Origin of the sequence: Cryptosporangium japonicum, assembly GCF_039524755.1 — a bacterium.
GTDB lineage: Bacteria > Actinomycetota > Actinomycetes > Mycobacteriales > Cryptosporangiaceae > Cryptosporangium > Cryptosporangium japonicum.
Map to the genome: position 1 here is coordinate 112,549 of NZ_BAAAGX010000025.1, position 55,985 is coordinate 168,533.

Consider the following 55,985-nt stretch of genomic DNA (forward strand, 5'->3'; position numbering starts at 1 on the left):
CGCCTCCCGGGTCAGCACCTGCGCCGGCGTGCCCGCGGCCACCGCGCGTCCCCGGTGCAGCAGCACCACCGAATCGCAGAACATCGCGGCGAGATTCAGGTCGTGCAGCGCCACCACCGACGTCACCGGCAACGCGCACACCAGCGCCAGCAGCTCGAGCTGGTGCCCGATGTCCAGGTGGTTCGTCGGTTCGTCGAGGAGCAGTTCACGTGGCTCCTGCGCCAGCGCGCGGGCGATCTGCGCCCGTTGCCGCTCGCCGCCGGAGAGCGTGCGCCAGTCCTGGTCGAGGTGCGGGGTCAGCCCGGTCCGCGCGGCCGCCGAGAGCACCGCCGCCGAGTCCGCGGCCGACGGGGCGGCGAGACCGCGCCGGTGCGGCACCCGCCCGAGCGCGATCACGTCGCGCACGGTCAGGCCGACGTCGGTCACCGCGTGCTGCTCCACCACGGCCAGCCGCCGCGCGAGGGCCCGGCGCCCCCGCGACGACAGCGGGGCGTCGTCGAGCGTCACGACGCCCGTGGTCGGCCGCCGGAGCCCGGCGAGGATCCGCAGCAGCGTCGACTTGCCGGAACCGTTGGGGCCGAGCAACCCCACCGTGCTCCCCGGCGGGGCCGCCAGGTCGACCGCGTCGACGATCAGCCGCCCGCCGGCCGCCCAGCTCACCCTCTCGGCGCGCAGGCTCACCGGACCCTCCGCCCCAGCACGACCGCGAACGCGGGCACCCCGACCAGCGCGGTCACCACGCCGACCGGGATCTCCTGCGGCTCCAGCAGCGTGCGCCCCAGCGTGTCGACCCAGACCAGGAAGATCGCGCCGACCAGCGCCGTGGCCGGCAGCAGCCGCCGGTGTTCCGGGCCGACCAGCGCCCTGGCGGCGTGCGGCAGCACCAGCCCGACGAACCCGATCGCACCGGCCGCGCTCACCAGCACTGCCGTCAGCAGCGCGGTGACGCCCAGCAGAACCGCTCTGACCACTCCGACGGGGACGCCGAGCGCGGCCGCGGCGTCGGCGCCGAAAGCGAACGCGTCGAGTGACAGGGCCAGGCTCGCGCAGACCACCAACCCCACCGCGAGCACGGCCGAACACAGCAGCACGTCACCCCAGCCGGCGCCGCTGAGCGAACCGAGCAGCCAGAACAGCACTCCGCGGGTCTGCCGTGCGTCGGCCGAGGAGATCACGACGAACGACGTGATCGCCGCGAACAGCTGGGTGCCGGCGACACCGGCGAGGATCAGCCGGTCGGTCGTCCCGCCGGCGACCCGGGCCAGCGCGAGCACCAGCGCGAACGCGACGAGCGCGCCGAGGAACGCCCCGAGCCCGAGCCCGACGCTCCCCGCCCCGACCCCGAGCACGAGGACGAGCACCGCGCCGGTCGACGCCCCGGACGAGATGCCGAGCACGTACGGGTCGGCGAGCGGGTTACGCAGCAGGGCCTGGAGCACGGCGCCGCAGAGCGCGAGCCCGGCGCCGCACACCGCGGCCAGCAGCGTCCGGGGCAGGCGCAGGTCCCAGACGATCGCGTCGCGGATCGTCGAGAGACCGGACGGCGGCCCGCCCAGGTGGTCGGTGACCACGGCGAACACGTCGGAAACCGAGAGGTGGGCCGGTCCGATCGTGATCGCCACCGCGACCGACACCACGAGGGCGCTCACCCCGATGAGCGCGCCGAGCCCGAGCCGCGCCATCTACTTCGCCCCGTACCCCAGTTTCGTCAGGCCGGCCGACAGCTTCTCCACGGCCGGCACGGTGCGCACCCCCGGGTCCATGTCGGAGCCGGACAGCACGACGTACCGCTTGTTCTTCACCGCGGTGAGCGTGCTCGCGACCGGGTCGGACTCCAGGAACGCGATCTTCGCCGCGGCGCTGTCACCGTCGTCGCCCCGGGTCAGGTCGGCCAGCACGAGTACGTCCGGATCGCGCGCGAGAATGCTCTCCCAGCCGGTCTCGGGCCAGAGCTGCCGGCTGTCGGCGAACGCGTTCGTCGCGCCGACGGCCGCGGTGATCAGGCCCGGGGTGCCGCAGCACCCGGCGATGTACGGCGCCTTCGTGCTGGAGTACCACCAGGCGAGGCTGACGTTCCGCGCGTCCACCGCGGTCGCCATGCGTTTCTTCAGCGACGCGACCAGCGCGGTGCCGCGCTCCGGCACGTCGAACAGCGTCGCCAGGTCGGTGATCTCCCGGTACAGGTCGTCGATCGTCAGCGCGCGGGTCTGGGTGGCGTCCTGGCCGGTGCACTCGCTCGACGACAGGTACGTCGGGATCTTCACCTGGTCGAACTTCGCCCGGTCGGCGACGCCCTCGGGCGTGTACGTGTAGGCGAACGTGGTGTAGACGAAGTCCGGTTCGTCGGCGAGCAACCGCTCGAACGACGGGAAGTCTTTCGAGATCCGCGGCACCTTCGCATTGGCCGGGGCCAGCGACGGCAGCACCGGATCGCTCCAAGAGGCGGTGCCGGCCATCCGGTCGCCCAGCCCGAGCGAGAGCAGCAGCTCACTGGCCGGCTGACTGATCGACACCGCCTTCTCGATGCGGGTGTCGACGCTCACCGTCCGGTCGCAGTTCGTCACGCTGATCGGATAACCGGAGTCCGCGGCGCCGGGTTCGGTGGCCGCGCCGCAGCCGGTGAGAAGGAGCAGGCTCGCGACGAGCCCAGGACGTAACCGCACGAGGTACCCCGAGAGGATCGCGGGCCCGATCGCGAGGCCCGTAGCCGATCCGCCGCCCAGGTGGACGCCGGTCGCCAGCAGGTCTTCGGACTCGGGTTCGTCCGGCCGCGGCGCCTTCCCAGGCAGCGAGCCCAGTGGCCTGTACCGCGGCCGTCCCCCTCACCGCTGCGCGTCAGTCCCGGGTTCGCACCGGGTTCCCTGACCCACCTCGTGGGTTGACTGGCGTCCCGACCGTAACACGCTCCCGTAGCGCCACTCGGCGACGCCGAACAGCGTGGCCAACCCGGTGATCAGCACGATCGCCCGCACCACGCGGCCGGGTTGTCCGGCCCGCCGGCCGGCGCGCGGCGCGCGTCCGGTGCGGTCTTCGACGCGGTGTCTGGATCGTGTGAGTCAAACCTCACACAACTAGCCGCTCGGCTAGCGAATGCCGTCGTCGGAGGGCACCATCGGAACTGGTGTCGTCTCCGTTCCGACCGAGGATCCACATTGGCAACCCTGCTGTACCGACTCGGCCGCGGTTCGTTCCGCCGCCGCAATCTGGTGGTCGCACTCTGGCTCGTGGTGCTCGTCGCACTGGGCGGTGCGGCGGTGGCGTTCAAGGGCGCGACCACGAACGACTTCGCGTTACCGGGCACCGAATCGCAGCGCGCGCTGGACGCGCTGGCCCGTGAGTTCCCGGCCGCGAGCGGTGCCACCGGAACGATCGTCGTGGCCGCCCCGGAAGGCAAGACGCTCACCGACCCGTCGTTCGCGGCCGCGGTCACCGGCCTGGTGAAGGAAGCCGCGTCGCTGCCCGGCGTCGTCGCCGCGGTCGACCCCTACAGCGCCAGGGCGCTGACGCCGGACGCCCGGTACGCGCTGATCCAGGTGCAGTTCGACAAGCGCGCCGACGAGATCACCGAGGACGAGCGCACCGCGTACGAGCGGTCGGGCCGGGCCGCGCTCGACTCCGGCCTGGAGGTCGAGCACGGCGGCGAGGTGATGAGCTCCCCGCCGGAGGTCGGCGGCACCGAGGCCATCGGCGTCGTCGTCGCGCTCGTCGTCCTGCTGGTGACGTTCGGCTCGCTGGTCGCCGCGGGCATGACGATGCTCAACGCGCTGATCGGTGTCGGCGCCGGTATGGCCGGTCTGTTCGCGCTGACCAGCGTGATCGAGCTGAACAGCACGGCGCCGATCCTCGCGCTGATGCTGGGCCTGGCCGTCGGCATCGACTACTCGCTGTTCATCACCTCGCGGCACCGCCAGCACCTGGCCGACGGGATGGACCCGGAGGAGGCGGCCGGCCGGTCCGTCGGCACGGCCGGGTCGGCGGTCGTGTTCGCCGGTATCACGGTGATCATCGCGCTGGCCGGCCTCTCGGTCGTCAACATCCCGTTCCTCACCGCGATGGGCCTGGCCGCCGCCGGCACGGTCGCGGTCGCGGTGCTGGTGGCGGTCACGCTGCTGCCCGCGCTGCTCGGTTTCGCCAAGCTCCGGGTGCTGCCCCGCAAGGCTCGCGCCGAGCTCACCGAGGCGCCCGGAGACGAGCCCAAACACGCGTCGGACGAGGTGGCCGAGACGGACAGTGCCGGCCCCGGCAAGCACGAGAAGAGCACGAAAGAGGCGTTCGGGTTCCGCTGGGCGCGGCTCGTCATCAAGCTGCGCATCCCGGTCATCATCGTCGGCATCCTCGGGCTCGGCCTGCTGGCCATCCCGGCGAAGGACATGCGTCTCGGCCTGCCCGATCCGAGCCAGGCCGCCGAGGGCACGCCGGCCCGCGCGGCCGCCGACCTGATCAGCGAGGGCTTCGGCCCCGGGTTCAACGGGCGGCTCGCGCTCGTCGTCGCGGCCGACACCCCGGCCGAGACCGGCGCCGCCGTGCAGAAGGTGAACCAGGCGCTGGCCGGTACGCCGAACCTGGTCGCGGTCGCCCCGCCGAACCTCAGCCCGGACAAGAGGACCGCGCTGCTCGGCATCATCCCGAAGGACGGGCCGACCGCGGCCTCCACCGAGACGCTCGTGCACGACGTCCGCGACCGCACGGCCGACATCGACGGCGCCGACGTCTCGCTCACCGGCCAGACCGCGATCGGCATCGACGTCTCCGAGAAGCTCTCCGACGCGCTGCCGATCTACCTCGCGCTCGTCGTCGGGCTCTCGGTGCTGCTGCTGATGCTGGTGTTCCGGTCGATCCTGGTGCCGCTCAAGGCCGCGGCGGGCTTCCTGCTCACGGTCGGCACCACGTTCGGCATCACGGTCTGGATCTTCCAGGAGGGCCACCTGGCCGACCTGGTCGGCGTCTCGACGCCGGGGCCGCTGGTGAGCTTCCTGCCGATCCTGCTGATCGGCATCCTGTTCGGCCTGGCCATGGACTACGAGGTGTTCCTCGTCTCGCGGATGCGTGAGGACTTCGTCCACGGCGACGGCGCGCAGGAGGCGGTGGTCAGCGGCATGGGCCACGGCGCGCGCGTGGTCACGGCCGCCGCGCTGATCATGACCAGCGTGTTCGCCGGGTTCGTGCTGATCGACGACCCGACGATCAAGTCGGTCGGGTTCGCGCTGGCGCTCGGCGTGGCGGTGGACGCGTTCATCGTCCGGATGACGATCGTGCCCGCGGTGATCTCGCTGTTCGGACGGGCGGCCTGGTGGCTCCCGCGCTGGCTCGACCGGGTGCTGCCGAACGTCGACATCGAGGGCGAGAAGCTCCGCGAGCACCTGGCCGAGACGCCGGAGCGGGAACTCGAATCCGTGTCCCGATGACAAGTCGGACGAGCGCGATGTTCGTGTTGCTTTAGAGAACGAATGAACTGATTGCCGGGGTAGCTACTGGTGAGTAAATTCACGCTTCGTGGCTGCCACGTTGCTACCCCGGCGATTGGACGCACGGCGTAACCGCGATCTGATCCTGCGGGTGGCCGCCGAGGCGGTCACCCGCGACGGCGAACTCGTCTCGCTCGACGACGTCGCGCGCCGCGCCGGCCTCGGTCGCGCGACCGTCTACCGCCACTTCCCGGACCGGTACGCGCTCGGGTTCGCGGTCGCGGCCGAGCGGCTGGCCGAGCTGGCGCGCCGGCTGGAGGCCGCGTCGTTCCGCGAGCTGCTCCACGCGGTGCTCGTCGAACAGCAGCTCTTCCGCGAGCTCCCGCGGCGCCGGTACACCGACGCGCTGCTCGCCGTGTTGCGTCCGGCGTTCCACCGCGCCCACGAGGAGGGCCGGCTGCGCAAGGACCTGGAGCTCGCCGACCTGCCGATCGTCTTCGAGATGGTGGACGGCGTCGCCGAGCGGCTCGTCCAGGCCCTTCTCGACGGACTCTTCGAGAGAGCCGCGTAGTCGGGGGCCTACTCTAGGGCGCGTGACTGCGAACCCGGTTTTCCGTCTGGTCGTGTCCGGTGGGGGCACCGGCGGGCACACGTACCCGGCGCTCACGGCCGTCCGTGCTCTCCAGTCCCGGCTCGGCGGCGCGCTCGAGGTGCTCTGGATCGGCTCGGCGAACAGCCTGGAGTCGCGGGTGGCCGAGGCCGAGGGCATCCCGTTCGCGCCGGTGGCCACCGGCAAGGTCCGGCGGGACCGCAACCCGCTGAAGATGCTGTCCGGCGCGAACCTGAAGGACATGGCGAAAGTGCCGGTCGGGGTGAACGAGGCCCGCTCGCTGGTGGCGAAGTTCCGGCCCGACGTGGTGCTCGCCACCGGCGGGTACGTGGCCGTGCCGGTGGGCCTGGCCGCGAAGGTGACCCGCCGCCCGCTGGTGGTGCACGAGCAGACCGTGCGGCTCGGGCTCGCCAACAAGGTCCTGGCCCGGTTCGCCGCCCGCGTCGCGCTCTCGTCGGAGTCGAGTGTGGAGCTGCTGCCGGAGAACGCGCGGTCGATCGCGGTCGTCACCGGCAACCCGGTGCGGCCCGCGGTGCTGAGCGGCGAGCCGCAGAAGGCGATCGAGGCCCTCGGCCTGCAGGGGTTCGACCCGGCGCTGCCGACGGTCTACATCACCGGCGGCGCCCAGGGCGCGCAGCAGATCAACCGGCTCGTGGCCGAGCTCCTGCCCTGGCTGCTCACCCAGGCCAACGTGCTGCACCAGTGCGGGCCGCGCAACGTGGACGAGCTGCGTGCGCTGGCCGCGGCGCTGCCGGTGGAGCTCGCCGCCCAGTACCACGTCACCGGCTACCTCGGCCCCGAGCTCCCCGACGTGCTCGCGCTCGCCGACGTCGTCGTGTCGCGCAGCGGGGCGGGCACGGTGGCCGAGCTGACCGCGCTGGGCAAGGCGTCGGTGCTGATTCCGTACGCGGCGGCGGCCGGCAACGAGCAGGCGCACAACGCGCAGCACCTCGCCGACCACGGCGCCGCGGTCGCGCTGATCGGCGACGTGACGCCGGAGCAGCTGCGTAACGCGGTGGCGCCGCTGCTCGCCGATCCGGCCCGCCGCCGTCAGGTCGCCGACAACGCCCGCGCCCAGGGCCGTCCGGACGCCGCCGACCGCCTGGTCGACGTCCTGCTCTCGGTCGCTACGGCAACTTCGTGACCGACGCCACCCGGCGGAGCAGTTCGGGCACGATCCACCCGGCCGACTCGACGGTGAAGTGCAGCCCGTCGGGGCGCGGGGTCTTCCCGTCGACGGTGTCGGGGCAGCGCTCGCCGTCGCAGAGCAGGTCGTTGAGCGAGAGCGCGGTGACCCGCCCGCCGAACTCCTCGGCCACGTTCTCGCGCAGCGCCGTGTAGGAGTCGACCACCGCGTCGGTCGCGGTGCGTGCGCAGGCCGAGTCGCTGTGGCCCAGCCGACGGCACAGCGACTCCGACATCGGCGTCGTGTCGATCCACACCACCCGGGCGCCGCCCGAGGTCAACCGCGTCATCGTGACGCGCAGCTGCTCGGCCACGAACGCCTTGTGGGCGTCGGTGTTCGCGTCCAGCGGGTCGCCGTCGGCGCCGCGCACCCGGTAGGTCTCCCAGCGCGAGTGCACCAGGATCACGTCGGGCCGGTGCTCGTCGAGCAGCCGTTGCTGCACGGTGGGCACCACCTCGGGGCAGATCGCCCCGGTGCTCCACGGCGACCCGTCGGCCTCCACCATCAGCAGGCCCTCGACCGAGCAGGAGCTGACGCTGGCGTCGGTGTACGACCAGTTCCGTTCCTTCGCGGCTTCGGCCAGCCCCGGGGCGAGGCTCCTGGTCACCGAGTCGCCGACCGTGGCCACCCGCAGCCGGGTCGTCGCGTCGGCCGCGACGTACGTGGTCGGCGTCGAGAGCGTCCGGACGTCGCTCGGCTCGATCGGCGCCGGTGCGGTGGCCGCCGCGGTGCCGGCGAGCGTGACCCCGACGACCGCGGCGATCGCGGTGGGGGCGGCGAACGCGATCCGCGGACCGGTGAGCCCCGTACCGCGCCGGATCGGTTGCTCCACCAGGTAGTACGACGCGGTGGCGAGCGCGAGGGTGCTGCCCAGTTTGACCCCGGCCTCGACGGCACCGGTGGTCGTCCCGGCGTCGTCGACCCAGCAGTAGACCGGCCAGTGCCAGAGGTAGATGCCGTACGAGAGCCGCCCGATCCAGACCACCGGTGCCCGGGTGAGCAACCCGGCCGGGTGGTCGGTCGTGCCCAGCACCAGCACGGCGGCGACCAGCGCGAACACGACCGCTCCGCCCCGGTAGAACCCCACCCACTCGTCGGGCATCAGCACGAACGCGCCGATCACCGCGAGCCCGGCGGCCGCGGTGACCCCGCGCCCGAACCGGACCGCGCGCAGCCGCAGGATGGCGGCGCCGGCGCCGATGAGGAGCTCGTGGACGCGGGTGTCGGTGCCGTAGTAGGCCCGCGACGGGTCGTCGGCGTGGTAGCGCACGGCCATGAGCACGGCCGACGTGGTCGCGAGCACGGCGATGACCAGGCCGAGCCCGCGGACGCCCAGCTTGCGCAGCACGAGCAGCGTCAGCAGCGGCCACACCAGGTAGAACTGCTCCTCGATCGCCAGCGACCAGGCGTGACGCAGCGGCGACGGCGCCGCGAACGCGTCGAAATAGGATTGTCCGGAGCCGATCAGGTGCCAGTTGGCGCCGTAGAAGATCGTCCACAGACCGTCCGCGCGCAGCGTGCCGAGCTGGGAGGGGTCCACGGTCCGCCAGCCGACCGCCATCACCGCGGTCACCACCAGCAGCGCGGCCGGCAGCAGGCGCCGCACCCGGCGGAGCCAGAACCGCCCGAGGTCCACCCGGCCCCGGGCACGCCACTCCTCGACCAGCAGCGTCGTGATCAGAAAGCCCGACAGCACGAAGAACAGGTCGACGCCGAGGAAACCGCCGGGCAGCCAGGGCGCCCCGAGGTGGTAGACGAGCACGGCACCGACGGCGATCGCACGCAGCCCGTCGAGAGCCGGTCGGTAGCCGAGCGTCCCGCTGGTAGGGACAGGGGCGACTACCGCGGCTGAAGAGGTCATCCTGGCCGACGGTAGCCAGCGGAACGAGGGACCAAACGTTACGTCAGAGCGGCATATGTCTCAGGTCGGCGGGTCGCGAAGAACGGGAACAGCGTGAGCCAGTCCCGCCGCTGGTCCAGGTCGAGCGTCGCGACCAGCGCCGCGTCGCCGGTGCGGCCGGCCTCCACCAGCACCCGTCCGTACGGGTCGGAGATGAACGACGACCCGTAGAACGTGACGTTCCCCTCGTCGCCCCAGCGGTTCGGCACAACCATGAACAGCCCGTTGGTGATGCCGTTGCCGACGATGACGTGACGCCAGAGCGGTGCGGTGTCGAAGTCGGGATGGTCCGGTTCGGTGCCGATCGCGGTGGGGTAGGCCAGCAGGTCCGCGCCGCCCAGCGCGTAGAGCCGCGCGACCTCCGGGAACCACTGGTCCCAACACGTCGGCAGGCCGATCCACGCGTTCCCGAACCCGACCGGGGCGTAGGCGTCCGGGTCGTTCGGACCCGGCCGGAAGTACCGGTCCTCGTAGTAGCCCGCGGTCCGCGGGATGTGTGTCTTGCGCCGCCGGCCGAGCAGGGTCCCGTCCGGAGCGATCAGGAACGCGGTGTTGTAGCCCAGCCCGTCGTCGCCTGGATGCTTCTCGAAGATCGAGGCGTGGACGGCCGCACCGGCCGCCTTGGCCGCGGCGGCGGCGAACCGGCGGGTCGGGCCGGTGTCCAGGTCCTCGGCCGCCGCCGTGGCGTCGCCGACCGGGATCGTGTCGGCCGGGTAGCGGCTGAGCGTGAGCTCGGGCAGGAACACCACCTGCGCGCCCGCCTCGACGGCGGTGAGCACGCCGTCGAGCAGCACGGCCCGGTGTTCGTCCTGGTCGGGATGCCAGCGGGTCTGCACCAGGCCGACCGTGAGCGGGGTGCGTTCCGGTGGCCGGGTGCGTGCGGGTGAGTCGGTGGACGGCGCGACCAGCAGGTCCATGGGCTAGGCCTTCGGCTGTTGTTGCGTGATGCAGTGGACGCCGCCGCCGAACCGGAAGATGTCGCGGGCGTCGACCAGGACGACGTCCCGGCCGGGATAGGCCCTGGCCAGGATCGCCGCGGCCTCCTCGTCGCGCGGATCGTCGAACGCGCAGCCGACCACGAACCCGTTGCCGAGGTAGTGGTTGACGTAGGAGTGGTCGACCGGGCGGCCCTCGAACTCCGCGACCGTCGGCGAGGGCAGCTCGACGACGTCCAGCGGCCGGCCCTGGGCGTCGGTCGACGTGCGCAGGATCTCGGCGACCTCCGCCATCGGTGCGTGGTCCGGGTGCCCCGGGTCGGGCTGGGTGTGCACGAGCACGCGGCCGGGCGCGGTGAACGTCGCCACGACGTCGACGTGGCCGCGGGTGCCGAACTCGTCGTAGTCGGCGGTGAGACCGCGGGGCAACCAGATCGCGGTGGTGGTGCCGAGCCGCTGGTGCAGCTCGTGCTCCACCTCGGCGCGGGTCCAGCCCGGGTTGCGGTCCGGGTCGAGCTGCACGGTCTCGGTGAGCAGCACGGTTCCCGCGCCGTCGACGTGCAGGCCGCCGCCCTCCTGGGTGAGCGGCGACCGGTCGACCTCCACCCCGGCGGCGCGGCCGACGAGCGTGCCCAGGTGCCGGTCGCGGCCCCAGGACGCCCAGGACTGGGCGCCCCAGCCGTTGAAGCGCCAGGCGGTGGCCCGTGTTCCGCCCTCGTGGTCGAGGACGAACGTGGGGCCCGAGTCGCGGAGCCAGGCGTCGTCGAGCGCGATCTCGACGAGGTGGACCCGCGGGTCGAGAAGGTCGCTCGCGGTGCCCCGGTCGGCCGGGTCGACCAGCATCTGGACCGGTTCGTAGCCGACGATGACGTTGGCGACGTCGGCCCAGGCTTTCCGGGCGGCGGCCAGTGACGGGCTGCCCTCTTCGTCGAACGTGGCGTTCGGCGTGGGGAAGGCCATCCAGGTGGCTTCGTGCGGTGCCCACTCGGGGGGCATCCGGACGGATCTGACGATGGAGTTCCGGCGTCGCGTGGGCCTGCGTCCACGTCCGGTCGTTCGTAGCGAGCCCGTGTTCAGCACAGGATCCAGCCACCCCCGCGGTAAAGAGCCGGTGAGCACCTCGGTGACGACCCACGCGCAGGTCGGGTGCGGCGCAACTGATGCTAGGGGCCGCTTGCGGCGTTCGCAGGCGGATCGTGATTTCAAAGTCACTCTCCGAAGTGGTCTTGCACCTTCGGCTGGTTTTCGGTGCCCGTTGGTCTCATCGATGTCATGACAGACGCAACTCCGGACGCCGACGCCCGGCTGCTCGAGGAGACCCTGTTCGAGGTCAAGAAAGTCATCGTCGGTCAGGACCGGCTGGTCGAGCGGCTGCTGACCGCACTGCTCGCCGGCGGGCACATCCTGCTCGAAGGCGTGCCCGGTGTCGCGAAGACCCTGGCCGCCGAGACGCTCGCCACCGCGGTGGGCGGTTCGTTCCGCCGAATCCAGTTCACGCCCGATCTGGTGCCCTCGGATCTGCTGGGCACCCGCATCTACCGGTCGAGCCGGGAGAGCTTCGACGTGGAGCTCGGGCCGGTGATGGCCAACCTCGTGCTCGCCGACGAGATCAACCGCGCACCGGCCAAGGTGCAGTCCGCGTTGCTCGAGGTGATGGCCGAGGGCCACGTCTCGATCGGCGGCCAGACGCACGCGACACCCCGCCCGTTCCTGGTGCTCGCCACCCAGAACCCGATCGAGAGCGAAGGGGTGTACCAGCTGCCGGAAGCGCAGCGTGACCGCTTCCTGATGCGTGTCGTGGTGGACTACCCCGACGATCGGGAGGAGCTGGCGATCCTCTACCGGATGGGCGGGGTGCGTCCGCAGGCGTCACCCGTGCTCGGGCCGTCGTCGCTGATCCGCTTGCAGGACCGGGCCCGGGACGTCTTCGTGCACCACGCGCTGGCCGAGTACGTCGTGCGCCTCGTCATGGCCACGCGCCGGCCGGACCGGTACGGCCTGACCGACGTGGCGGCGCAGCTCGCCTACGGCGCCTCACCGCGGGCGACGCTGGGCCTGGTCGCGGCCGGCCGTGCGCTGGCACTGCTGCGTGGACGCGGGTACGTGCTCCCCGGTGACATCGTGGACATCGCGTCCGACGTGTTGGCCCACCGGCTTGTCCTCTCGTTCGACGCGGTGGCCGACGGGGTCGCGGCGGAGACGATCGTCGCGCGGATCATGGACGCGGTGCCCCGGCCGTCGATCGCGCCGAGCCAGGACCAGGGCGGCCCCGGCCTCGGGGTGGCGGCGTGACCGTCGCGCTGGGGGAGCTGACGCCGGAGCGGCGCCTGCGACGCCTCGAGCTGGTGATCACCCGCCGGCTCGACGGGCTGCTGCAGGGCTCGCACCTCGGGTTGCTGCCCGGTGTCGGCAGCGAACCGGCCGGGAGCCGGGAGTACCACGCCGGCGAGGACGAGGTGCGCCGGATGGACTGGTCGGTCACCGCGCGGACCACCGTGCCGCACGTGCGTACCGTCGACGCCGACCGCGAGCTGGCGACGTGGGTGCTCGTCGACGGCAGCGCGAGCATGGACTTCGGCACGGCCGACGTGGAGAAACGGGAGCTCGCCGTCGCGGCCGTCGCCGCGGTGGGGTTCCTCACCGCGGGCGCGGGCAACCGGCTCGGCGCCCGCGTCGTCGGTGCCGACGGCGTCCGCCGCTTCCCGGCCCGTGGCGGCCGCACCCATCTGCTCGGCATCCTGCGTGCCCTGCTGGCCCGCCCGCGGGTCGAACAACCCGTCCCGGCCCGTCGCCGTCGCGGCCCGGCCGCGGAGGTGACCGGTCCGGGGCTGGGGGAGGCGATCACCGACCTGAGCCGGGGTGTGCACCGGCGCGGGCTGGTCGTGGTGGTCTCGGACTTCCTCGACGGGCTCGACGAGGACGGGCTCGGAGCCGCGCCGCCCACCTGGGAGCGGCCGCTGCGCCGCCTCGCCGCGCGGCACCAGGTGCTCGCCGTGCACGTCACCGACCCGCGTGAACACGAACTCCCGGACGTCGGCGTGCTCACGGTCGTCGACCCGGAGAGCGGACGGCGCCGCGAGACGCCGACCGCCGACCGTGGCCTGCGCGAACGCTACGCGGCCGCGGTCGGGACGCAGCAGGCGACGATCGCCGGCGCGATCAACCGCGCCGGCGCCGCCCAGCTGGCCCTGCGCACCGACCGCGACTGGGTCGCCGACATCGTCCGCCACGTCTACGCCCAACGCCGCCTGGGCCGGGCCGCCCGCCGAATACCGAGGTGACACCCACATGACCTGGCTTTCTCCGGAACGGTTGTGGCTGCTGGCCGGCGTCGCGGCGCTGGTGATCGGGTACCTGGTCGCCCAGCGCCGGAGCAGCCGGTACGCCGTCCGCTTCACGAACCTGAAACTGCTCGACCGCGTCGCCCCGCGGCGGCCGGCCTGGCGACGGCACGTACCGGCCGGCCTCTTCCTCGTGATGATCACGCTGCTCGTCGTCGGGTTCGCCCGGCCGCAGGCCGAGGTGCAGGTACCGCGTGAGCAGGCGACGGTCGTCGTGGCCGTCGACGTGTCCCGCTCGATGCTCGCCTCCGACGTGGAACCTGACCGGCTCAGCGCCGCCCGCGCCGCCGCGCACGAGTTCGTCGGGAACCTGCCCGAGCAGTTCCGCGTCGGCCTCGTCGCGTTCGCGGGCAGCGCCGCGGTGGTCGTGCCGCCCGACGCCGACCGCGCCGCCGTCGACGCCGGGATCGATCGCCTCCGGGAGGGCGTCGCCGGCCAGGGTGGCACCGCGATCGGCGACGCGATCTCCGCGTCCCTCGACCAGATCCGGTCCTCGCCCGGCGAGGAGCGGCCGCCCGCCCGCGTCGTCGTGCTCTCCGACGGGGCCAACACCGCCGGGCAGGACCCCGACCAGGCCGCTCGCGCCGCCGCGACCGCGGGCGTCCCGGTCGACACGATCTCCTTCGGCACCGCGAACGGCACGATCGAGGCGCTCAACGCCGCGGCGCAGCCGGTGCCGGTGGACGGCGAGACGCTGCGTGCCGTCGCGGACGCGGCCAGCGGCCGGTACTTCGAGGCCGCCGACGCGGAGGAACTGCGTGCCGCGTACGCCGACATCGGGAGCCTGGTGGGCTACGAGACCGAGGTGCAGGACATCTCGGCCCGGTTCATCGGGGTCGGTCTGGTGTTCGCGGTGCTGGCCGCGCTCACGTCCCTGTTCTGGTTCGCCCGCCTCCCCTAGGAGGGATGCACAATGTCCGGATTGGGATCACCTCGCGGGCCGGAGTTCTTCTCCCCGCGGTTACGCGGTACCCCGCCACTGGCCGGCCCGCCCCTGGCGTTTCCGGTGCCGGTGGAGAGTTTTCCGGTGGAGGCGAGGCGGCGGAGATGGCCGGGTGCGGTCGCGGCCGGCCTGCTCGTCGTCGCTCTCTCCGCCGGCGCCGGCGGCACCGCCGGTTACCTCGCCGGCTCCGACGAACCCCGCCGGCCGACCGTCACCGCCGGCACGGCCGAGCTGGTCACGGCGGCCGCGCGGGCACTGCCCGGCGTCGTCTCCGTCCAGGTGCGCGACGGCTCGCGCGGAGCGTCCGGATCGGGGTTCGTGTTCGACGAGCGCCGACACATCGTGACGAACAATCACGTTGTCGCCGGCGGTGGCTCCGTCAGCATCGTCGGCAACGACGGGCGCCGCTACGACGCCGAGATCGTCGGCACCGACGCGACGAGCGACATCGCGGTGCTGCGCATCACGTCGACCGCCGCGTACGAACCGCTGGACCTCGCGGACCTGAGCCGCACCCGGGTGGGCGAGCCGGTGCTCGCGCTGGGCTCACCGCTCGGGTTGTCCGGCACCGTCACCGCGGGCATCGTCAGCGCGCTCGACCGCGAGGTGCGTCTCGGCGGCTCCAGCCGGCAGACCGCCGTCCAGACCGACGCCTCGATCAACCCCGGCAACTCGGGCGGACCGCTGGTCAACTCCCGGGGTGAGGTCGTCGGCGTCAACACTGCGATCGCCACGCTCGAGGGCAGCGGATCGATCGGAATCGGGTTCGCGATCCCGATCGACCGCGCCCGACAGGTGGCCACCACGTTGATCAGCCGTGGATAGTCGAAAGATGCGGTTGTTGGTGGTGGAAGACGAGGAAGACCTGGCCGAGGGATTGCGGGTGGGGCTGTCGCGGACCGGCTACGCGGTCGACGTCGCGGTGGACGCCACCGAGGCGTACGACCGGCTCACGGTGAACGAGTACGACCTGATGCTGCTGGACGTCAACCTGCCCGACGGCGACGGCTTCGAGCTGTGCCGGTCGGTCCGCGCCGGTGAGGCGGGCAACGGAGATCTCCGCGTCCTGATGCTCACCGCGCGCGGCGGCCTCGACGACCGCGTCCGCGGCCTGGACGAGGGCGCCGACGACTACCTCGTGAAGCCGTTCCACCTGGCCGAGCTGCAGGCGCGGATCAGGGCGCTGCTGCGGCGCGACACCAACGGCACGACGGCCCGCCTCACCGTGGGTGAGCTCGTGCTGGACACCGCCAAGCACACCGTCGCGCTGCGCGGGGAGTCGCTGAACCTGACCAACAAGGAGTTCGGCGTCCTGGAGTACCTGATGACCCGGCCCGGGCACGTCGTCTCCAGCGAGGAACTGCTGGAACACGTCTGGGACGCCAACGCGGACCCGTTCACGCAGACCGTCCGGGTCACGGTGGGCACGCTGCGCCGCAAGCTCGGCGAAGGCTCGATCGAAACCGTCGTGGGCCGCGGCTACCGTCTCCGGGAGGAAGGGTGGTGAAAAGACCGGAATTCACCCGTTCGATCCGGTTCCGGCTCACGGTGATCTACTCGACGCTGCTCTTCGCGCTGGCCGGTGGGGCGCTCGTCGTCACGTACGTCGCCGTCTCGCAGACCACGTCGCCGCGGCCCATCTCGCAGCAGACCGCGAAGGTCTACAACGAAAACTGGAAGTTCGTCGGGACGACGACGGTCGCCGAGGTCAGCGAGATCGAGGCGGCGGTCAACTACAACACGTTGCAGCACCTGCGTAACTACTCGCTGATCGCGCTCGGCGGGCTGTTCGTCGCCAGCCTCGGCATCGGCTGGGTGCTGTCCGGGAGGGTGCTGCGCCCGGTCGGCGCGATCGCCCGCACCGCGCGCGACATCCAGGCCACCGACCTGTCGCGCCGCATCCACCTGCGCGGTCCCCACGACGAACTGCGCGAGCTGGCCGACACGATCGACTCCATGCTCGACCGGCTCGACGACGCGTTCTCCGCCCAGCGTCAGCTGATCGACGACGCGTCACACGAGCTACGCAGCCCGCTCGCGATCATCCGCACCCATCTCGACGCGTCGCTGAACACCGAGGACGCGTCGCCGGAGGAGCGCCGCCGGTCGGTGGCCGTCGTCGACCGGGCCACCACCCGGATGTCGCGCCTGGTGGAGGACCTGCTCGCGACCGCCCGCCGGGACGCGAGCGCGATGACCGACACCGACGTCGACCTGTCCACCGTGGCCAGGGAGGCCGGCGAGGAGTCGTTCCTGCCCGAGCGTCCCCTCGGCCTGCGGTACGTGACCGTCCCCGGCCTGCACTGCATCGGTGACGCCGACGCCCTGCGCCGCGCCGCGGGCAACCTGCTCTCCAACGCGGTGCGGCTGGCCCCGGAGGGGTCGACGGTCACGATCGCGACCGGCCGGGTGCGGGGCTGGCTCTGGCTGGCCGTGGCCGACGAGGGGCCGGGAATCGCGGCCGACGATCTCCCGAAGGTGTTCGACCGTTTCTGGCGGGGGGCCAACGGCAAGGCGTCGGGCCGGGAGCGTCGCACGGGTCTGGGGTTGGCGATCGTGCGTCAGATCGTGGAGTCGCACGGTGGCCAGGTCACCGCGTACTCGACGCTCGGAGTGGGCAGCACGTTCGTGTACTGGCTCCCCGCCGCCGACCGCTCCGACGAGGAGCCGCCACCGGCGCACAACCCGTTGAGCGACGCGGTGGCGCGGCCGGCCCGGTAGCGCCGGCGTGAGAGCCGTGCAATTTGCGGAAAGCGGCTTGCGCGGTCAGCTACCGTGGGAGGTGGGTCGAGGCAAGCGCTACAGGGGTCGGTGAGCGCGATGACAGTCCGTGAACGATGCCGCACGAAGTCTTTTCGCCTACGTCTGCACAACGCGGCCTGCGTAGCGGGCCGCGACGCCTGCGCCAAGGACGAGACCGCCCGCCGGGTGTTGAACGCGGCCTACCGAGCCGCGTACCGAAGCCACGTGGCGTCCCTGCTGCTGGAGCCAACCAAGAAGTAGCCGTCCGCCGCCGAGGCGGACGCTTCTGCTGGGTAGGGCGAGCCCTAGTCGTTGGGGCGTAGGTGCCAGGTATCACCGGTGCGCGCGGCGGTGAGCCGAAGACGCCACCCCAGTTCGACCTGGTCGGCCAGGCCTTCCGGCAGGGGGATGGGGCCAAGCGTGCGGCCGTCCGGAGCTTCGAAGGCAATCGAGTCCGCATTGATGACCGCGATGCGCAACGGCTTGGCGCGAATCCACTCGTCGACCGGTTCGCTCGGGGCGGGTTCGTCCTCGAGCCAGAGCTGAAGCTCCTCGAGGAACTCGTCGACCCCGTCGTCGGCTTCGTCCGCCAGATCTTCATCGGCCGCGGAGCCGGTGGCCTCGGGGTCGATCGTGGCGGTTCCGGCCGCGGCTGGGGCCGGGTGCTCGGCGGACGTGGAGTCGGCGGCCGGTTCGCGGGTGGGAACGGGATCACCGGCCCGGAAGGGGAGCCCGGTACGTTCCCCACTGGGTCGCCCGAGCGCACTGGCCGGTCGCATGGCCGCGATCACCTCAGCCGGCAGCCCTCGCCGCACCGGCACTTCCTGATCGCCGCCTCGCGCCTCGCCCGACGCCTCACGCTCGACCGCCACGGGCGCAGCTCCACTCCCGCCGCCCCGTGACGCCGCCTCACCTCGTGACGCCGCCTCACCTCGTGACGCCGCCTCACCTCGTGACGCCGAGCCATCGCGCGCCAGACCTTCGCCCCGCGGCGCCGAGTGATCGCGCGCCGCACCTTCGCCCCGCGGCGCAGCGTCACCGCGCGCCGCATCTTCGCTTCGAGTGGCGTCTTCACCTCGGGGTGTGGATTCGCGGCGTGGCGCCATCTCATCCTCCGGGGCGGTTCGACCCCACGGCGCGTCTTCGGTGCGCGGCGCGGGTTCGCGACGAGTCGCGGCCGTGGCCGGGCGGCGCCCTGCGGCGGCTTCCGCGGGTTCGCGGTGGGGCGCTGTCGGCGTTGGCTGACGGTCCACCTCGGCCGCAGCCGGCTCGCGGCGAGAAGGCGCTCCGGGGACCTCACGGCGGGTAGGTGCGTCGGCAGCGTGGCGGCGAGCGCCCGCCCCGGGGCGGGCGGATGCGTCGGAGCCCTCACGGCGGGAAGGCGCAGTAGGAGCAGGCGCGCCCGGAGCCTCGCGGCGCTGGGCCGAGTTGGGCGGGTCGGGGCGGAACGAGGGCGTCGGAACCTGCCCTCGAGACGCGGCGCCCACCTCGCGGCGAACGCCAGCGCTCGCCTCGCGCCCCTGAGCGGGGTTCGCCGGGCGACCGGGAGCGGTGTTCGGGTCGCGGCCAGGAGTGGACGACGGTCCGGAAGCCAACGCGGCCGCCCGGCTGGCCAGGGCCGCGTCGACGACCACCCACTGCACGCGGTGCTGTTTCACCGCAGTGCCCAGCCGCACCCACAAATCGTTGTTCCGCGAATCGGCCACCGCGCCCTGGGTCCGCGCGGCAACGCCTCCTCGCACGTACTCGCTATCGGTGAGCACCAGCACGGACGTCGGTCGCGTCAGACACTCCACCGCGCTGACCACCGCAAGCAGGCTCATCCGCTCACGCGTGGCACCGGACTCCGCGCCGGAGAGCTCCCGCCGCGACGGACCATGCGTCAGCAGCACCCCCCACCCACCGCCCGCGCCGGACGCGTAGACGACGACCCGCTTGTCGTCGGCGGCAGGACCCTGCTCGACCACGCTGTGCCTCCCGAAGCTCCGTGTCCCTCGCCATCTTGCCGGGTGACCCGGCCCATCGCCCGTCCCACCTCATCCAGAACACCCGCTCCGGGCCGCTTCCGCTCCGAGCCGGGCCGCATCGCCCCGTTCCGTTCAGCGCTGATCGGGCGTTGCGCGGCCCACGATCCAGCGTCACTGCCCGGATCCGCGCCGCGCCGCGCCGGAAAAGGAGCCGATGCCGCGCCGCGCCCAGCAGCGCCGTCCTACCTGGACCAGCCCACCGAAGCGCCCCCGCGAGAACCGATCACCGCTCCGGAGACAGCAGCGCCTCTACTCGTTGGATCAGCTTGCTCGGGGCGAACGGCTTCGTGACGTAGTCGTCGGCGCCTGCGGCGAGGCCGGCGTCGACCTCCTCCTGGCCCGCTGACGCCGAGATCATGACTATCAGCGTGTCGCGCAGCTCCGCGTCGGCGCGGACCGTGGCGCAGAACGTCAACCCCGACGTGTCCGGAAGCTGCACATCCAGCAGCACCAACTCCGGACGCGTCGAACGGAGGGCCGCCAGGCCCTCGGAGCCCGACCTCGTCGCCGTGACTTCGTGACCCACCGACTCCAATTTGCGCGCCATCAACTCGCGCATGTCGGGTTCGTCTTCGACGATGAGGATGCGGGCCACCCTCGTATTCTACTCAATAGGGACTAAATATCCGCAGCTAGGCTGCGTCGCATGAGTGATCTCTCCGACTTGTCGGCGGCGACGGCGGAGTTCGCCGCCGCCCGGGACTGGCAGCCGTGGCACACGCCGAAGAACCTGGCCATGGCGTTGTCGGGTGAGGTGGGGGAGTTGACCACGATCTTCCAGTGGCTCACGCCGGAGGAGTCGGCCGCGGTGATGGCCGACGAGAAGCTGGCCGGCGAGGTGCGTGACGAGCTCGCCGACGTGCTGCTCTACCTGGTGCAGCTCGCCCGCGTGCTGGACGTGGACCTCGCCCAGGTGGCACGAGCCAAACTCGCCCGCAACGAACTCCGGTTCCCCGCTCTCGAGCGTGATCGCTGAGCCCGTCGAGCCGGGCTCGAGCCGCGAGCGGCGAGGAGCGCCGAACGCCCCTCGCCGCACGGGCGCGCTTCGCCCCACGAGCGCGCCTCCCGCACCCGGCCGGAGGCACGCCCCCGCCGCACCACCCCGTCAACGCGTCGGAGTCGGCGTCGGAGCGGCCGACGACGCAGCCGGTGAACCAGACGGTGAACCAGTGGGTGACGAAGACCCCGACGGCACCACCGATTCCGAAGGCACCGGCGAACCCGGCCCCGGCGAGCTCGGCCCCGGCGAAACCGGCACGCCGCCCGCCGTCGGCACCCGCGGGTTCAACCCCGGCAACTGCTCCGCCACCGGCGCCCGCCCGTCATCGGTGCAGTACGCCGGGTCGATCGACGGATCCACGGTCCGCGGGTACACGTTCTCCGCGACCCCACCGTCGGTGCGGGTGCGCTGCTCGGTCGGGCAACTGCCCGACAGCACCACCGGGTTGCCGTTCTGGTCGAACACCTGCGCGTCCCGGATCAGCTGCCCGTCGGGCCCGTAGACCCGCAGGTCGGTGGCGTCGCTCAGCGGGCCGCCGGAGTAGTAGCTGCCGGTGTCGTAGTAGTCCGCCGAGCGCGACGTCGTCACGATCGCCAGCCCCACGAGCGCCACGAAGATGCCACCGGCGATCACCGCACGACGTCCCCAGCGCCCGAACCCGTCGCTGCGCCGCCCGAGCCACACCGACCCGTAGGCGGCGAGCGCCGCGAGCACCAGGAACACGACCGCGTCGCTGCCGGAGGACGGCAGCACACCGGAGAACCCGCCGAGGAAGATCGCGGCGACGACGACCGCGAAGAGGTACCCGCGCAGCACCCACCAGCCGGGCCGCAGCTCGGGCAGGAACGCCACGAACTGCCGGTACGCCGGCACCGCGTCGAGCCGCCCCCGCACCCGCTCGGTGATTCCCCGCAACTGCGCCGTAGCGCGAGGCGCGGGCGCCAACCCGGCGGACGCGCGTAACTCGGCGGCGTAGGCCTCGGGGCGCCCGAGCCGCTCCTCCAGCGACGCCGCGGTGAGCGTCCCCGGTGACTCGGCGCTGATGTCGGCGAGGTGAGCGGACAGATCCTCGATCAGCTCGTTCCGCTCGTCCTCCGGCAGATCGGCCAGCGCGGCCCGGACCCGTTGCAGGTACCGGTCCGCCTCGGTCCCGACCGTAGGCGCGGTCATGTCCACTCCTCCCCGCGGGCGGAGGCCCCTCGCACGCGTCCGGTCATGCCACTGCCTCCCCGGTCAACAGGTCGTCCATGGTCCGGGCGAATCCGGCCCAGACCTTCGTCGACTCCGCGAGCTGGAGCCGCCCGGCGTCGGTGATGCCGTAGTACTTGCGGTGCGGGCCTTCCTCGCTCGGCACGACGTACGAGGTCAGGCACCCGGCCTGGTAGAGACGCCGCAACGTCCCGTAGACCGAAGCGTCCCCGACGTCGGCAAGCCCGGCGCCCCGCAGCCGGCGCAGCACGTCGTACCCGTAACCGTCCGCGTCCCTGATGACAGCGAGTACGGCCAGGTCGAGCACGCCCTTGAGCAACTGTGTGGTGTCCACGTCCACCTCCTGCGGACGGGACACTACTGCGCATTGCGCTATACCGGCAAGAGGGGGGTGGCGGATACGGAGCGCGGTGGAGACCCTACTCAGCGTTCCGGGGTCGGTATTTGTCAAACAATTGCGAACAACGCTATTCGACGTCGTCATCCGCGCGTTCAAATCATTTGTTCCGACGCCGATCGAGCACGTTATCGGCGTCCACTAACGACTAACGCCCGGACGACATGGTGTTGTCGTCCGGGCGTGCGGGAGCGGGGCGAGGTGTTCGCGCTACTCCGTCGTCAGCCGGAGAAGGCGGGCTGCTCGGTGTTCGTGGCGGGGCGGCTGGCCGGTGCGGAATCCGCGTCGCCCTCCGATTCGGAGAAGTGGCCCCGGTAGCGCTCGACGACCTCCTTGGGCAGGCGGCCGCGTGCGCTCACGTCGATACCGCTGGCCTCGGCCCACTCCCGGATCGCCGCGTTCTCGGCGCGGGTGTTCGTGGCCCCGGTGGTGCCGCCGGCCTGCTTGCGTCCTTTGCGGACGGTGCTGCCACCGGTGCGCCGACCGGCACGCACGTACTCCTCGAGAATCTCGCGGAGCTTGCTCTGATTGGTTGCGCCCAAATCGATTTCGTACTCGACGCCATCGATCCCGAAGTTCACCGTCGGACGGTCCACGGCGGCCGGGTCGATTTCTGAGTTATCGAGGTCATCGGTGAGAATGACCAGTTCTTTCCTCGCCATGCGGGCATAATACAGCACCTTGTCCGGAGTCCCGATAAAGGGGTGGGAAATGTCGATAGCCGGGTCGGGCACAATTTTTCGTCGCCCACCAGCTGTTGACTCCTGATTTGTCCGCATTATCGTGGGGAGGTTCATGCCGGGTCCGACCAGGGCGCGGCCGGAAGAGGGGGGAACACCATGGCCAAGAAGAAGAAGGACAAGAAGAAGAGCGGCAAGAAAAAGAAGAAGTAGCCGCTCGAACGAGAGGTGCGGGCGTCCTGCGGGGCGTCCGCACCGTCGTGTCCGGAGACCTGACGGAAGGAACCCATGAGCTGGGACACGCCGGAACGGCAGCTGTTACGGGCCACCACCCGACGCTTCACCGAGCGGGAGATCGTCCCGCACCTGCCCGCCTGGGAGGAGGCCGGTGAGCTGCCGCGTTCCCTGCACCGGGCCGCCGCGAAGGCCGGCCTGCTCGGCGTCGGGTTCCCGGAGAGCGTCGGCGGCAGCGGCGGTGACCCGATCGACGTCCAGATCATCGTCGAGGAGATGATCCTGTCCGGAGGGTCGTCGGGGCTGATCGCCGGGCTGTTCACCCACGGCATCGGCCTGCCGCACCTGGTCGCGGCGAACGACCAGGACCAGCTCGACCGCTTCGTGCGCCCCGTGCTCGCCGGCGAGAACATCGCCGCGCTCGCGGTCACCGAGCCCGAGGGCGGCTCGGACGTCGCCGCGTTACGCACGCGCGCGGTCCGCGACGGCGACCACTACGTCGTCACCGGATCGAAGTTGTTCATCACGTCCGGCATCCGCGCCGACGCCGTCACCACCGCGGTGCGCACCGGCGGTCCGGGGGCGGGTGGGATCTCGCTGCTGGTGATCGAGCGCGGAACGCCCGGCTTCACCGTCTCCGCGCCGCTGAAGAAGATGGGCTGGTGGTGTTCCGACACCGCCGAGCTGCGGTTCGACGAGGTGCGGGTGCCGGCGGCGAACCTCGTCGGCGCCGAGAACTCCGGGTTCGGCCAGTTGATGACGCAGTTCGCGGCCGAGCGGCTCGGGCTGGCCGTGCAGGCGTACGCGACCGCGGCCCGGTGCCTCGCGCTCACCCTCGACTGGGTCAAGATCCGCGAGACGTTCGACCGGCCGCTGGCCTCACGCCAGGTCGTGCGGCACAAGCTGGCCGAGATGGCCCGCCGGACCGACGTCGCGCGGACCTACACCCGCGCGGTGATCGATGACTGGATGGCCGATCCGACCCACGGTGACCTCGTGTCCCGCGTCGCGATGGCGAAGAACACCGCGGTCGCGGCGTGCGACGAGGTCGTCGACACGGCCGGCAACTGCACGGCGGCCTGGGCTACCTGCGTGAGTCCGAGGTGGAGCGGCACTACCGCGACAGCCGCATCCTCGGCATCGGCGGCGGCACCACCGAGATCATGACCGAGCTGATCGCCCGGCTGCTGCTGGCGTGAGCGCCGGGCACTCCGGTGGCTGTGCGGCCACCGGAGTACCCGTGGGTCAGACCTTCAGCGGGGCCGCGGTGGCGGCCACCACCTCGTCCACGGTGACGCCGGGCGCGGTCTCGACCAGCTCCAGGCCGTTCGGCGTCACCTCGATCACCGCGAGGTCGGTGATGATCTGCTGCACGCACGCCTTGCCGGTCAGCGGCAGCGAGCACTCCTCGAGGATCTTCGCGCTGCCGTCGCGCGCCACGTGCTCCATCACGACGATGACCCGCTTGGCGCCGTGCACCAGGTCCATCGCGCCGCCCATGCCCTTGATCATCTTGCCGGGGATGACCCAGTTCGCGATGTCGCCGGTCGCCGACACCTGCATGGCGCCGAGGATCGCGACGTCGATGTGCCCGCCGCGGATCATCGCGAACGACATCGCGGAGTCGAAGAACGACGCGCCGGGCAGCAGCGTCACGGTCTCCTTGCCGGCGTTGATCAGGTCCGGGTCCTCGTCGCCCTCGTACGGGTACGGGCCGACGCCCAGGATGCCGTTCTCCGACTGCAGCGTGACGTGCACACCGTCCGGGACGTAGTTCGGGATCAGCGTCGGCAGCCCGATGCCGAGGTTGACGTACTGACCGTCACGCAGCTCCTGGGCCGCCCGTGCGGCCAGCTGCTCACGAGTCAATGCCATGTCAGGCCTCCGGCCGGGGACGAGTGGTGCGCTTCTCGATCTGCTTGCCCTCGGTGCCCACCGGCCCGACGACCCGCTGCACGAACACCCCCGGAACGTGGATCTGCTCCGGAACCAGCGCACCCGGCTCGACCAGTTCCTCGACCTCGGCGATCGTGATCCGGCCCGCCATCGCGACCAGCGGGTTGAAGTTGCGCGCCGACTCGTGCATCACGAGGTTGCCGTGCCGGTCGCCGATCGCCGCGCGCACCAGCGCGAACTCGGTGACGATGCCCTCCTCGAGCACGTACTCCTTACCGCCGAACTCCCGGACCTCCTTCGGCGGCGAGGAGACCACCACCTCACCGGACGGCCCGTACCGCCACGGCAGCCCACCGTCGGCGATCATCGTCCCCACGCCGGCGGGCGTGAAGAACGCCGGGATGCCGGACCCACCGGCACGCAGCCGCTCGGCCAGCGTGCCCTGCGGCGTCAGCTCCACCTCGAGCTCACCGCCCAGGTACTGGCGCGCGAACTCCTTGTTCTCGCCGACGTAGGAGCCGATCACCCGGGAGATCCGGTGGTCCTTGAGCAGGACGCCGAGCCCCCAGACGTCGACACCGCAGTTGTTCGACACGACCCGGAGGTCGTCGACCCCGGTCGCGTGGAGGGCTTCGATCAGCACGTGCGGAATCCCGCACAACCCGAACCCACCCACGGCCAGCGACGCGCCGGTCGCGATATCCGCGACCGCTTCCGCCGCCGACGACACCACTTTGTTCGCGCTGATGTCACACCTCCGCTACGTCGACCGTCTTATATTGCGTGACGGTATCTTGCGAGGTCAGTGTGTGCCCAGCACGCCACCCGGACGTCAGCTTTGTGCCGTGAACGGCTCGATCGGGTGGGCCTTCACGCCGTCCACCACCCGGTTCCTGGTACCGCCCAGCAGTTCGACGCTGGTCTCGACGACGTCGCCGGGCGCCAGCGGGGCGTGGAAGTCACGGCCGTGGCGGCCCCAGAGTTCGGCCAGGCAGCCGCCCTGGCAGGTGCCCGACCCGAGCAGATCGCCGGGGCGGATCTCGGTGCCCCGCGAGGCGTAGGCGGCCAGGGCCGGGAACGTCCAGGCCATGTGGTCGAGCCGGTCGCTGCCGACCAGCTTCCCGTTCACCCGCACCTCCATGCGCAGGTCGAACGAGGAACCGGACGCGCGCGGCGCCAGCTCGTCGGCGGTGACGAAGTACTGGCCCAGCGCGGTCGCGGTGTCCTTGCCCTTGGCCGGGCCCAGCTTCAGCGTCATCTCGTGGAACTGGACGTCACGGGCGGAGAAGTCGTTGAGCACCAGGTAACCGGCGAGATGATCCGCGGCCTCGTCGACGGTCAGGTCACGTCCGGTGCGCCCGACGACCGCCGCCACCTCCAGCTCGAAGTCGAACGCGACGCTGTTCGGCGGCACCGGTACGTCCGCGGTCGGGCCGGTGATCGCGTACGGGTTGCTGAAGTAGAACGTCGGGATCTCGTAGAACTCGGGTGCGACCGTCGCGGCCGGGTCGAACAGCTTGACGATGCCCGCGGTGTGCTCGGGGAACGTCGAGAAGTCGCGGAACGTCGGGGGATCGAGCGGCGCGAGCAACTCGGCGTCGGCCTCCGCGGTGACCGTCGCCCGGTCGCGCAGCGCGGCCTCGGCCACGGCGGTCAGGCGTCCGTCGAGCAGCGGGATCAGGTCACGCTCGCCCGGCAGGTCGACCAGGTCGCCGCGGTCGTCGACGACGGCGAGCTGCGGGCCGGACGCGGTGTTCCGCCGGACGATCTTCATCGAGCGCCTCCTCGGTGCTGTCTCGTCTTCACGCTAGGGCGCCGCCCCGCGTGCGTGGAAATAGACGTTCCGACTAGTGGTGATCGGCTTCCTTGATGGTTCGCATCGACAAGATGCATTTCCCCGGCTGCGCCGGGCGACCGTACGGTTCTGGCGGTGGAGAGGAAGGCGCCGCGATGACGCACGCTGTTGATCTGCACGCGCACGCGCTGGTGGGACCGGCCGAAGGGCTGGTCGCGGACGAACCGGCGCTCGCGCGGTCCCGGGCCGCCGAGGCGCGGGCGGCCGGGCCGGAGAGCAGCACCGTCAACCGGGAGCAGATCGCCGCGATCGCGCCTGCGCTGGCCGACCCCGCCCGGCGTCTCGCGGCGATGGACCGGGCCGGGCTCGACGTCCAGCTGGTCAGCCCGATGCCGATCCACCACTACTGGGCCGATGCTCCGCTCGCCGAGAAGTACGCGCGCACGGTGAACGAAGGCATCCTGACCCACTGCGCGGCCGCGCCCGACCGGCTGCTCGGGCTCGGCACCGTGCCGCTGCAACACCCGTCGCTGGCGGTGGCCGAGCTGACCCGCGCGGTCTCCGAGGGGCTCCGCGGCGTCGAGATCTCGACCTACGTGGACGGGCGCGAGCTGTCCGACCCGTCGCTCGAGCCGTTCTGGGCCAGGGCGGAGGAGCTCGGCGCGATCGTGTTCGTGCACCCGTGGGGCTGCACGCTGGGGGAGCGGCTCGACCTGGCGTACCTGTCGAACACGATCGGCAACCCGCTGGAGACGACGCTCGCGCTCTCCCGGCTGATCTTCTCCGGGCTGCTCGACCGGCGCCCCGGCCTGCGCGTCCTGGCCGCGCACGGCGGGGGATACCTGCCGGTGTACTCCAGCCGCGCGGATCACGCCTGGTCGTCGCGTCGGGACGCCAGGACGTGCGCGCTCCGGCCCAGCGAGTACCTGCGCCGGTTCTGGTACGACTCGCTGGTCTACACCGGCGACGCGCTCGACCGGCTCGTCTCCGCCGTCGGCGCCGACCGGGTCGTGCTCGGCACCGACTACCCGTTCGACATGGGGGTGCGTGACCCGCTGGACCGGCTCGCGCTCGCCGATCTGTCCGAGGCCGACGCGGATGCCGTCCGCGGCGGCAACGCCACCGCTCTCCTGGGGTTGTCATGACCGACGTCGAATCCGAGATCGCGAAGTACGCCGAGGAGTGCCGCAACTGGGACCGGTGGGGCCCCGACGACGTGCTCGGCACCCTCAACCACATCGATGCCGACGCCCGGCAGCGCGCCGCCGCGCTGGTGCGCCGGGGGGTGAGCTTCTCGCTCTCGATGCGGTTCGAGGCCGACGGCCCCCAGAAGGGCTGGCGCCGGCGCACGAACCCGGTGCACACGATGCTCGACACCGGCGTGGACGCGGTCGCCGGTCACCAGGGCTTCCCGCACGGCATCGGTGGCGCCGACGACGTGATCGCGATGCCGCTGCAGTGCGCCACGCAGTGGGACGGGCTCGGCCACATCTTCGACCGGGGCAAGGCCTGGAACGGACGCCCGGCCGAGAAGGTGGTGAGCTCGCTGGGTGACCTGGTCACCGGCATCGAGCACATGGCCGCCGACGTCGCGGGCCGGGGCGTGCTCCTGGACGTCGGCCGGGTGTTCGGTACCGACGGTGTGCTGCCGGACGGGTTCGCGATCGGCGTCGACCACCTGGAACAGGTGGCTTCGTCCCAGGGGGTGACCGTCGGGCGCGGGGACATCGTGCTCGTGCGTACCGGGCAGCTCGGGGCGTGCCGTTCGCTGCCCGGGTGGGGCGAGTTCGCCGGGGGACCGGCGCCCGGCCTCTCGTTCTGGACCGCGCCGTGGCTGCACCGTACCGAGATCGCCGCGATCGCGACCGACACCTGGGGGTTCGAGGTGCGGCCGAACGAGTTCCCGGTCGCGTTCCAGCCGCTGCACCAGATCGCGATCCCGAACATCGGGCTGTTGATCGGCGAGATGTGGGACCTCGACGCGCTGGCCGCCGACTGCGCGGCCGACGGCGTCTACGAGTTCTTCCTGGTCGCGGCCCCGTTGCCGGTCACCGGCGCGGTGGGCTCCCCGGTGAACCCCCTGGCGCTCAAGTGAGCAGCCCGAGATCGATCTCCGGGTAGAGCGGGAAGTCGCGCAGGAGATCGCTCGTGCGGGTGCGTGCCTCGGCGGCGACCGCGCTGTCGAGGTCGAACTTCGCCTTGCTCGACCCGTCGGTGGTCACCGCGGCCAGCACGGTGGCGATCACGTCCGCGATCTCGGCGATCTGGTCCGCGCCCATGCCGAGCGTCGTCACGGCCGGCGTACCCAGACGCAGACCGCTCGTGTACCAGGGCCCGTTCGCGTCGAACGGCAGCGAGTTGCGGTTGAGCGTCAACCCGACCGACCGCAGCGCGCTCTCGGCCTGCCGCCCGGTGAGCCCGTAGCTCGCGGCCACGTCCACCAGCACGATGTGGTTGTCGGTGCCGCCGGTGAGCACCTCGACCTTGCGCTGCTGCAGCTCGGCGGCGAGCGTGCGCGCGTTCTCCACGATCTTCGCCGCGTAGGACGCGAACGAGGGCTCGAGCGCCTCGGTGAACGCCACCGCCTTCGCCGCGATCGCGTGCGGCAGCGGCCCGCCCAGCACCGTCGGGCACCCCTTGTCGACGGCGTCGGCGAACTCGGACGTGCACAGCACCATGCCCCCGCGGGGCCCGCGCAGCGTCTTGTGCGTGGTGGACGTGACGACGTGCGCGTGCGCGACCGGGTCGTGGTCGCCGGTGAACACCTTGCCGGCCACCAGCCCGGCGAAGTGCGCCATGTCGACCATCAGCACCGCGCCGACCTCGTCGGCGATCCCGCGCAGCGCCGCGAAGTCGATCAGTCGCGTGTACGCGCTGTATCCCGCGAGCAGGATCAGCGGGCGCACCTCGCGCACCTGCGCACGCACGGCATCCAGGTCGAGCAGCTTGGTCTCCGGATCAACCGTGTACGACCGTGCGTCGAACAGCCGCGCCGAGACGTTGAAGCGGTACCCGTGGGTGAGGTGACCACCGGAGTAGTAGTCCATGCCGAGCAACTTCTGATCGAGCACGCCCCGGCGGAGCTCGGCCCACTCGGCGTCGGTCAGCGCCGACGCGTTCTTGCGCCCGAACTTCTCGATGATCCCGGTCTCGACCCGGGTGGCCAGGATGCTCAGGAACGCGACCAGGTTGGCGTCGATACCGGAGTGCGGTTGTACGTAGGCGTGCTCGGCGCCGAACAGCTGGCGGGCCAGGCCGGCGGCGTGCGCCTCGACCGTGTCGACGTTGTCGCAGCCGGCGTAGAAGCGGTGGCCGGGCGCGCCCTCGGCGTACTTGTCGGTGAACAGGTTGCCCTGCGCCAGCTGCACCGCGAGCGAGCTGAAGTTCTCGCTCGCGATCAGCTTGACGTTCGACCGCTGGTCGGTGAGCTCCTGCGCGATGCCGGCGGCGACCGTGGGGTCGACGGTGGCGACCTGGTCGAGTGAGGCGAAGAACGCCAGGGCGCCGGGGTGCGGTGCCGCCCCGTCGAGGCTCGCCAGGTATCGGAGTGCGCTCAGCTCGGCCATGGGGGAGGCGTGCCCTTCCGGTTCGGGGTCGTCGGGCGCCGATGATACGGACCGCCCCCGACAACGACCGCCCCGATGGGCTCTCACCTGCAACTTTGGTGATACCGACGTGCTCCTTTACTGCACCTGTGGACATCTCCCCACGGGGTTGTCCGGTGACGTAGCGTGGTGGCACTAACCCTGGCGGGGGTGGTCTGCTGTGTCACTGCATAGCGCGGTCGTCGACGGATACCGTCCGGCGAGCCTCGACGGACTTCGCTCGGCCGACCCGGAGGTCGCCGAGATTCTCGCGGCGGAGTACGACCGGGTACGGCACGGCGTACAACTGACCGCGAGTGAGAACTTCACGTCCGCGGCGGTGCGTGCGGTGCTGGGCTCCACGCTCGGTGACAAACACGCCGAGGGGTACCCGGGGCGGCGGTACTACGGCGGGTGCGAGTTCATCGACCAGGCCGAGGAGCTCGGGCGGGCCCGGGCGTGCGCGCTGTTCGGCGCCGAGCACGCCAACCTGCAGCCGCACTCGGGCACGCTGGCCAACCTGGCCGCGTTCGCCGCGCTGCTGGTCCCCGGCGATACGGTGCTGGCGATGGAGCCGCGCTACGGCGGTCACTTCACGAGCGGCAGCAGCCGGAACTTCTCCGGGAAGTGGTTCCGCACGGTCGGGTACGGCGTCCGCCGGTCCGACGAGCGCCTCGACTACGACGAGATCCGCGATCTGGCCCGCCAGCACCTGCCGAAGCTGATCGTCTGCGGTCCCACCGCGTACACGCGCCTGATCGACTACGCGGCGTTCCGCGAGATCGCCGACGAGGTCGGGGCCTACCTGCTGGTCGACGCGGCGCAGATCAGCGGGCTGGTCGCCGGCCGGGCGGTGCCGTCGCCGGTGCCCTACGCGGACGTGGTCACCACCACCTCCCACAAGTCGCTGCGTGGCCCGCGGGGCGGCATCATCCTCTGCACGCGTGCGCTGGCCCGTCGCGTCGACAACGCGGTGTTCCCGTTCCTGCAGGGCGCGCCGCAGATGAACAACGTCGCCGCGAAGACGGTGGCGCTCGGCGAGGCCGCCGAGCTGTCGTTCGTCGATTACGCGCAGCGGGTGCTGGCCAACGCGTCGGCGCTCGCCGACGGGCTGGAGGCCGCCGGGCTGCGCCTGGTCACCGGCGGCACCGACAACCACATGGTGCTCGTCGACCTCGGCGACGATCAGGTGAGCGGCGCGCAGGCCGAGCAGCGGTGCCGTGACGTGGGCATCCTGCTCACCAAGCACGTGCTGCCGTTCGACCACCGGTTGCCCGAGGAGGCGTCCGGGTTGCGTCTGGGCACGCTGGCCTCCACCACCCAGGGCATGACCGAGGCCGACATGGAGTTCGCCGCCGAGCTCATCGTCCGCGCCATCCGCGGCGAGAAGGACGTGGGCGACGACGTCGCCGATCTCGCGGCCAGGTACCCCTGCTACTCGCCACACTGACCACATGGTGTTGGAGGAACTTCGGCGGATCTGCCTGGCGCTGCCCGAGACCACCGAGCGCGTCAGCCACGGAACACCGGCGTGGTTCGTGCGCGGCAAGAAGACGTTCGTGACGTTCGCGGACCACGTCCACGGCGACGAGCACGTCGCGTTCTGGTGCGCGGCCCCGCCCGGCGCCCAGGAGGAGATGCTCGCCACCGACCCGGAGCGGTTCTTCCGCCCGCCGTACGTGGGGCACCGCGGGTGGCTCGGCGTCCGGCTGGACGGCCCGGAGGTCGACTGGGCCGAGATCACCGAGATCGTCACCGACGCGTACCGCTGCGTCGCACCGAAGACGCTCGTCGCTCGCCTCGGTACCGTTACCGATCAGTGATCAGCATTAATCCGTTTTGGTCCCGGTAGCTCCGCACTCGGGCTAGGTTCGAGCCCCACCTGTGTCGGACCGACCCGGAGGCGCCGCTCATGCCGTTAGCCGATTTCAGCCCGAGACGCGCGGTCGTCGCGCTCGCTGCCGCTACCACGCTCGGCCTCGTGGCCGCCACCCCCGCCGCCGCGGCTCCACCGGACCCGGGCGCCGCGCTGTCGAAGAAGCTCACGTCGGCCGTCACCGCCGAGGGTGTGTTCGGGCACCTGCGTCAGCTCGAGAAGATCGCCGACGCCAACGGCGGCACCCGCGCGTCGGGCACGCCGGGCTACGACCGGAGCGCCGACTACGTCGCCCGGAAGCTGCAGCACGCCGGGTACCGGGTGAGTCGGCAGAGCTTCGAGTTCCCGTACTTCCAGGAGCTGAGCCCGTCGAAGTTCAGCCAGGTCGGCCCCGCGCCGAAGACGTTCGTCAACGGCACCGACTTCGCGACGCTCAGCTTCTCCGGCAAGGGCACGGCCCAGGGCACGGTGACCGCGGTCGACGTCAACCTGACACCGCCGCGCGCGTCGACGAGCGGGTGCGAGGCCACGGACTTCGCGAACTTCCCGAAGGGCAACATCGCGCTGGTGCAGCGCGGCACCTGCGACTTCGGCGTGAAGGCGACGAACGCGGCGGCGGCCGGCGCGGTCGGCGTCATCGTGTTCAACCAGGGCAACGGCACCGAGGCGGCGAACCCCGACCGGTTCGAATTGTTCGAGGGCAACGCCGGCGGGCCGGTGCCGATCCCCGCGATCACGGTGCCGTACGCGCTCGGCGCGTCGCTGGCCGGTACGGCGAACACCGTCGTGCGCATCGAGACCGACACGCTGTCCGAGACCCGCACCACGCAGAACGTGCTCGCGGAGACGCCCGGCGGGCGCGCGGACAACGTCGTCATGGCCGGCGCGCACCTGGACTCGGTGCCCGAGGGGCCCGGCATCAACGACAACGGCACCGGCAGCGCCGGCCTGCTCGAGGTGGCGTTGAAGTACGCGCCGCTGGCGAAGAAAGCCACGAACAAGGTGCGGTTCGCGTGGTGGGGCGCCGAGGAAGGTGGGCTGCTCGGGTCGTCGCACTACGTGTCCGCGTTGACGCCGGCGCAGGTCGCCGACATCGGTCTGTACCTGAACTTCGACATGATCGGTTCGCCGAACTACCTGCTCGCGGTGTACGACGGTGACAACTCCACCGGCACCGGAACACCACCGGCGGGCTCCGGCGCGCTGGAGACGATTTTCCGCAAGTATCTGGCGAGCCGGGGTCAGCAGGTCGTCGACACCGAGTTCGACGGGCGCTCGGACTACGGGCCGTTCATCGCCGAGGGCATCGGAATCCCGGCCGGTGGCCTGTTCACCGGAGCCGAGGGCATGAAGACCGCGGCGGACGTGGCGAAGTTCGGCGGTGTGGCTGACGTCGCCTACGACCCCTGCTACCACCAGAAGTGCGACAGCCTGTCCCCGACCTCGGACGGCGCGGACGCCGCCGTGTACCAGCGGTTGAAGAAGGCCTACGGCAAGAAGCTCGTCGGCAACATCAACGTGTTCGCGCTCGACCTGAACTCCGACGCGATCGCGGACGCGGTGGCGAGGTTGGCCTGGAACACCAGCGGAATCTCGCAGCCCGGCGACGCCCCGAAGGCCGCCGCGGCCGCCGCCCCGAGCGGAGGCCAGCGGGGTCCCGTCCCGACGGCGTAGCCGGAAGGCGGTTCTCAGCCGGATGCGGGCCCGCGCACGTGCGCGGGCCCGCGTTCGCGCGGCGCGTCGGGGGAGTGGTTGTTAGCGTGATCGCGTAATGGGACTAATCTCCTGAATCGGGATTAATCGACGTCATCCCGTGGAGAAGGCATGCGCGCTCGCACCCGCCGCAACCGTCCGACGCGAGCCGTCGGAGTCGTCGCGACCCTGATGGTCGCCGCACTGACCGGCGTGGCCGCCAACCAGATGACCGCCACCGCGACTCCGGCCAGGGCGATCCGGCCCGCACCGGCCCCGAGCGTCGACCCCGCACGCACCCCGAGCGCGACCCCGTCGAACACCCCGTCGAACAGCCCCTCGAACACCGCACCGCCCGCCGCGGCGCGGGCCGGGCTGGCGGCGGGGCGCGCGCTCGCCGCTCAGGTGACCGTCGACGGCGTGCTGTCGCACCTGCGCGCGTTCCAGCAGATCGCCGACGGCAACGAGGGCACGCGTGCGTCCGGCGTCGGCCGCGGCTACACCCGTAGCGCCGACTACGTCGCCGGTCACCTCGAGACCGCGGGCTACCGCGTCACCCGGCAGAAGTTCGAGTTCCCGTACTTCGAGGAGGTCCGCCCGGCGACCTTCCGGCGCACCGCGCCCACCGCGCACCCCTACCGCGCGACCACCGATTTCCAGATCCTCAGCTACTCCGGCTCCGGCACCGTCGAGGCCCGCGTCCGCCCGGTCGACGTGGCACTGCGGCCGCCGCGCGCCTCCACCAGCGGCTGCGAGAGCGCCGACTTCGCCGGCTTCCGGCGCGGCGAGATCGCGCTGGTGCAGCGCGGATCCTGCGACTTCAGCGTGAAGGCCCGGCACGCCGTGGCCGCGGGCGCGGCCGGCCTCATCATCTTCAACCAGGGCGACGGGACGAGTCGCGAGCGGCTCGACGCGTTCGGCGGCACGCTCCAGGAGCCGTTCCGGATCCCGGCCATCGGGGTGTCGTACGCGGTGGGCGCCGAGCTCGCCGCGTCGCCGTCGCGGAGCGTCCGCATCGTGACCGAAACGCTGTCGGAGACGCGCACCACCGAGAACGTTCTGGCGGAGCTGCCCGCGGAGCGGGCCGGACGCACGGTGATGGTCGGTGCGCACCTGGACTCGGTGCCGGCCGGGCCCGGGATCAACGACAACGGCAGCGGCAGCGCCGGGGTGCTCGAGGTGGCGCTGCGCTACGCCGAGCTGGCCCGCACCGCCGGCCCGCCGAACACGCTGCGGTTCGCCTGGTGGGGCGGCGAGGAAGCCGGGCTGCTCGGCTCCCAGCACTATGTGGACTCGCTGACCTCGGCGCAGCGCGAGCGGATCGCGCTGTACCTCAACTTCGACATGATCGCGTCGCCCAACTACGAGCTCGGTGTGTACGACGGCGACCGCGGACCGGCGGGGTCCGGTGCGATCGAGAAGTTCTTCCAGCACTTCCTCGCCGAACACGGGCAGAAGTCGTCGGTCAGCGAGTTCACCGGGCGGTCGGACTACGGGCCGTTCATCGCGAAGGGCATCGGCATTCCGGCCGGTGGGATGGACACCGGGGCCGAGGGGATCAAGCCGAAGTCGGCGGTGGCGAAGTTCGGCGGCGTGCCCGGCGTCGCGTACGACCCCTGTTACCACCAGGCCTGCGACGGGCTGGGCGCGGTGAACGACAAGGACCGTCGCGACGACTACCGCCGGCTCGTGCGCGCGTACGGGAGCCGGCTGGTCGGCAACGTGAACGTCGTGCCGCTCGACCTGATCAGCGACGCGATCGCGACCGCGGTCGGCCGGTACGCCCACGACGTGTCCGACGTCGTGGGCAACCCGACCCCGGCGCCTTAGGCCCTGTCCTGCGAGTCCGTGCTCGGCTGCGGCTCCGCTCAGCCGCCGCCAGGCCGCGTTGGAGGCCTTCCCCGATACAACAACGGTATCGGGAAAGGCCTCCGCCTTGCCTGACGACGCCTGAGCGGTGCCTCGCTGCGAGCGAGACTCACAGGACAGGGCCTAACCGAACGAGCGGGCGCTGGGGCGGCCCTGGCCGCCGTCGACGGCGATGTTCGCGCCGGTGATCCAGGACGCCCGGTCGGAGAGCAGGAACGCGGCGACGTCGCCGACCTCCTCGGGGTGCCCGAGCCGGCCGAACGGGAACTCGTTCGCGCGGAAGTTCTCGAACCGCTGCGGGTCGTTGGCCTTCAGGTGCGCCCAGCCGCCGCCCTCGAACAGGATCGAGCCCGGGCTGATCGCGTTCACCCGGACGTTGAGCGGCGCGAGCTCCAGCGCCAGGGTGGCCGCCAGGTGGATCTCGCCCGCTTTGGCCGCGGCGTAGGCCGTGCGCGGCCCGGGCTTCATGCCGGTCACCGACGCGACGAACAGCACCGATCCGCGGCCGGCCGCCTCGAGGTGGGGGAGCGCGGCCTTGGTGAGCGCCGCCGCGTGACCGGCGTTGAGCGCGTACGTGCCGAGGAAGTCGTCGACCGTGCCGGTGCGCAGGTTGCCGTGGCCGACCGTGCCGCCGGCGTTCGCGACGACGCGGTCGAGGCCGCCGAGTGACGCCGCGACCTGGTCGACGGCCTCGGCGAGCGCCGCGGAGTCGGTGACGTCGGCGACGACCGTGACGACCGGCCGCCCGTGACGACCGACCTTCTCGGCCGCGTCGGCCAGGTCGTCGGGCCCGCGGGCGATCAGCCCCACCCAGGCGCCTTCGCGGGCCAGCGAGTCGGCGATGGCCAACCCCAACCCCCGGCTGCCCCCGGTGACGACCGCGCGTGCGCCGTCCAGACCCAGATCCATCCCGACCTCCTGCTCCCCGGCTGTATCGGGAGCAACGGTACTGGCTGCCGGGACCATCGAGTCTCTCGATATAGCTAGGCTAACCTAACTTCCGTGAGAGGTGCCGTGGTCGGACGACAGCTCGCGGTCTTCGGCGTCGCCGTGACCGCGCTGGCCGGTGTCGTCGTGTTGAGCCTGATGGTGGGTCGGCAGTCGATCGCGCCGGTGAACGCGGTCCGCGCGCTGTTACCCGGTGCGCACGGCGAGATCGCCGACATTGTGCGTGGCCTCCGGCTGGAGCGCACGGTGGTCGGCGTCGTCGTCGGGCTGGCGCTCGGCGGCGCGGGCGCGCTCATGCAGGCGCTGACGCGCAACCCGCTGGCCGACCCCGGTCTGCTCGGGGTCAACGCGGGCGCGGCCGCGGTGGTCGTCACCGGCTTCACGTTCTTCGGCATCACCAGCGGTTACCCGCAGGTCTGGCTCGCGCTCGCCGGCGCCGCGCTCGGATCGGTCGCCGTCTACGTCCTCGGCGGCGGGGGACGCGCGGCCACGACGCCGGCCCGCCTCGCGCTCGCCGGTGCCGCGCTCACCGCCGTGCTCTTCGCGTACATGAACGGCCTGGCGATGCGTGACCAGGACACCTTCGACGAGATGCGGTTCTGGGTGGTCGGCTCGGTCGTCAACCGCGGCTGGGACGGGCTGCTCGCCGCGCTGCCGTTCATCGCGGTGGGGGTCGTCGTCGCGCTGCTGGTGACGCCGTCGTTGAACGCGCTCGCGCTCGGTGAGGACACGTCACGCGCGCTCGGGCTCGGCGTCGGGCGGACGCGGGCCCTGACCGGCGTCGCGATCACGCTGTTGTGCGGTGGGGCGACGGCGGTGGCCGGCCCCATCGTCTTCATCGGCCTGACCGTGCCCCACGTGGCGCGCTGGCTGGTCGGCGCCGATCAACGCCGTGCGGTGCCGCTCTCGATGGTGCTGGCCGCGTTCTTCCTGGTGCTGTGCGACACGCTCGGGCGGGTCGTCTCGGGCGGGGCGGAGATCCAGGCCGGGTTGGTGGCGTCGATCCTCGGTGCGCCGATCTTCATCGCGCTGGTGCGCCGACGCATGTTGGCCGCGGCATGACCGCCGTACCGGTGCTCGCGACCGGGCCGGTCGTGCTGCGCGTCCACCGTCGTTCGGTCGTGGTCTGCCTGGTGCTCACGGTTCTGCTCCTGGCCGCGATCGTGCTGTCGCTGGCGGCCGGAACCAACTCGTTCACGCTGGACGAGGTGTTCACGGCGGTGTTCGGCCAGGGCAAACCCGCCACCGAGCTGATCGTCGCCGAGCTGCGGTTGCCCCGGGCCGTCACCGGCGCGCTCGTCGGCATCGCGCTCGGCGTCTCCGGTGGGATCTTCCAGTCGTTGACCCGCAACCCGCTCGGCAGCCCCGACGTCGTCGGTTTCGGACAGGGCGCCACCACCGGCGCGCTGGTCACGATGCTCCTGCTGCACTGCGGGTTCGTCGCGGCGTCGTTCGGCGCGGTGGTGGGTGGGGTGGTCACCGCGGTGCTGGTGTTCGGACTGTCCTACCACCACGGCATCGCGCCGCTGCGGATCGTGCTCGTCGGTCTGGGTCTGGCCCTGATGTTGATCTCGGTGAACCAGCTGCTGATCGTGCGGTCGCAGCTGTACGACGCGCAGAGCGCCTCCGCGTGGATCGTCGGCAGCCTCGCCGGGCGGGAATGGACCCAGGTGACGCTGATGGGCGCGGTGCTCGTCGTCGGAATCGTGGCCGGTGCGTTCCTGCGGCGCCCGCTGAGCCTGAGCGAGTTCTCCGACGAACGCTCGATGAGCCTCGGCCTGCGGGTCGGACGGGCGCGGCTCGGGGCCGTCGGCACCGGTGTGCTGCTCGCGTCGGCCGCTGTCGCCGCCGCCGGCCCGATCCAGTTCGTCGCGCTCCCGGCGCCCCAGATCGCGCGCCGCCTCACCCGCGCGGCCGGCCCGAACCTGGTGGCGTCCGGCCTGACCGGCGGGCTGCTGCTGGTCCTGGCCGACCTCCTCGCCCGGGAAGCGTTCCAACCCCGGATCGTGCCGGTCGGTGTGGTCACCGGTGTCGTCGGTGGTGTGTATCTCGCCTGGCTGCTGAGCCGGGAGTGGAAGAAGGGCCTGTGATGACCCGGTTGACGGCGGAACACCTCGCGCTCGGTTACGACGGGCGTCGCATCGTGGACGACCTTTCGCTGACGGTCCCGGACGGTTCGTTCACGGCGATCGTCGGCGCGAACGGCTGCGGGAAATCCACGCTGTTGCGTGGGCTCGCTCGCCTGTTGAAGCCCGGTGCCGGCACGGTCGTGCTCGACGGCAAGGCCATCCACGAGTACTCCTCCAAGGAGGTCGCGCGCCGGCTCGGTCTGCTGCCGCAGTCGCAGACCGCGCCCGACGCGATCAGCGTGCGTGACCTGGTCGCCCGCGGCCGGTACCCGCACCAGACGCTGCTGCGCCAGTGGTCACCGGCCGACCAGCGTGCCGTCGACTCCGCGCTGGAGCTCACCGGCACGTCGGACCTGGCCGGGCGCCTCTTCGACGAGCTCTCCGGCGGTCAGCGCCAGCGCGTCTGGATCGCGTTGGCGCTCGCTCAGGAGACCGACATCCTGCTCCTCGACGAGCCCACGACCTATCTCGACATCGCGCACCAGATCGACGTGCTCGACCTCTGCGCACGGCTGCGTACCGAGCGCGGCTCGACGCTCGTCGCCGTGCTGCACGACCTCAACCTCGCCGCGCGCTACGCCACGCATCTCGTCGCGATGAAATCCGGCGCGATCGTGGCCTCCGGGCGCCCCGCCGAGATCATCACGCCCAGCCTCATCGAGCAGGTCTTCGGACTGGCCTGCCAGGTCATCGACGACCCGGAATCCGGCACGCCGCTCGTCATCCCCCGCATGTCTACGTTGAAGGAAGTCACCTCGTGAAAATTCGCGTCGCCGGCATTGCGTTTTTGGCGGCTTTTTCGCTCGTTCTCGGTGCGTGCGGCGGTACGGAGGACGCCGACTCGTCGTCGGCCTCCGCACCGGCGGGCCCGTTCGAGTACAAGGACGCCCGCGGCAAGGCCGTGAAGCTTGAGAGCACGCCGACGACGGTCGTCGCGCAGAGCACCGTCGCCGCCGCTCTCCTGGACGCCGGTTACCAGGTCAAAGGCGCCTACGGAGAGCTGACGCCCGGCGCCGACGGCAAGCTCAGCTACCAGGCCGGCTCGCTGGACCTGAGCAAGATCGAGGTGCTCGGCAAGACCTACGGTGAGTTCGACACCGAGAAGTACGCGCTGATGAACCCCGAGCTGCTGATCGACTACACGTTCGACCAGAAGGCGCTCTGGTACGTCCCGCAGGCCCAGGCGTCACGCGTCGAGAAGCTCGCGCCCACCGTCGCCGTGCCCGGTAACTACAAGACCACCGACGAAGCCATTTCGACATTCGTCGAGCTGGCCGGCAAGCTCGGCGCGGACACGTCGTCGTCGGCTCTGTCGACCGCGAAGTCCGACTATTCGGCCGCACTGGCGTCGGTGGCCTCGGTGGCGAAGTCGTCCGGGCTCAAGGTCGCGATCATGTCACCGAGCAAGGACAGCCTCTACGTGGTGAACCCGGCGATGCTGCCCGAGGCCACCACGTTGAAGGCGCAGGGGCTCGACGTCGTCGACCCGACCAAGGCCACCAAGGACGTGTTCGCCCAGCAGAGCTGGGAAGAGGCGACCGGCTACCGCGACGTGGACGTGATCCTCGTCGACGCACGCAACTACGACGCCGCGAAGGCCGACCTGGCGAAGATCGCGACCTGGGCCAATCTCCCCGCGGTGAAGGCCGGCCAGGTCTACCCGTGGTACGCGTCGGCGCCGTACTCGTACACCTCGTACGCGAAGATCTACCAGGAGCTCGCTGCTGATCTGGGGGCGGCGAAGAAGCTCTAGTCTGGGTCCATGGCGATTGCCGAGGAGCTCATCGCGGGGATCATCTCCAGCGTGCTCGCGGTGCTGCTGGTGGAGATCTACCTGTGGTTACGCAGGCGCTACCGGCAGCGGGCGTTACGTTGGCTGGTCGGGACGGACACCGTCTCGGTGATCACGCCCGTCTACCCGTGGGCCGAGAACGCCCACCCGGCGGGCCTGCTGACCACGTACGACGCGATCGGTCTGGCGCACGTGCTCGAGGCGTGCAACCGCGTCGGCACCGTGCCGGTCGTCACCCGCAGCGGCGAGTCCGCGGAGAACTCCCCGCTGGACGTCGTGGCGATCGGCGGCCCGTCGGGCAACCAGGTGACCTCGACGTTCCTCAAGGCCTACTGCCCCGGCTTCGAGATCCTGACCGACCCGGTCACCGGCCAGCTGTCGTACCGCTGCGGTGACCGGGTGTTCACCCGCTCCGACGACGAGACGTTCGCGTTCATCGTGCGCTTGTCGCCCCGTGAAACGGGCCTGCCGGGCACGGCGCTGATCGCCTGGGGCCACTCGGCGGTGGCGACGGCGTCGGCCGGGTACTACCTGGCGAAGTACCCGCAGGCGCTGCGCAAGGTCGGAAAGGGATCGTTCTTCGTGGCGATCTCGGTGCGGTGGGTGTTGGGGTACCGGTCGTTCGACACCCGTCCGATCGATCTGACGAAGACGGCGTTCGCGGAGCCGGCGGGTGGGTCCCGTCCGGTGCCGGCGCTGGGGTCCGGGCCTGAGCCGGCTGCGGTTTTGTCGCCGGGTGCGGGTGCGGGTGCGGGTGCGGGTGCGGTTTCGGGTCGGGACTCGGGCTCGGCTTCGGGGCCGGGCGCGGACTCGGGTTCCCGGCCGGGCTCGGGCTTGGCCTCTGGGCCCGACTCGGGTTCCGGGCCGGGCTTGGCTTCCGAGCCTGGCTCGGCCTCCGCCGGGCCGGGCGCGGGGCCGGAGCCGGTGGCGGAGGCGGAGGTGGAACCGAGGCGCCGGTTCGGCCGGTCGAGCCGTCCGACGCCGGCGCCACGCTCCTCGCCAACCGGCCGCTCCCGGGTGGCGGAAGCCCTAGACGACGTCCGAGCCGAAACCTCAGCCGTGACCACCGACCCGTCCCCGACCGGCACCGTGGCCATCCCGCTCGGCGACTCGCCCTCCACGGCAGCCGAACCACCCGACGCCCCGACGCCATCCCCGACCCGCGCCGCCAAGCGCCCGTCCCGCCGAACCCCCGACCCCGACCCACCCACAACGGACCGCAACTAACGACAACCGAGCCCGACACGCAACCCCGCTGTCGGACGCGCGACAGTCCGCCGGGGCGGCACCGCGAAGCTGGCCCCCGGACGCTAGTCTGCGCTGGCGAGGGGCGGTAGCTCAGCTGGTTAGAGCAGAGGACTCATAATCCTTTGGTCGTGGGTTCGAGCCCCACCCGCCCCACCACCAGGCAATACGCGTGCGCCCAGCTTGGCTGGTCGGTGCCGAGCGGCGCGCCTTCCCGCGTAGCGCTCGAACAGGATGGGATTCGACGCCGATACTCGGGGCCGCGGCCTTCAGGTGACGCCCGGAGTGGCAGGCCGTGTGACGGTAACGACGGTGAGAACCTCGTCGAGCCCTCGGTAATCGTCAGGGTTGGTGGTGAAGAGCGGAAGCTCTTCCGCCACGGCCGTTGACGCGATCATCAAATCGGCGACTCGTCGACGAGGCTTACGTCCGATGCTGACGACCGCTGCACAGAGGCGACCGTAGATGCGAGCGGCTTCGGCATCAAAGGGGATCGGGTCGAATTCGTTCTCGGCCCGTTGGAGGACATCCATTCGTCGGGCGCGTTCGGTGAACTCGTCGTAAGTGCTCTGCTCGTCATTGCGGCGAACTTCATGGGGGCCCGCGGATAGCTCTGCCAATGTGATGGCGCTGATCGCCATTTCGGCTGGAAGTTCGTCCGGGTTGATCCATCGGCGAAGGATCATGATGTTCGTGTCGATGAGCCCCCGCGCACGGTCATCGGTCATACGGATCGTCCAGACCGTGTTCCGCTGTGGCGTCCTGGTCGGCTCGGAAGGCTTGGATCGAGAGGTCGGGAGCGCTCCGGGACATGGCGGCGAACTCGGCACGAGGGACGAACCGTCGCCGTCGCCGCAGGGGGACCAGCTCGCCTATTTCTTGTCCGTCGCGAGTAACCGTGAAGGCCTGGCCCGCCTGGACGGCGTCCATGATCTCCTTCGATCGGTTGCGTAGATCGCGCTGGGTGATCTCCGGTTGAGCGGCCATGCGTCGATCGTACGCCGCTGCGCCACCCGGTGCTACCAGGTAGCACGCCGCTCCCTGGCGGCGCGGCGATGTTTCGGCCCTGCGGCTGGGCTCTGGCATGCGTCAGTGCCCGGACGCTATGTCATCTGGCGCCACTCCGTGCCGCTGGTGGACTCGGCTTGGCCAGCGTCATCTTCGGCGCGACGGACACGTGGCCGATCGCGGTGCTCGACGACGACGATCACGGCGGCCGGAACGGGAGTGCTGCTCGCTCAGCTGCAGCGCACGCACCACGCCGTGCAGGGCGTGAACATTCGGCGCACTGGCCAGCTACTTCGCCACCGGCGGATGCATCCCCGTCGCCGGACTTTCCCCTGTTACCGGCGGCCTTCTCTGCCGTCTGGCCGCCCTCGTACGTCTTCGAATGGGCCAATCCAGTGCTGCACGGATTCCGTGCATCCGCTGATCTCGGGTCGTTGGGCATCCTCTGCGTCCCGGTCTCCTCGGAGTCGGCGCGGCGATCTGCGCAGCCCAGCGGGAGCAGCTCCGGCCGACGACCGACGGTCGGTGGAGAGAAGGAGCGCATATGTACGAATCAGATGCCCAGTGGCGCGAGGTCGACTACTTCGCCGATACCCTCGTGCCGGAAGACGAAGCTTTGGCGGCAGCGCGGCTTAGCGGACACCTGACCACGATGCCCAGCGCGGAGGTCGCGCCGAATCAAGGCCGACTACTCGCCCTCTTAGCGCAGATGGCGGGCGCCAAGCGCGTGCTGGAATTCGGCACCCTCGCCGGCTACAGCACGATCTGGCTGGCCCGGGCCGTTGGCGAGCAGGGGCACGTGACCACTCTCGAGGTAGCCGAACCGAACGCTGCGGTCGCGCGCGTCAATCTGGAACGCGCCGGCGTCCTCGAGAGGGTCGACGTCGTCGTCGGCCCGGCCGCCGCCTCCGCGCAGCGACTCGTCGACGACGGCGCGGAGCCTTTCGCCTTCGTATTCATCGACGCTGACAAACCCAACAACCCCGCCTACCTGGCGACATCGCTCGCACTGTCCGCGGCGTCCGTCGCGTGCTGGGCGACATCGCTGCGGATCCGCGGTTGGAGGCGACCGCCCTCCAGACCGTGGGCTCGAAGGGCTGGGACGGCTTCACGATCGTCCGTCGTCGCGCTTGACGCCCGCACACATTGTCACCGTTGGCCGACGGCGCAAGGACGTCGAGGCAGCGAGCCGCATTCGCCGCACGCGCTCGTCAGCGCGTCGGCAGCATGAGGTTCCGCTGACCAGGTTCCTTCTCGGTTCGCCTAGTCGTGTGTCGTAGATCACGACACGCGCGGGTCGGACGATTGTCGATTTCGAGTGCTCTGTGCGACGGGGTTCTGAAGACCCGATCACACGAGGGACGGACAGGACGTCGCACATGAGCTATCGCGCGGGCGCAACGCCTCTGGCGGGCGTACGGGAGTGGGCCGGGCTGGCGATCCTGGCACTTCCGACACTGCTGGTGTCCCTGGACATGTTCGTGATGCTGCTGGCTCTGCCCCATATCGGCCGCACCTTGCACGCCAGCGGTGTCCAACAACTGTGGCTCCTGGACATCTACGGCTTCATGGTCGCCGGCTTCATGATCACCATGGGAACGCTGGGCGATCGCCTCGGCCGACGGCGGGTCTTGTTGGTCGGCGCCGCCGTCTTCGGGCTCGCTTCGCTAGCCGCTGCGTGGTCGACCAGCGCGGCGATGCTGATCGTCGCCCGAGTGGTTCTGGGTATCGCGGGTGCCGCGCTGGCTCCGTCGACGCTGTCGCTGATCACCCACATGTTCCGGGATCCGCGGCAACGAGCCGCCGCTCTCGGGGTGTGGGCAGGCTGCTTCACCGTGGGGGCGGTCGTCGGCCCCCTGGTCGGCGGAGTTTTGCTGGAACGATATTGGTGGGGGGCGGTGTTTCTGCTCGGTGTTCCGGCGATGCTGTTGCTGCTGGCCGTGGGTCCGCTGGTACTTCCTGAGTACCGGGACGAGCGCGCTGGGCGGCTCGATCTGCCCAGCGTTGCTCTCTCGCTCCTCAGCGTGCTACCGCTCATGCAAGCGGTGAAATCGCTGACCCGAGACGGTGCGGATGCCACCTCGTGGGTACTGCTGGGAGTCGGGCTGGTAGTCGGCGTGATCTTCGTCCGCCGACAGCGTCGGCTCGCCGATCCGCTGCTGGACCTCGGGCTCTTCGCCGACCGCACGTTCGGAGCCACGTTGGGCGGCATGCTGCTGTTCTCCACCCTTTCCGCGGGGACCATGGCTCTGGTCGCGCAGCACTTCCAGCTCGTCAACGGCTTGTCGCCGCTGCGTGCCGGGCTCGCGTTGGCGCCGGGGATGCTCGCCTCGGTGGCCGGATTCCAGCTAGCGCCCGTGCTGGCCCGTCGTATCCGACCGGCCTACCTGATCGCCGGGGGCATGCTCTGCACCGTCGTCGGTCTACTGGTGATGACGCAAGCAGACACCTCCGGGACGGCTGCCCTGATCGTCGGCTTCGCGGTCACCTGCCTGGGGCCCGCCCCGCTGGTCACGCTCGGCACCGGTCTGGTCATCGGCGCGGCACCCCCTGAGCGGGCCGGTTCGGCCGCGGCGATGGCTCAAACCGCCAACGACTTCGGGTACGCGCTCGGCGTTGCCGTGCTCGGAAGTGTCGGCACCGCCGTGTACCGGGCCAATCTTCCTGCCGACGCCCCCGCGGCCGCACGCGACAGCATCACCGGTGCCGTCGAGGCAGCAAGCCGATTGCCGGAACCGGCCGCCGCGCCCTTGCTCGCCGCAGCGCATCAAGCATTCGCCGCCGGCTTGCATCTGGTCGCCGCGCTCAGCGCGGTGATCCTGATCGGTGTCGCTGTCTTGCTCGCCGCCGTGCTAAGACACCTGCCGCCGCTCGCGCCGCCGCCCTCGGACCGATCAGCCGAGCCGGTACCTGCGGACAACGTCCATTGACGGGAGGGTTTCTCATGACCCAGTACGCGATCCTGCTCTACACGCCTGCCCCTGCCGATGTGGCTGACATGCCGATCGAGGAGCGTGAGGCGCAACTCCGGCATGCTGCCGAAGCCGAAGAGCTCGGAGGCAAGGTGGTCACTGGGTTCGGGCTCGCACCCAGCACCACCGCGACCACCGTGCGCGGTGACAGCGTCACCGATGGACCGTTCATCGAGGCGCGGGAAGTCATCGCCGGCTTTTACATCCTGGAGGCGAGAGACCTCGACCACGCACTGCAGATCGCGAAGCGCAACCCCGCGACGTGGCGAGGTGGCGTCGAGATCCGTCCAGTCTTGGGATGAGCAACGTGTCGGAGCAGGTGAACCGGGCTGTCGCCGAGGCCTACCGCGCCGAATGGGCTCTGGTGTTGGCAGCGACTGTCCGCGTCGCTCGGGACTTCGACCTCGCCGAGGAGTGCGTTCAGGAAGCCTACGCGCAGGCATTGGTCACCTGGACACGCGACGGCATCCCGGACCGGCCGGGCGCCTGGCTGCTCACCACAGCCAAGCGCCGTGTCCTCGACGTCATCCGACACGAGCAGGTGCTGCGGGCAAAACTGCCTCAGTTGTTGATCCGGGCGGAGGACACTCCTGCCTCATCGGTGGAGACCAACCGGACCGATGACGTTCCGGATGATCGGCTGCGGCTGATCTTCACCTGCTGTCACCCGGCACTGGACAAAAACGCCCAGGTGGCCCTCACTCTCCGGCTGATCTGCGGAGTATCCACCGGCGACATCGCCGGGGCCTTCCTCGTGTCCGAGACCACCATGGCGGCGCGAGTGACCCGGGCGAAGAAGAAGATCGCCATAGCGCGGATCCCATTCCGGGTACCGCGCGGGGGCGACCTGCCGGAGCGACTCGACGCCGTCCTTTCGGTCATCTACCTGTTGTATGCCGCCGGACATGTTGCCCCGTCCGGGACCCAGCTGCAGCGAGTCGATCTCGCGGAACAGGCACTGTACGTCAGCCGAATGCTGCACCAGCTCATGCCCGACGAGTCGGAGGTCGCCGGGCTGCTCGCGCTCGTACTGCTCACCGACGCCAGACGGACGACGAGAACAGATGGCGACGGCGCGTTGGTGCGCCTGGAAGACCAGAACCGGAGCGAGTGGAACCGCGCGGCGATCGACGAAGGACGAGAACTCGTCCTTCGCGGAATGCGCGTGGGACCAGCGGGCCGATACTTGATTCAGGCCGCGATCGCCGCGTTGCACGCCGAGGCGCCGACGTTCGACGACACCGACTGGCCGCAAATCGTCCGGCTGTACGACCGCTTGCTTCAGGTCTGGCCGTCGCCGGTCGTCGCGCTGAATCGAGCTGTGGCACTGTCCATGGCCGTCGACCCGACGACTGCTCTGCGCGAGGTCGAGGCTCTGGAGAAGGATGCGCGACTGCGCGCGCATCACTACCTTCCCGCGATCAAAGCCGATCTCTTGCGCCGACTGAACCGTCCAGCCGACGCAGTCCTCGCCTACCAGGCTGCCCTCGCCCTGGCCGAGAACGAGACGGAAAGGGAATTCCTGACTCGCCGGCTCCACGCTGTCTCCGGCCACCAGCGGATCTAGCCGCCGTGGATTTCGGCATCGGCACGGTCGACACGACATCATCCACGCAGCGCTCCGTCGGGGCAGGGTTGTGGCTATTGCTGACGGCTACGGTCGGTGCTCGTCTGGCCGATCGGATGGGGGTGGCGGTTGTGGCCCATCGTCGTGGCGAGCGGTTGCCGGAGGCGCGGCTGCGCGGTCCGCAGTTCGTTCCGATGACGCAGGAGCAATACGAGAGGGCGGTGGATGCGTTGGCGGTGTTGATCCGGCGGTACTTTGCCGCGCGTCCGCCGAGCGATTCCTGGATGGTCGGGCCGGGACTCGTTCCGGTCCGAATGATCGGACGCGGGGCGCGGCGACCTGCCAGGACGGGTTCAGTGTAAGCGTGAACTGCGCAAACGCACCGGCAACGGGTCGCCCGGCAGCAGCACCGGCTGGTTTGCACATTGCCACCACCGGCCCACCACCAGGCAGTGCGTCGGCACCAGAGTGGCCTGTCGGTTGTCGAGGCGGCCGTGTGCCGGTCGTACCGGATGGGATTGGCGTCGATGCGAGGGAGAGCGGTCTTCAGGGGGCGCCTGGCATGGATGGCCGGGTGACGGCGACCACGGTGAGAACTTCGTCAAGGCCTAACCCCACACGGTTCACGCGAATACGTTCTCATTGCCGGGGCGTGGCGACCTGGCGTGCGGCGCCTGATCGCGCCAGCGCAATCCTGCCTGAAGGCCGGTGATCATCGCCCGCGAGGCCCTCCGGACGGGAGCGCGTCCGTAGCGGCGACGGGGTGCGCGAGCCGGCCGAGCACCACGCCCAGCGCCAGGCCGGCGAACCCGACGAACAGGTAGGGGTCGAACTCGGTGAGGTCCGCGACCCACCACGCGCCGTCTTCGGAGAGTCCCAGCGGCAGACCGGTGTACGCGGAGGGGAACCAGAGCGCCGCCTGCGACCAGACGACCGTCTCCGGCAACGGCGTGCCCAGCAGCGACAGCCACAGCAGGAGCACGGTCGCGACGGAGGCCGCGAGTAACGCACCGAGGATCCCGGTCGTCCACGCGGCCACGCCCCGGCCGGCGCGCGCGAGCCGCGAGGCGAGGACCAGCACGACCGCGAACAGCCCGAAGAACATCGCGTGCGTGGGAACGTGGTCGGCCGGCGGGCCCACCCAGCTGCTGATCAGCGCGCTCACCGCGAAGCCTGGCACCACCACCGCGACGATCCGTAGCAGCGGGCCGCCGGCCGCCCATACCCGGCCCAGCGCGGCCAGCAGCACGGCCGCCACTGCGACGAAGATCGCCATCAGGGACGTGGCGGAGCCGGTGCTGGTCGGCGGCGCCAGACTCATCGCGACCAGGCTCGCCGCCAGCAGGACGATGACCGTGACCGGCGCGACGACGATCAGCCGCACCGCGTGCCAGACCCCCCGGCCGGTCAGCAGCGGACCGTTGCGGTGCCGGGCCACCGCGAGGCTCGCGGCGAACCGCAGCGCCTGCGTGGTGCGGCCCTCGGCCGAGAGCGCGTACAGCTCGGCGTCCCACTCGCGTCGGTTGTCGTCCTGGACGTCGGCCGGTGACCGGCGGACGGCCAGGTCGAGCAGTGCGCGGGCCAGGCGGTCGCTCACCACGCGCCACCCCCGGTGGCCGGCCGGCCGAGCGGGCTGCCCGGCGTGGTTTGCGCGCGCAGCTCGGCCAGCGCCCGGCGGGCCTCGGTCGCGCCCTCCGCGGTGAGGCGGTAGTAGCGCCGCGCGGGGCGCCCGGCCTCCGCCGGGTCGACGTCCTCCCAGCTCGCGGTGAGCCAGCCGGCCTCGGTGAGGCGGCGCAGGATCGGGTAGAGGGTGCCGCTTGCCAGACCGGCGGCCTGCATCAGCTCGAGGCCGTAGTGGTCGGCGTCCGGGTCGGCGAGCAACGCCGCCAGAACCCGCGCCGTCGGGACGGTGATCCGCACGGCCGCACTATAACGCGTCTCTACATAGGGAGTCGGACGTGTCCCCTGAGCAGAGCTCGCCTCAGTATTCGACGTTCCACGGTGCGCGCTGGCCTGCGTTTTCGCTCGTCCGCATAGCCGTGGAGCAGAGCATGCGGGCCTCGTTCAAGGCGCGAGCACCGCCGACGTCGAGGAACCGTAGATCGGTCAGGTCCACAATGATCGAGGACAAGGCGGTATCGAGCACGAGGCGTGCAGGCTCATAGGTCAACCGTCGACGCCTGGGTGGCGTTCCCTCGCCGTACGGCGCGTGGATCCGGCACGGGCGACCTCCTCTGACGCGTAGCTCACGCCCGAAACCCGTCAGGTCGCTGCGGATGCGGACGGCGAGTACCAGCTTCAAGCTCGGGCCATCGAAGCCACGCCGGGTACCGGATGTCGCGCCTACCGACTGCGCGAAAACGGTTGGTGACTCGGAGCGACGATCGGGCGGTCCGTGCACCGGTGCTTTCGGGCCCGGCATCTCCTCGGCTCGCCACCGCTTCTGCGCGTTGGCGTGGGGTCTCGAGGTCGTCCATCCGTTCAAGCGATCTCGGGGTTGACGTTCGCGGCGCTCCAGGCCGATGGTGAGGTTCGTTGAACGCGCAGCCGTGACGCCCCACGCGTATCGAGGGTCGCCGGGCGAAGGGAGGACGCATGGCCGCGCCGGCGTCTCACCTGCCGATCGAGCGTGCCGCGGTGGACTCCGGTGACCTGGACTGGGTTCGGGAGATGCTCAGTCAGCGATACGCCGATCACGTTCCCCATGTGCGGGGAGATGCCCGCAGGTTCGGTTTCCGGTCGGAGTTCGCGGCCGCCGGTGCGCTGAGCGTCGACCGGGTCAGTTATCAGGCGTGCATGGCGATCACCGCCGATCCGCACGACAGTGTCCTGATCATCAGCATGCGCGGTGGCGGTCTCGACGTGTCGACCGGGCGGCAGCGCTGCGAGGTAGCCGGTGGTGAGGCGCTGTTGTTGCCCCAAACGGGTCTCGACATGGTGCAGGACTGGTCGGCCTACGAGGTGGCGCAGTTCCCGGCCGAGGCAGTGACCCGGCTCGCCGACCAGTTCGGCGTCGCACCAGCCGATTTCCGGTTCGACGCGATGACCGCCGTGTCGCCCGCGGCGACCCGGCTCTGGCTGGCCACCCACACCCACCTCAACCGGATGCTGGCCACCGCGGGCGAAAACGTGCCCGCGCTGCTGCTCAGCGCGGCGATCGACATCGCGGCCGCCACCGCGCTGAGCGTGTTCCCGAACACCACCATGACCGTGGACTACATTGCCGGTCCGGGCCGGGTGCCACCGGCGACGGTGCGCCGGGCGGTCGCCTACATCGACGCGCACGCCGACCAGCCGGTCACCTCCGAGGACATCGCCGCCGCCGCCGGGGTCAGCGTCCGCGCGCTGCAAGCCGGGTTCCGCCGGCACCTGGACACCACCCCGCTGGGTTACCTGCGCCGGGTCCGGCTCGAACACGCCCACCGAGACCTGCGAGCCGCCGACCCCACTACCGGCGTCACCGTCGCCGCCATCGCCCGCAAGTGGGGATTCACCGACCTCGGCCGGTTCGCTGCCGACTACCGTCGAACCTTCGACTGCCTGCCCCGCCACACCCTGCACACCTGAGAAAACCGTGACCTTCCGATGGGCAAGCCGCAGACCACGACACCACCCCCACCGGCTACGAGCACCGTGTCGGGCTCCCAGACCGGCGGCCGCACCGTCACCGGCATCGCCGGCACTCGCGCTTCGGCAATCCCGGCCGGTTGGCCGCCGCGGACCGGGCTGCGTTCGGCGTCCTACCGGGTCACACTCTGCGCACCTGATTGGACTCGGCCCCACGAGCGGGAAAGGACGGCGGCCTGAAAACACCCACACCCGGGGCCGTACGGCGGCATGAGTACGCCACGTCCGACCCGCGTGAGGCGCGAGAGCTCATCGACAACCTCTTCGGCGGCCGGCTGCAGCTGAAGGCTTCCCGGGACACCAGCTGGGAGGCCAGCGTCAGGATGCTGGACGCCGGTACGTTCAGCGTCACCCTTCGGCAGTCGCTGGTCCTGGACGTGGCCGCAGGCACGTCCGCCGAGAACACGCCCTGGCGATTCACCGCCACGCAGGCCACTCCCAGGGATGCTGCGCGGTGGCGGCAGGTCACCCGCTTCGTCGAGGACCTGCTCGGAGAACCCGAGGCGGCGGCGTCACCGCTGCTGCTCGGATCGGCGGCACGGCTGCTCGCCGCAACCGCCGTGACCGTCTTCCCGAACACCCTCGTGCCGGAGACGACCCCCGCCGACCGGCTGGACGCCCATCCCGCCACCCTGCGCCGAGCCGTCGCCTACCTCGAGGCGAATCCCGACCTCGACCTCGCGGTCGCCGACATCGCCCGGGCCGCCTGCGTCACGCCTCGCGCGGTGCAGTTGGCGTTCCGGCGTCACTTGAGCACGACCCCGATGGCATACCTGCGCCGGGTCCGCCTCGACCACGCCCACCGGGCCTTGCTCGCCGCCAACCCCCGCGACACCACCGTGGGCGCCATCGCCGCGCGGTACGGCTTCGCCGACCACAGCCGCTTCGCCGCCATCTACCGGCAGACCTATGGTGTCCTGCCCAGCAGCAGCCTGCACGACCGCTGACCCTGCCGGGGCCGTCGGGACGCTTTCGACCTCCGCCGTTGAACCAGGACGCGGTCTGGGTGATCGCGGGGTCTACACGCACGCACCTGGCGTCGGACGAGTGGCTGAGCGAAGCTCGTGACTTTTCGTGAACTCCTCGTGCGAAGCCTCGGGTGACGGCGTGACCGGCTATGCCGTGGATGAGTTTTGATCGGAACTCTTGTTCGCGACGGCGGATTCTTCCTTCAGGAACGAGCGTTCGCGGAGTCGGTCCTCGAGTCGGGCGCGGGCATGATCCGCATCAGCTTGAGCAGACGCCGCGAACCGGCCGTGCAATTCAGCCACCCTCCGGCGCCGCTTTGCTCGCGCATGGGCTTGCGAGGCGCGCTGTCCGAGCATCTCGGCACGCTGAGAAGCTGATGATTCCTCCACTCCACCATGGCGCCCCGCGCGTACCCGCCCCTCAAAACGAAGCGCCGGGCCACGTCGTTTTCTGCTTAATCGCTTCGCCGTCCGGGTTGTCTGCGTCGTTGCCGACTGCGGAGTGGGACCGCCTCATCGATCAGCGAGATACCGAGCACGTGCGGTCGAGGGCGCATCCGTGTCGGTGCCGCCAGGTCGGTGAGGCCGACGATCTGCAGCACACGGAGTACGGATGGCAGCAGGTTGGTCACGTGGAGGCGCCGTTCACGGCAGAGCAGGTCGCTCGGGCCTCCGGCAAGGCGCGGGCACCGCTGGCGTCGACGAACCGCAGATCGGTCAGGTCCAGAACGATCGACGCCAACGCAGTGTCGCGCACGAGGCGTTCAACGGCCAGAGTCAGCGTCGCGGCGGAGGTTCGATCCAGATCGCCGGCCACGGCGACGCGCACGGCTTGCGCGTCGATGCGCGTCGCGACGGTAGTCGCCGGCGGCCGGCCACCCGCCGCTTCATCCGCAGGCAGGCTCATGGGCATCGGCGATCCTCTCTTGGCCGCACCTCACGACCGAGCGCCGGTCAGGCCGCGGCCGCGGCGGATGTGGGCGGCGCGCATCGGTTCCAGTTCAGGCCAGCGAAGCGACGCCGGTACCGGCTCCCGCGAACTGCGTGCACCGGAGTTCGTTCTGATGACCGACGAGCAGTGCCCGAGGGCGGTGGCCGCACCGGTGGCCTTGATCAGGCCGAACGTTGACACGGCCGGCTCTCGCCGCCGCTCGCGCCGAGGCTCAACCCGGTTCGCCGAGGCGGACCGTCTCCACCCAGTCCGGTGGTCGGGGCGGGCGCCAACGCCCTCGCTCGTCCAGCTCCGGTTCCGGCCCGAACAGCCCGGCGACCACTCGTGCGCCCGGCTGCTCGTCCGGCCACGGGGTGTGACCGTCGGTGAGCACGACGACCAGATCCGGACGCGGGTTGGCGGCCAGCGCCCGGGTGATGCCCTGGCGGAGGTCCGTGCCGCCACCGCCCATCAGCGTCACCTGCTCGGCGGTGCAGACGTCTTCGGCGGTTTGCACCGCAGCGTCGCAGCTGTAGACCGTCACCCGCCGACCGGCTGTACCGCCGGCCTTGATGATGCCGGTGGTCTCGCTGAGTGCCTCGCCGAGCTCGGTATCGGCCACCGACCCGGAGGTGTCGATCACGACCGCGACCGTCGGCTGCGGTGCGACCAGGCTGGGCATCACGACGGTGCCGGCCAGCGCCGCCGCGCGCCGGGCGGGGCGGCGGTAGGCGTAGTCGGCCGGTCCCGTGGAGTGGTGCAGACCCCGCCGGATCAGCGCGTGCAGCAAACGACGCCAGTCCAGCGTCGGTTCGCCGACGCCGTCGGCCCAGCGTCGCCAGCCGCGGGACACCCGGCCGGCGGACCGGCGGATCTGCTGGGCGACCCGGTACCGGATCGCGTCGGCCTGGGCTGGGGACAGTGGGTGCGCGCCGTCCGGGCCCAGCTCCCAGGGCGCGGAGCCGTCATGCGCGCCGGACCCACAGTCCAACCAGTTCATACGGCCGTGCAGCACGGAGACGGGCAATTGTTCGAGGTACTGCTCGAACAGCGCGGACTGCTGGAGCTTGAGCCGCCGCGGCGTCACGGCGCCGGGCGGCAGCTTCACGTCCTCGGTGGCGATGAACTCGTCGTTGATTTCGCAGTCCATCGCCAGGTTCATCCGGAGCTGCTCGCGGTGCGGTTGATCGGGGTCGAACACCGGTCGGACCGGCCGGCCGGCGTCTGCGGCCGCGCGGCTGCGCTCCAGCAGCCGCCTGGCCCGGCCGTGGTGATCGCGGAGCAGGTGCGCCACCTCGTGCAGCCAGACGCCGGCCAGCTCGGCGACCGGCGTGGCGGCGACGAACGCGGGACTGGCGTAGCAGCGCCAATACCGGTCGACCGCCATCGTCAGCACGCTCCGGTCGCTGACCACGGTCATCGAGAACAGCGCCGCGGACAGGTACGGCTCGGCGACAGCGGCCCGATGGCGGGCGGCCAACAGTTTCGGCAGGTCGAGAACGTCGGGCTCGGTAACGGTTAGTGCGTTCATCGGGCGATCACCAGCAGGTCGAGCACCGGCGCCAGCCCGTCCAAAGCGGTCGGCAACGACCAGGTCGGTTCCCGGAGCGCGGCTAGTTCCATCGCGGGGGAGACCAACACGTCGGCGGGGTGTGCGACGGCCAGCCGGGCCAGTACCGTCCAGCCGGCGTCCCAGCGGGCCCGGCTGGGACGCCGGCGGACCGCGTCGACCATGGCGGTGAGCAGCGCGTGCACCAGATCCCCGCGGTTCGGCGGCGGGAAACCGGTCGGGTCGCGCAGCACGTCCTCCGGGTCGGGCAGGTCGGAGCGCTCGAGATAGGCGAGCAGCTCCAGGCCGGCGCCGTCACCGACCGCGCCGCGGACGACGATCGCGAGCGCGTCCGCGTCGGCGTCCGACGCGAACGCGAACGCCATCAGGCGCATCGCCATCTCCCAGGTGCGCGGCGATGGCCAGGCGCCGCCGCGGGCCGCGCCGCGGGCCGGCAACCGGTGGACGTAGTCGGGGCGGGCGGTGAGGAAGTCGCAGACGATCCGGCGCGCCCGGTGCAGCGCGCCCGCGAGCCGGTCGGGCGCCAGTTCCGGCGGTCGGACGTGCGGCCACTGCCCGCCCAGGCCGCGGACGACGATCCGCGGGTCGTGCAGCCAGGGTAGGTGCACGAACCGATTCGCGAGCGGAGCGGCCAGCTGCCAGCCGTCGGCCGCGGTGTCGGCCGGGTTGGCGGCGGCCACGATCCGGACCGACGGCGGCAGCACCAGGCTGCCGACCCGGCGTTCCAGCACGACCCGCAGCAGCGCGGCCTGAACCGCGGGCGGTGCGGACGACAGCTCGTCGAGGAAGAGCAGTCCGCGGCCGGTGCCGCGGAGCCGCACCGCCCAGTCCGGTGGCGCCATCGGGATGCCGTTCCGGGCCGGGTCCGGGCCGACGATCGGCAGACCGGCGAAGTCGGAGGGCTCGTGCACGCTGGCGATCACCGTCTCCAGCGGAACCTCGAGGTCGGCGGCGAGTTGCTCGATCGCCGACGACTTGCCGATGCCGGGCTGTCCCCAGAGCAGCACCGGCAGGTTGGCCAGGGTCGCCAACGCCAGCGCCGCCAGGTGCGGGTCGTCATCCGGAACGGTCGTGGTGGTGCGGAGGCGGTCGATCAGCTCGTCCGCGGTGGCCAGCGGGTCGCGGGAAGCCATTGTGCTGTCGATAGCCGAGGGGCTGTCGGTGAAGGACGGAAGTGTCATCGGATCACCTGGTGGTGTCGGGCCGGGTCCCCCTTTCGGTGCCGGCGGCGTCGGGCAAGGCTCGGGCGAGGTGATGCGGGACAGCGGTCGTCGAACGGGGGGATACCGACGAGAGTGCGGGAGTAGCGGTGGAGCGCCTCGTGGAGTTGGGCCAGCACCGCGTGTGCCTGGCGATTGCCGGGCAGCACGATGGCGTCGAGCCGGGTCTCCGACCCGAGGCGTCGGGCGACGGCAGCGGCGGCCAGTGCGACTTGGCCGTGCTGCAAGTGAAGATCGACGTCGGAGACGAGGTCGGGGTCGCTGAACAGCCGCGTGATCGTGGCCAGGCACCCGCAGACCGGGCCACCGAGGAGCGCGAGTGCGCGCTCTCGGTCCAACTCGGCGGTGCTGTGGTCGAGCGGACGTATCCGGCCGTCGGAACGGACCAGCCAGTGCACCGACGTGCCGCAGCGGACCGCGATCCGGTCGGGCTCCGCTGACGTCGCGGACCCAGCCGGCGGGCACCCGAGCGCGTCGGCGACCAGCGGATGCAGGTCACCGGTGGCCAGGTACCCCAGCCGGATGAGGTCGGCGTCGATCGGTCGGGACCACACGGCGTCCGGCAGCACCGGGATCCCTCCGGCTTCGGCGGCCTCGACCAGCTGGGCCGAGACCGGGGGCGCCGTGGACAGGACGATCGTCCAGCCGCCGCCGAGGTGAAGCGCCACCCGGTCGGCGCCCGGACAG

53 protein-coding genes, 1 tRNA gene, 2 pseudogenes and 1 riboswitch (2 of these 57 only partly in view) are annotated in these 55,985 nt (G+C 71.2%); of the genes and pseudogenes, 30 read left to right on the forward strand and 26 right to left on the reverse strand.

What is annotated here, in order from left to right; genetic code table 11:
* The 3 genes in view from ABD437_RS30205 to ABD437_RS30215 are tightly spaced (each overlapping or abutting the next) and all read right to left on the reverse strand, a layout consistent with a single transcriptional unit that may run on beyond the window.
* Positions 1-681, reverse strand: the 5' portion of a protein-coding gene (locus ABD437_RS30205; protein WP_344652335.1) for an ABC transporter ATP-binding protein. It extends 87 nt beyond the left edge of the window; only the first 681 of its 768 coding nucleotides appear in the window; the start codon lies at positions 679-681; its stop codon lies off the left edge, out of view.
* Positions 678-1,682 carry a FecCD family ABC transporter permease gene (locus tag ABD437_RS30210; protein ID WP_344652336.1) on the reverse strand — a complete coding sequence of 335 codons (1,005 nt, stop codon included), beginning with the start codon at positions 1,680-1,682 and terminating at the stop codon, positions 678-680. The genes ABD437_RS30205 and ABD437_RS30210 overlap by 4 nt, the downstream gene beginning before the upstream one ends.
* Positions 1,683-2,663 (reverse strand): ABC transporter substrate-binding protein, encoded by a 981-nt coding sequence (locus ABD437_RS30215; RefSeq protein WP_344652337.1) that lies wholly within the window; start codon positions 2,661-2,663, stop codon positions 1,683-1,685. It lies immediately after the preceding gene.
* A gap of 59 nt (positions 2,664-2,722) precedes the next feature.
* A riboswitch (cobalamin riboswitch) is annotated at positions 2,723-2,902 on the reverse strand.
* Between the two features lie 250 nt (positions 2,903-3,152).
* Between ABD437_RS30215 and ABD437_RS30220 the strand changes: the two genes are divergently transcribed.
* The 3 genes from ABD437_RS30220 to ABD437_RS30230 all read left to right on the forward strand — a co-directional run bounded on the left by ABD437_RS30220 (position 3,153) and on the right by ABD437_RS30230 (position 7,159).
* Positions 3,153-5,405, forward strand: a complete 2,253-nt coding sequence (locus tag ABD437_RS30220) for an MMPL family transporter (RefSeq protein ID WP_344652338.1) — start codon at positions 3,153-3,155, stop codon at positions 5,403-5,405.
* An 88-nt stretch (positions 5,406-5,493) separates the two neighbouring features.
* On the forward strand, positions 5,494-5,976 hold the full coding sequence (locus tag ABD437_RS30225) for a TetR/AcrR family transcriptional regulator (protein ID WP_344652339.1): 483 nt from the start codon (positions 5,494-5,496) through the stop codon (positions 5,974-5,976).
* A 22-nt stretch (positions 5,977-5,998) separates the two neighbouring features.
* Positions 5,999-7,159 carry a UDP-N-acetylglucosamine--N-acetylmuramyl-(pentapeptide) pyrophosphoryl-undecaprenol N-acetylglucosamine transferase gene (locus ABD437_RS30230; protein WP_344652340.1) on the forward strand — a complete coding sequence of 387 codons (1,161 nt, stop codon included), beginning with the start codon at positions 5,999-6,001 and terminating at the stop codon, positions 7,157-7,159.
* Here the strand turns inward: ABD437_RS30230 and ABD437_RS30235 are convergent.
* The 3 genes from ABD437_RS30235 to ABD437_RS30245 are packed head-to-tail and all read right to left on the reverse strand — an operon-like array spanning position 7,143 to position 11,032.
* Positions 7,143-9,062, reverse strand: a complete 1,920-nt coding sequence (locus ABD437_RS30235; RefSeq protein ID WP_344652341.1) for an acyltransferase family protein — start codon at positions 9,060-9,062, stop codon at positions 7,143-7,145. The two genes, ABD437_RS30230 and ABD437_RS30235, sit on opposite strands and share 17 nt — an antisense overlap.
* Positions 9,063-9,100: 38 nt before the next feature.
* Positions 9,101-10,018 carry a nitrilase-related carbon-nitrogen hydrolase gene (locus ABD437_RS30240; protein WP_344652342.1) on the reverse strand — a complete coding sequence of 306 codons (918 nt, stop codon included), beginning with the start codon at positions 10,016-10,018 and terminating at the stop codon, positions 9,101-9,103.
* Positions 10,019-10,021: 3 nt separating this feature from the next.
* Complete coding sequence (locus ABD437_RS30245; protein WP_344652343.1) at positions 10,022-11,032, reverse strand: agmatine deiminase family protein; 1,011 nt, start codon at positions 11,030-11,032, stop codon at positions 10,022-10,024.
* Positions 11,033-11,308: 276 nt separating this feature from the next.
* On the opposite strand from ABD437_RS30245, the gene ABD437_RS30250 reads away from it, so the two are divergent.
* Genes ABD437_RS30250 through ABD437_RS30275 form a run of 6 tightly spaced genes read left to right on the forward strand, consistent with a single transcriptional unit; the run spans position 11,309 to position 17,041 of the window.
* Complete coding sequence (locus ABD437_RS30250; RefSeq protein ID WP_344652344.1) at positions 11,309-12,328, forward strand: AAA family ATPase; 1,020 nt, start codon at positions 11,309-11,311, stop codon at positions 12,326-12,328.
* On the forward strand, positions 12,325-13,317 hold the full coding sequence (locus ABD437_RS30255; protein ID WP_344652345.1) for a DUF58 domain-containing protein: 993 nt from the start codon (positions 12,325-12,327) through the stop codon (positions 13,315-13,317). The genes ABD437_RS30250 and ABD437_RS30255 overlap by 4 nt, the downstream gene beginning before the upstream one ends.
* A gap of 7 nt (positions 13,318-13,324) precedes the next feature.
* Positions 13,325-14,278, forward strand: a complete 954-nt coding sequence (locus tag ABD437_RS30260) for a VWA domain-containing protein (protein WP_344652346.1) — start codon at positions 13,325-13,327, stop codon at positions 14,276-14,278.
* A gap of 12 nt (positions 14,279-14,290) precedes the next feature.
* Positions 14,291-15,145, forward strand: a complete 855-nt coding sequence (locus ABD437_RS30265; RefSeq protein WP_344652347.1) for a S1C family serine protease — start codon at positions 14,291-14,293, stop codon at positions 15,143-15,145.
* A 7-nt stretch (positions 15,146-15,152) separates the two neighbouring features.
* Positions 15,153-15,827, forward strand: a complete 675-nt coding sequence (locus tag ABD437_RS30270; protein ID WP_344652348.1) for a response regulator transcription factor — start codon at positions 15,153-15,155, stop codon at positions 15,825-15,827.
* Positions 15,824-17,041 (forward strand): sensor histidine kinase, encoded by a 1,218-nt coding sequence (locus ABD437_RS30275; RefSeq protein ID WP_344652349.1) that lies wholly within the window; start codon positions 15,824-15,826, stop codon positions 17,039-17,041. The genes ABD437_RS30270 and ABD437_RS30275 overlap by 4 nt, the downstream gene beginning before the upstream one ends.
* 326 nt (positions 17,042-17,367) lie before the next feature.
* Here the strand turns inward: ABD437_RS30275 and ABD437_RS30280 are convergent, their stop codons facing one another.
* From ABD437_RS30280 to ABD437_RS30285, 3 genes and pseudogenes are all read right to left on the reverse strand, one after another.
* The gene (locus ABD437_RS30280; RefSeq protein ID WP_344652350.1) at positions 17,368-17,934 is read right to left on the reverse strand and encodes a hypothetical protein; all 567 of its coding nucleotides are present in this window, start codon (positions 17,932-17,934) and stop codon (positions 17,368-17,370) included.
* A gap of 759 nt (positions 17,935-18,693) precedes the next feature.
* Positions 18,694-19,029 (reverse strand): annotated as a pseudogene (locus ABD437_RS43125) (RNase H family protein); the annotation flags it as partial.
* A 283-nt stretch (positions 19,030-19,312) separates the two neighbouring features.
* Entirely contained in the window at positions 19,313-19,684 is a 372-nt protein-coding gene (locus tag ABD437_RS30285) for a response regulator transcription factor (protein WP_344652351.1), read from the reverse strand.
* Positions 19,685-19,735: 51 nt separating this feature from the next.
* Between ABD437_RS30285 and ABD437_RS30290 the strand changes: the two genes are divergently transcribed.
* Positions 19,736-20,065, forward strand: a complete 330-nt coding sequence (locus tag ABD437_RS30290) for a nucleotide pyrophosphohydrolase (RefSeq protein ID WP_344652352.1) — start codon at positions 19,736-19,738, stop codon at positions 20,063-20,065.
* 129 nt (positions 20,066-20,194) lie between these two features.
* Here the strand turns inward: ABD437_RS30290 and ABD437_RS30295 are convergent, their stop codons facing one another.
* From ABD437_RS30295 to ABD437_RS30305, 3 genes are all read right to left on the reverse strand, one after another.
* The gene (locus tag ABD437_RS30295; RefSeq protein ID WP_344652353.1) at positions 20,195-21,259 is read right to left on the reverse strand and encodes a DUF1700 domain-containing protein; all 1,065 of its coding nucleotides are present in this window, start codon (positions 21,257-21,259) and stop codon (positions 20,195-20,197) included.
* 43 nt (positions 21,260-21,302) lie between these two features.
* Positions 21,303-21,632: a PadR family transcriptional regulator gene (locus ABD437_RS30300; protein ID WP_344652354.1), complete on the reverse strand. Its 330-nt coding sequence runs from the start codon at positions 21,630-21,632 to the stop codon at positions 21,303-21,305.
* 284 nt (positions 21,633-21,916) lie between these two features.
* Positions 21,917-22,429 (reverse strand): histone-like nucleoid-structuring protein Lsr2, encoded by a 513-nt coding sequence (locus ABD437_RS30305; protein WP_344652355.1) that lies wholly within the window; start codon positions 22,427-22,429, stop codon positions 21,917-21,919.
* Between the two features lie 234 nt (positions 22,430-22,663).
* On the opposite strand from ABD437_RS30305, the pseudogene ABD437_RS30310 reads away from it, so the two are divergent.
* Positions 22,664-23,808: pseudogene (locus ABD437_RS30310) on the forward strand (acyl-CoA dehydrogenase family protein).
* A gap of 46 nt (positions 23,809-23,854) precedes the next feature.
* On the opposite strand, the gene ABD437_RS30315 reads toward ABD437_RS30310, so the two are convergent.
* The 3 genes from ABD437_RS30315 to ABD437_RS30325 form a co-directional block, all read right to left on the reverse strand.
* Complete coding sequence (locus ABD437_RS30315) at positions 23,855-24,484, reverse strand: CoA transferase subunit B (protein WP_344652356.1); 630 nt, start codon at positions 24,482-24,484, stop codon at positions 23,855-23,857.
* Between the two features lies 1 nt (position 24,485).
* Positions 24,486-25,253 carry a CoA transferase subunit A gene (locus ABD437_RS30320; RefSeq protein ID WP_344652448.1) on the reverse strand — a complete coding sequence of 256 codons (768 nt, stop codon included), beginning with the start codon at positions 25,251-25,253 and terminating at the stop codon, positions 24,486-24,488.
* Between the two features lie 84 nt (positions 25,254-25,337).
* Entirely contained in the window at positions 25,338-26,279 is a 942-nt protein-coding gene (locus ABD437_RS30325) for a fumarylacetoacetate hydrolase family protein (RefSeq protein WP_344652357.1), read from the reverse strand.
* Positions 26,280-26,455: 176 nt separating this feature from the next.
* On the opposite strand from ABD437_RS30325, the gene ABD437_RS30330 reads away from it, so the two are divergent.
* Complete coding sequence (locus ABD437_RS30330; protein WP_344652358.1) at positions 26,456-27,445, forward strand: amidohydrolase family protein; 990 nt, start codon at positions 26,456-26,458, stop codon at positions 27,443-27,445.
* Complete coding sequence (locus ABD437_RS30335; protein ID WP_344652359.1) at positions 27,442-28,395, forward strand: cyclase family protein; 954 nt, start codon at positions 27,442-27,444, stop codon at positions 28,393-28,395. Before ABD437_RS30330 ends, ABD437_RS30335 begins: the two co-directional genes overlap by 4 nt.
* Here the strand turns inward: ABD437_RS30335 and ABD437_RS30340 are convergent.
* Positions 28,388-29,866, reverse strand: coding sequence for a glycine hydroxymethyltransferase (locus tag ABD437_RS30340; RefSeq protein ID WP_344652360.1), 1,479 nt, complete (start codon positions 29,864-29,866; stop codon positions 28,388-28,390). The genes ABD437_RS30335 and ABD437_RS30340 overlap by 8 nt on opposite strands.
* A gap of 199 nt (positions 29,867-30,065) precedes the next feature.
* On the opposite strand from ABD437_RS30340, the gene ABD437_RS30345 reads away from it, so the two are divergent.
* From ABD437_RS30345 to ABD437_RS30360, 4 genes are all read left to right on the forward strand, one after another.
* Positions 30,066-31,334, forward strand: coding sequence for a serine hydroxymethyltransferase (locus ABD437_RS30345; RefSeq protein WP_425558281.1), 1,269 nt, complete (start codon positions 30,066-30,068; stop codon positions 31,332-31,334).
* A 4-nt stretch (positions 31,335-31,338) separates the two neighbouring features.
* Positions 31,339-31,707 carry an MmcQ/YjbR family DNA-binding protein gene (locus tag ABD437_RS30350; RefSeq protein ID WP_344652361.1) on the forward strand — a complete coding sequence of 123 codons (369 nt, stop codon included), beginning with the start codon at positions 31,339-31,341 and terminating at the stop codon, positions 31,705-31,707.
* A gap of 89 nt (positions 31,708-31,796) precedes the next feature.
* Positions 31,797-33,434: a M28 family peptidase gene (locus ABD437_RS30355; RefSeq protein WP_344652362.1), complete on the forward strand. Its 1,638-nt coding sequence runs from the start codon at positions 31,797-31,799 to the stop codon at positions 33,432-33,434.
* Between the two features lie 150 nt (positions 33,435-33,584).
* On the forward strand, positions 33,585-35,282 hold the full coding sequence (locus ABD437_RS30360; RefSeq protein WP_344652363.1) for a M28 family peptidase: 1,698 nt from the start codon (positions 33,585-33,587) through the stop codon (positions 35,280-35,282).
* Between the two features lie 162 nt (positions 35,283-35,444).
* Here ABD437_RS30360 and ABD437_RS30365 read toward each other — a convergent pair whose 3' ends face one another.
* Positions 35,445-36,230 (reverse strand): SDR family NAD(P)-dependent oxidoreductase, encoded by a 786-nt coding sequence (locus ABD437_RS30365; RefSeq protein WP_344652364.1) that lies wholly within the window; start codon positions 36,228-36,230, stop codon positions 35,445-35,447.
* A gap of 93 nt (positions 36,231-36,323) precedes the next feature.
* On the opposite strand from ABD437_RS30365, the gene ABD437_RS30370 reads away from it, so the two are divergent.
* From ABD437_RS30370 to ABD437_RS30395, 6 genes are all read left to right on the forward strand, one after another.
* Entirely contained in the window at positions 36,324-37,331 is a 1,008-nt protein-coding gene (locus ABD437_RS30370; protein WP_344652365.1) for a FecCD family ABC transporter permease, read from the forward strand.
* Entirely contained in the window at positions 37,328-38,359 is a 1,032-nt protein-coding gene (locus ABD437_RS30375; RefSeq protein WP_344652366.1) for a FecCD family ABC transporter permease, read from the forward strand. The genes ABD437_RS30370 and ABD437_RS30375 overlap by 4 nt, the downstream gene beginning before the upstream one ends.
* Positions 38,359-39,159 carry an ABC transporter ATP-binding protein gene (locus ABD437_RS30380; RefSeq protein ID WP_344652367.1) on the forward strand — a complete coding sequence of 267 codons (801 nt, stop codon included), beginning with the start codon at positions 38,359-38,361 and terminating at the stop codon, positions 39,157-39,159. The genes ABD437_RS30375 and ABD437_RS30380 overlap by 1 nt, the downstream gene beginning before the upstream one ends.
* 26 nt (positions 39,160-39,185) lie before the next feature.
* On the forward strand, positions 39,186-40,151 hold the full coding sequence (locus ABD437_RS30385) for an ABC transporter substrate-binding protein (RefSeq protein WP_344652368.1): 966 nt from the start codon (positions 39,186-39,188) through the stop codon (positions 40,149-40,151).
* A 9-nt stretch (positions 40,152-40,160) separates the two neighbouring features.
* Positions 40,161-41,417 carry a hypothetical protein gene (locus ABD437_RS30390; RefSeq protein WP_344652369.1) on the forward strand — a complete coding sequence of 419 codons (1,257 nt, stop codon included), beginning with the start codon at positions 40,161-40,163 and terminating at the stop codon, positions 41,415-41,417.
* Between the two features lie 100 nt (positions 41,418-41,517).
* Positions 41,518-41,594: transfer RNA gene (locus ABD437_RS30395), tRNA-Ile, on the forward strand.
* Between the two features lie 110 nt (positions 41,595-41,704).
* Here ABD437_RS30395 and ABD437_RS30400 read toward each other — a convergent pair.
* Both ABD437_RS30400 and ABD437_RS30405 read right to left on the reverse strand, forming a co-directional pair.
* Entirely contained in the window at positions 41,705-42,163 is a 459-nt protein-coding gene (locus tag ABD437_RS30400; protein ID WP_344652370.1) for a type II toxin-antitoxin system VapC family toxin, read from the reverse strand.
* Complete coding sequence (locus ABD437_RS30405) at positions 42,153-42,422, reverse strand: type II toxin-antitoxin system prevent-host-death family antitoxin (RefSeq protein WP_344652371.1); 270 nt, start codon at positions 42,420-42,422, stop codon at positions 42,153-42,155. The genes ABD437_RS30400 and ABD437_RS30405 overlap by 11 nt, the downstream gene beginning before the upstream one ends.
* Before the next feature lie 565 nt (positions 42,423-42,987).
* Between ABD437_RS30405 and ABD437_RS30410 the strand changes: the two genes are divergently transcribed.
* The 5 genes from ABD437_RS30410 (at position 42,988) to ABD437_RS30430 (ending at position 47,344) form a co-directional block, all read left to right on the forward strand.
* Positions 42,988-43,674: an O-methyltransferase gene (locus ABD437_RS30410; protein ID WP_344652372.1), complete on the forward strand. Its 687-nt coding sequence runs from the start codon at positions 42,988-42,990 to the stop codon at positions 43,672-43,674.
* A gap of 148 nt (positions 43,675-43,822) precedes the next feature.
* A complete protein-coding gene (locus ABD437_RS30415) occupies positions 43,823-45,373 on the forward strand; it encodes an MFS transporter (protein ID WP_344652373.1) in 1,551 nt (516 codons plus the stop codon).
* Positions 45,374-45,387: 14 nt separating this feature from the next.
* Complete coding sequence (locus tag ABD437_RS30420; protein ID WP_344652374.1) at positions 45,388-45,717, forward strand: YciI family protein; 330 nt, start codon at positions 45,388-45,390, stop codon at positions 45,715-45,717.
* A complete protein-coding gene (locus ABD437_RS30425) occupies positions 45,714-46,982 on the forward strand; it encodes an RNA polymerase sigma factor (protein ID WP_344652375.1) in 1,269 nt (422 codons plus the stop codon). Before ABD437_RS30420 ends, ABD437_RS30425 begins: the two co-directional genes overlap by 4 nt.
* Positions 46,983-46,987: 5 nt before the next feature.
* Positions 46,988-47,344, forward strand: coding sequence for a hypothetical protein (locus ABD437_RS30430; protein WP_344652376.1), 357 nt, complete (start codon positions 46,988-46,990; stop codon positions 47,342-47,344).
* Positions 47,345-47,694: 350 nt separating this feature from the next.
* Here the strand turns inward: ABD437_RS30430 and ABD437_RS30435 are convergent, their stop codons facing one another.
* The 3 genes from ABD437_RS30435 to ABD437_RS30445 form a co-directional block, all read right to left on the reverse strand.
* A complete protein-coding gene (locus ABD437_RS30435) occupies positions 47,695-48,579 on the reverse strand; it encodes a hypothetical protein (RefSeq protein WP_344652377.1) in 885 nt (294 codons plus the stop codon).
* Entirely contained in the window at positions 48,576-48,902 is a 327-nt protein-coding gene (locus ABD437_RS30440; RefSeq protein ID WP_344652378.1) for a PadR family transcriptional regulator, read from the reverse strand. Before ABD437_RS30440 ends, ABD437_RS30435 begins: the two co-directional genes overlap by 4 nt.
* A gap of 61 nt (positions 48,903-48,963) precedes the next feature.
* Positions 48,964-49,284 carry an STAS domain-containing protein gene (locus ABD437_RS30445; RefSeq protein WP_344652379.1) on the reverse strand — a complete coding sequence of 107 codons (321 nt, stop codon included), beginning with the start codon at positions 49,282-49,284 and terminating at the stop codon, positions 48,964-48,966.
* Positions 49,285-49,577: 293 nt separating this feature from the next.
* On the opposite strand from ABD437_RS30445, the gene ABD437_RS30450 reads away from it, so the two are divergent.
* Positions 49,578-50,549 (forward strand): AraC family transcriptional regulator, encoded by a 972-nt coding sequence (locus tag ABD437_RS30450; RefSeq protein WP_344652380.1) that lies wholly within the window; start codon positions 49,578-49,580, stop codon positions 50,547-50,549.
* A gap of 383 nt (positions 50,550-50,932) precedes the next feature.
* Positions 50,933-51,556: a helix-turn-helix transcriptional regulator gene (locus ABD437_RS30455; protein ID WP_344652381.1), complete on the forward strand. Its 624-nt coding sequence runs from the start codon at positions 50,933-50,935 to the stop codon at positions 51,554-51,556.
* 649 nt (positions 51,557-52,205) lie between these two features.
* Here ABD437_RS30455 and ABD437_RS30460 read toward each other — a convergent pair.
* The 4 genes from ABD437_RS30460 to ABD437_RS30475 form a co-directional block, all read right to left on the reverse strand.
* On the reverse strand, positions 52,206-52,490 hold the full coding sequence (locus ABD437_RS30460) for an STAS domain-containing protein (protein ID WP_344652382.1): 285 nt from the start codon (positions 52,488-52,490) through the stop codon (positions 52,206-52,208).
* A 250-nt stretch (positions 52,491-52,740) separates the two neighbouring features.
* Positions 52,741-54,039 carry a vWA domain-containing protein gene (locus tag ABD437_RS30465; RefSeq protein WP_344652383.1) on the reverse strand — a complete coding sequence of 433 codons (1,299 nt, stop codon included), beginning with the start codon at positions 54,037-54,039 and terminating at the stop codon, positions 52,741-52,743.
* A complete protein-coding gene (locus tag ABD437_RS30470; RefSeq protein ID WP_344652384.1) occupies positions 54,036-55,211 on the reverse strand; it encodes an AAA family ATPase in 1,176 nt (391 codons plus the stop codon). The genes ABD437_RS30465 and ABD437_RS30470 overlap by 4 nt, the downstream gene beginning before the upstream one ends.
* Before the next feature lie 44 nt (positions 55,212-55,255).
* A protein-coding gene (locus ABD437_RS30475; protein WP_344652385.1) for a hypothetical protein crosses the window boundary here: on the reverse strand, positions 55,256-55,985 show its 3' portion. It continues 641 nt past the right edge of the window; only the last 730 of its 1,371 coding nucleotides appear in the window; the start codon falls outside the window, past its right edge — the gene reads right to left on this strand; its stop codon occupies positions 55,256-55,258.

Excerpts from the sequence above, each read along its gene's own strand:
- ABD437_RS30250 (WP_344652344.1), top strand. The coding sequence starts at position 11,309 with ATGACAGACGCAACTCCGGACGCCGACGCCCGGCTGCTCGAGGAGACC.
- ABD437_RS30240 (WP_344652342.1), bottom strand. The coding sequence starts at position 10,018 with ATGGACCTGCTGGTCGCGCCGTCCACCGACTCACCCGCACGCACCCGG.
- ABD437_RS30290 (WP_344652352.1), top strand. The coding sequence starts at position 19,736 with ATGAGTGATCTCTCCGACTTGTCGGCGGCGACGGCGGAGTTCGCCGCC.
- ABD437_RS30350 (WP_344652361.1), top strand. The coding sequence starts at position 31,339 with ATGGTGTTGGAGGAACTTCGGCGGATCTGCCTGGCGCTGCCCGAGACC.
- ABD437_RS30355 (WP_344652362.1), top strand. The coding sequence starts at position 31,797 with ATGCCGTTAGCCGATTTCAGCCCGAGACGCGCGGTCGTCGCGCTCGCT.
- ABD437_RS30260 (WP_344652346.1), top strand. The coding sequence starts at position 13,325 with ATGACCTGGCTTTCTCCGGAACGGTTGTGGCTGCTGGCCGGCGTCGCG.
- ABD437_RS30210 (WP_344652336.1), bottom strand. The coding sequence starts at position 1,682 with ATGGCGCGGCTCGGGCTCGGCGCGCTCATCGGGGTGAGCGCCCTCGTG.
- ABD437_RS30365 (WP_344652364.1), bottom strand. The coding sequence starts at position 36,230 with ATGGATCTGGGTCTGGACGGCGCACGCGCGGTCGTCACCGGGGGCAGC.
- ABD437_RS30465 (WP_344652383.1), bottom strand. The coding sequence starts at position 54,039 with ATGAACGCACTAACCGTTACCGAGCCCGACGTTCTCGACCTGCCGAAA.
- ABD437_RS30450 (WP_344652380.1), top strand. The coding sequence starts at position 49,578 with ATGGCCGCGCCGGCGTCTCACCTGCCGATCGAGCGTGCCGCGGTGGAC.
- ABD437_RS30315 (WP_344652356.1), bottom strand. The coding sequence starts at position 24,484 with ATGGCATTGACTCGTGAGCAGCTGGCCGCACGGGCGGCCCAGGAGCTG.
- ABD437_RS30405 (WP_344652371.1), bottom strand. The coding sequence starts at position 42,422 with ATGGCCGCTCAACCGGAGATCACCCAGCGCGATCTACGCAACCGATCG.
- ABD437_RS30330 (WP_344652358.1), top strand. The coding sequence starts at position 26,456 with ATGACGCACGCTGTTGATCTGCACGCGCACGCGCTGGTGGGACCGGCC.
- ABD437_RS30335 (WP_344652359.1), top strand. The coding sequence starts at position 27,442 with ATGACCGACGTCGAATCCGAGATCGCGAAGTACGCCGAGGAGTGCCGC.
- ABD437_RS30295 (WP_344652353.1), bottom strand. The coding sequence starts at position 21,259 with ATGACCGCGCCTACGGTCGGGACCGAGGCGGACCGGTACCTGCAACGG.
- ABD437_RS30235 (WP_344652341.1), bottom strand. The coding sequence starts at position 9,062 with ATGACCTCTTCAGCCGCGGTAGTCGCCCCTGTCCCTACCAGCGGGACG.
- ABD437_RS30375 (WP_344652366.1), top strand. The coding sequence starts at position 37,328 with ATGACCGCCGTACCGGTGCTCGCGACCGGGCCGGTCGTGCTGCGCGTC.
- ABD437_RS30410 (WP_344652372.1), top strand. The coding sequence starts at position 42,988 with ATGTACGAATCAGATGCCCAGTGGCGCGAGGTCGACTACTTCGCCGAT.
- ABD437_RS30425 (WP_344652375.1), top strand. The coding sequence starts at position 45,714 with ATGAGCAACGTGTCGGAGCAGGTGAACCGGGCTGTCGCCGAGGCCTAC.
- ABD437_RS30470 (WP_344652384.1), bottom strand. The coding sequence starts at position 55,211 with ATGGCTTCCCGCGACCCGCTGGCCACCGCGGACGAGCTGATCGACCGC.
- ABD437_RS30400 (WP_344652370.1), bottom strand. The coding sequence starts at position 42,163 with ATGACCGATGACCGTGCGCGGGGGCTCATCGACACGAACATCATGATC.
- ABD437_RS30340 (WP_344652360.1), bottom strand. The coding sequence starts at position 29,866 with ATGGCCGAGCTGAGCGCACTCCGATACCTGGCGAGCCTCGACGGGGCG.
- ABD437_RS30325 (WP_344652357.1), bottom strand. The coding sequence starts at position 26,279 with ATGAAGATCGTCCGGCGGAACACCGCGTCCGGCCCGCAGCTCGCCGTC.
- ABD437_RS30455 (WP_344652381.1), top strand. The coding sequence starts at position 50,933 with ATGCTGGACGCCGGTACGTTCAGCGTCACCCTTCGGCAGTCGCTGGTC.
- ABD437_RS30360 (WP_344652363.1), top strand. The coding sequence starts at position 33,585 with ATGCGCGCTCGCACCCGCCGCAACCGTCCGACGCGAGCCGTCGGAGTC.
- ABD437_RS30415 (WP_344652373.1), top strand. The coding sequence starts at position 43,823 with ATGAGCTATCGCGCGGGCGCAACGCCTCTGGCGGGCGTACGGGAGTGG.
- ABD437_RS30265 (WP_344652347.1), top strand. The coding sequence starts at position 14,291 with ATGTCCGGATTGGGATCACCTCGCGGGCCGGAGTTCTTCTCCCCGCGG.
- ABD437_RS30380 (WP_344652367.1), top strand. The coding sequence starts at position 38,359 with ATGACCCGGTTGACGGCGGAACACCTCGCGCTCGGTTACGACGGGCGT.
- ABD437_RS30270 (WP_344652348.1), top strand. The coding sequence starts at position 15,153 with ATGCGGTTGTTGGTGGTGGAAGACGAGGAAGACCTGGCCGAGGGATTG.
- ABD437_RS30390 (WP_344652369.1), top strand. The coding sequence starts at position 40,161 with ATGGCGATTGCCGAGGAGCTCATCGCGGGGATCATCTCCAGCGTGCTC.
- ABD437_RS30460 (WP_344652382.1), bottom strand. The coding sequence starts at position 52,490 with ATGCCCATGAGCCTGCCTGCGGATGAAGCGGCGGGTGGCCGGCCGCCG.
- ABD437_RS30420 (WP_344652374.1), top strand. The coding sequence starts at position 45,388 with ATGACCCAGTACGCGATCCTGCTCTACACGCCTGCCCCTGCCGATGTG.
- ABD437_RS30245 (WP_344652343.1), bottom strand. The coding sequence starts at position 11,032 with ATGCCCCCCGAGTGGGCACCGCACGAAGCCACCTGGATGGCCTTCCCC.